Below are 57,671 nucleotides of genomic sequence, written 5' to 3' on the forward strand. Positions count from 1 at the left end.
AACTTAAAGCTAATATCGACGCGCGCTTTTGCCATCAGCAGGGAACCAATCGGATTCCCCACGGAGCGCAGGAGCCCCACCACGCACAGCAGCTGCAGGATCGGGATGATGCCGTTCCACTTCTCGCCAAACACCAGCGGCACGAAGTTGCTGGAAACCACCATCAGCCCCAGCAGCACCGGGAAGTTAATGATCCCCACCACGGAAAGCAGCTTGTAGAAGTTAACGCGCAGCTTCTCGGTGTCGTCCTGGATCTTGGCGAAGGCCGGGAACAGCACGCGGGTGATGATCGGGTTCAGCTTCATCGGCGGCACCACCGCGACGTTGTAGGCCAGGTTGTAGCCCCCCGCCACGCTCGCGCCAAGAATACGCGCCAGCACCAGCGTCGACAGGTTGGTATTCACATAGTTGATGATGCTGTCCGCCGTCAGCCACGCGCCAAAGCGCAGGTTGGACGAGACGGATGCGAGAGAGAAATGCAGCCCGGGACGGTAGATCTTGCGGCCAAAGTAGCCGAACAGCAGCGTACGCACGGCAGAGTTAACCAGGTATCCGAGAATTGCGGTCATCGCCAGCGGCCAGAAATGGGCGCTCACCACGGTGAAGGTAAAGCCCGCCAGCACCGCGCTGGTCTCGATCATGCCGATCTTGTTGAACTCCAGCTCTTTCTGCATCAGCGCGCGGAACTGCTGCCCGTGCGGGATCACCACGAAAGCAAACGACAGCGTGCGCATCAGCGGAGCCAGATCCGGGTTGTGCAGCACGCTGGCGATGGTGTCGCTCAGCAGGAACACCAGCACGAACACGAAAATCCCCAGCCCCACGTTCAGCCAGTAGAGCGTGGTTAGCTCCAGATGGCTGATCTCTTTGCGCTGGATAATCGAATTGGCGATACCAAAATCAGACAGCGTATCGGCCAGCGCGATAATCACCAGCGAGACGGTCAAAAGGCCGAACTGGTGATTATCAATAATGCGCGCCAGCACGGTCATCTGCACCAGACCGAGGCCAATGATGACGATGGTCGCCATCGCTGACCACTTCGCCCCGCTGATGGTTTTTTCACGTAAGCTCATCTTAGTACGCCGCTTTGTTCACGAAACCTTTGAAGATGGTCAGAAAAACAATCTTGATATCGAACCAGATACTCCATTCACGGATGTACTCCAGATCGAATTCGATACGTTTTTCCATTTTTTCCAGCGTGTCGGTTTCGCCGCGCCAGCCGTTAATCTGCGCCCAGCCGGTAATGCCCGGCTTCACCTTATGGCGCAGCATGTAGCCTTCAATCAGCGAGCGGTACTGCTCGTTGTGCGCCACCGCGTGCGGACGCGGGCCAACAATCGACATCCCGCCGGTGAAGACGTTGATAAACTGCGGCAGCTCGTCCAGAGAGGTGCGGCGCAGGAAGTTCCCCACGCGGGTGACGCGCGGATCGTTCTGCGTTGCCTGGGTCACCACCTTGTCGTTTTCCATCACCTTCATGGAGCGGAATTTCCACACCATAATCGGCTTACCGTCCATACCGTAGCGGGTCTGGCGGAAAATAACCGGGCCGGGAGAGCTCAGCTTCACCGCGAGGGCAATGCAGCACAGCACCGGGGAGATGAGCAGTAAAATCAGCGAAGAGAGCACTATATCTTCCGCGCGCTTCAGCACGCGGTTAATGCCCGACAGCGGGGTGTCGTACAGCGGTACCACCGGCACGCCGTTCACCTCTTCAATGCGTGAATGAAGGATGTTGAAGGTAAAGACGTCCGGGATCAGGATCACCGAACAGGTAGTGTCCGCCAGCTCGCGCATCAGTTGCTTAATGCGGGATTCGTCTCTCATCTGCATGGCGATGTAGACGTTGTGAATTTTACCGGCTTTCGCGTCTTCAATAAGCTGTTCGTAATTGCCCGCCCAGTCCGACGGCACGCCGCCCGGCTTCGCGTCGTGATAAATCCCCACCACTTCAAACCCTAACCACGGCTCTTTGCGGAAGCTGTCGAGCAGAACCTTACCAACCGGAAGATCGCCCGCTACCGCAACGAAGCGACGGTTATAGCCCCGGTTGCGCAGCCAGCCCGCCCCAAAGCGGATCAGGGAACGGCACACCACCATGCCGACGCTGGTTAACAGATACCAGCTCAGATAGGTCACGAGGCGATTATCAAAATCATGGCTGAAGGCCACCAGGCCTGCGCTGAAGATCAGGCTCAGGGTCCAGTTCTGCAGCAGCAGCATCAGTTCGGTGGTCATTTTCACGCCGCGCCACGAGCGGTAGAAATCGGTCATCCCGCCGATCATCTGAAACACGACCAGCGCAATGAGTGCCATCAGCAGATGCATATATAAGAACGGCAGCCCGCCGATCCGACACACCGCCCACAATCCACCGACCATGATGGTGATATCAGAAAAACGCTGCACCATAGAGATTAACGATGCATTCGTTCTCGCTCGTTCGCGTTTTTTTAGATTCGTCATCGTTGTTCCTGTATTCGGTTCCCCCTCCCGCCGGGAGGGGCAATTGTTACTGATTCAACAGCGCCAGAATGTCCTTCGTTCGGGCTTCCATCAGCGCCGTGTCAGCACGGGACTCCACGTTCAGGCGCACCACCGGCTCGGTGTTGGACGAGCGCAGGTTGAAGCGCCACTGTGGGAACGCCATGCTGATGCCGTCCGTACGGTCAATTTCCAGCGCGTGGATCGCAAAGTGCTGCTCCACGCGGGCAATGGCCTCGGCCGGCTGCGCCAGCTTGCTGTTGATCTCCCCGCTCGCCGGGAACGCCGCCATGCGGTCGCGCACCAGCTCGCCCAGCGTCTGCCCCTTCAGGCACAGCAGCTCGGTCACCAGCAGCCACGGGATCATCCCGCTGTCGCAGTAGGCAAAATCACGGAAGTAGTGGTGGGCGCTCATCTCGCCGCCGTAGATGGCGTCTTCTTCGCGCATGCGCTCTTTGATGAAGGCGTGGCCGGTTTTGGACATCACCGGCGTGCCGCCCGCCGCGGAGACCACGTCGACGGTGTTCCAGGAAAGGCGCGGGTCATGGATGATTTTCGCACCCGGGTTTTTCTCAAGGAACGCTTCTGCCAGCAGGCCGACAATGTAGTAGCCCTCGATGAACTGCCCTTTCTCGTCGAACAGGAAGCAGCGGTCGAAGTCACCGTCAAAGGCGATCCCCATGTCCGCGCCGTGCTCAATCACCGCGTTGCGGGTGTCGTCGCGGCACTCCGGCAGCAGCGGGTTAGGAATACCGTTCGGGAAGTTGCCGTCCGGGGTGTTGTGCACCTTGACGAAGGTGACCGGCACGTTCAGCGCCTTAAAGCGGGCTTCCAGCGCGTCCACCACCGGGCCGGCCGCGCCGTTACCGGAGTTGATGACCAGCTTCAGCGGCTTGAGGTTCGCCACGTTGATGTAGCCCAGCAGGTGGTCGATGTACTCTTTCTGCAGGTTGATTTTTTTGTAGCTGCCGCGCTTCGCCTCGTTCACCGGCGGGAAGTCGTTGGCTTCCGCCAGACGCTGCACGTCGCGCAGGCCGGTGTCGCCGCTGATAGGGCGCGCGCCCTTGCGCACCAGCTTCATCCCGTTGTAGTCCATCGGGTTGTGGCTGGCGGTCACTTCGATACCGCCGTCCACGCCCAGGTGGAAGGTGGCAAAGTAAATCTCTTCGGTCCCGGAAAGGCCGATATCCAGCACGTCCACGCCCGCGTCCTGCAGCCCTTTCGCCAGGGCCAGCTTGAGGGATTCACTGGTCAGACGCACGTCGCCGCCCAGCACGATGGTCTGCGGCTTTAAATATTCGCCGTACGCGCGGCCAATGCGCCACGCGATGTCTTCATTCAGCTCTTCGCCCAGCTTGCCGCGAATATCGTAGGCTTTAAAACAGGTTAATTTTTCCATGATGACCCCTTTTTCAGGCAACAGTCGGCCCTGACCACGTAATGGCCAAATTGATTTTTTTGTCATTCGCAGGCCCGGTAAGCGCAGCGCCACCGGGCATAATGCAGAGTGCTACACCCGCCCGTAGCGGTCCTGGAAGCGCACGATATCGTCCTCTTCCAGATACGAGCCGGAGCGCACCTCAATTAAGTCGAGAGGAATTTTCCCTGGGTTCTCCAGACAGTGCGTCGCCCCCAGCGGAATATAAATGGACTCGTTTTCACCCAGCAGTTTGACTTCACCGTCGATAGTGACTTTAGCGGTACCCGCAACCACCACCCAGTGCTCGGCGCGGTGATGGTGCATCTGCACCGACAGCCCCTCGCCCGGCTTCACGGTGATGCGTTTCACCTGGTAGCGGTCACCGGAGTCAATGGAGTCATATTTCCCCCACGGACGGTAGACTTCGCGGTGAATATGGTGCTCGTGACGGCCATCGGCCTTAATTTGTTCAACCACTTTTTTAACGTCCTGCACGGCGTTACGGTCGGCAATCAGCACGGCGTCCTTTGTCTGGACAACCACCAGATCCTTCACCCCGACCGTGGTCACCAGGCCGGATTCGGCGTAGACGTAGCTGTTTTCCGTTTTGTGGCTAATAACATCGCCGTGGTGGACGTTACCCTCCGGGGTATGGGCGCTGATCTCCCACAGGGAGGACCAGGAGCCGACATCGCTCCAGCCCGCATCCATCGGTACCACGACGGCGTCCGCCGTACGTTCCATCACCGCATAGTCAATGGACTCTTCCGGGCAGGCGAGGAACGCCTCTTCATCCACGCGGATGAAGTCGAGATCCGGGTCCACCACCGCCATCGCCTTCTCGCAGGCGTTCAGAATATCCGGGCGGTATTTGCGCAGCTCTTCCAGGTAGCGTCCGGCGCGGAACAGGAACATCCCGCTGTTCCAGTAATATTCACCGCTGGCGACATACGCCTGCGCGGTTTCCAGATTCGGTTTTTCAACAAACTGCGCCACGTCAAACGCCACGCTGTCGCCTTCACCCGGCGTCACGCTGCCGCGACGAATATAGCCATATCCGGTTTCCGGCAGATCCGGCACGATGCCGAAGGTCACCAGCTTGCCGCTCTCGGCGTAAGGGATCGCCGCACGCACCGCGTCGCGGAAGGCGTCTTCCTGCTGGATAACGTGGTCTGCCGCCAGGACCAGCATCAGCGGGTCACAGTCCGGGCTGCTGCGTTTTGCCGCCAGCGCCGCCAGGGCGATCGCAGGCGCGGTATTGCGTCCGGCAGGCTCCAGGATGATGTTTTCGGTGAGCTTATTCAGCTGGCGCAGCTGCTCGGCAACAATAAAGCGGTGCTGTTCGTTACAAATCACCACCGGGCTTTCACACTCCACGCCGTGCAGACGGTTTACCGTCGTCTGCAGCATGGTGAGATCCCCTTTCAGGCAGAGGAACTGTTTTGGATAGAGCACGCGGGACAGCGGCCACAACCGGCTACCAGAGCCACCAGCCATCACAACCGGATACAAAGTGGTTTGACTCATGATTTATCCCCGTATATCTGCAATAAATTGGCTCAGCACGTTCTCTTTTTCGAGCGTGCGTTCGGCATATTCACGTGCCACCGTGTTCACTTTTGGCATGGCAAGCGCTTGCTCAATTCCGGTTACCAGCGCCGGGACCGATTCCGGCTCCACGCACACGGCAATCCCCGGATAGCTATCACACAGCTGGCCTAATTCTGTTTCGGCTTCTGCCGTGATCACCGCGTTACCGCCCACTGCCAGAATGTTGGTCAGCTTGGACGGCAGCACCGCGTCGGCCGCGCCGCGTTTTTGCACCACCAGATGGCAGTCGCCCATCTTCAGCAGCGCAGGCAGTGCCTCGTAAGACTGAAGCGGGAAAAATTTCACGTTGGTCAGGCCGCGTTCCCCGGCCATTTTTTCCAGCCGCGCCTTTCCACCGCCCTGCCCGACAATCACAAACGTCCATGGATGTTCACTCAGCAGCTGGGCCGCTTCAATCACGCTTTCCAGCCCCTGCTTTTCGCCGATGTTGCCTGAGTAAAGAATGATTTTTTGATCTTCAGGCAAACCGAGCTGCGCGCGCAGGGCATGAGCATCCTGCTCAGTTACATCGCGAAAACGCGCCACTTCTGACCAGTTCGGGAAGAAAATGACTTTCTCCGCCGGGACGCCCTTCTCCTGCGCCTTGTTCATCATCGAGCGCGAGATAGTCGAGACGTAATCAACGTTGTGCAGGCCGCTGCGCTCAAACGCGCTGGCGAGCTTCGCGACCTTGCCGCCTTTACTTTTGCCTGCCATCCCCAGGCCCAGCATGGCGTCAACTTCGTAATCCTGTATGTGCAGCAGAGTGCGCGCGCCGGAGAGTTTGCCCAGCAGGCGCATGCCCGGCGTGCAAAACAGCGTTGGCACCACGCCGATGATGCGATCCGGCTTCCAGCGACGCTGCGCCATCAGCGGGAAGAAGCTGCTCAGGGCAAAGCTGCCCAGATGAAGTAACCGTTTCAGCGTTGAGGGCTGCTTAGGCACATACAGCGGGCAGCGCCAGACGGTCGCTGCGCCCTCTTCGCGACGGTAGCGCCAGCTTGAGTAGCGCTCCCCGACTTTCCACTCCGGGTAGTACGGCGGCGCGGTAATGACCCGCACGTCATGTCCCTGGCTCGACATCCACTCAACCATCTCGCCGGTGTATTTCCCGATGCCGGTTAATTCCGGCGAGTAGTTGATTCCGTATACGAGGATCTTCATATGCCCGGCACCTCGGCCTGACGTTCAGCCAGGAAATAGGCACGACTGTTGTCATGCACATTATCGCTGGCAAGCAGCGCCTCTGGCGTCTGCCAGCGGTAGTCGTCATGCTGAGAATCAGGCAGACGCAGGTCTGCCTCACTCACCTTCAGGCGGAACCCCAGCACGATGTAGTGCGTGGTGAACCCGGTGCCTGAAAAGTTATCGTCATAGAAGTGCTGCCAGACCCCGTAAAACTGGCCCGCTGCCATCGGCAGCTGCAGGCCCAGTTCCGCCAGAGTGAGACGCTCAAACGCATCGCTGAGCCGCTCATCCTTCTGCACGCGCCCGCCGGGCACGAACCAGAAGCCCTGTGCAGGACGGTTGGTTCGTTTCCCCAGCAAGAACTCGCCGCGTTCGTTCTCCACGATCAAATCAATTGAGATGAGCGGAGTGGAACGCACTACCGTGGCAAAATCTTCCTGACTTAAAAACATCGTTACCCCCGGAAGCGGTGCTGGTTTTCCAGGAACCACTGGTAGGTACTGGCCAGACCCTGCTCCAGTGACACCTCGTGATACCAGCCCAGCTGATGCAGACGGGTCACGTCCAGCAGTTTGCGCGGCGTGCCGTCCGGTTTCGTCGCGTCAAACACCACGCGGCCTTTGTAGCCCACTACCTGCGCGATGGTTTGCGCCAGCTCGCGAATGGTGCAGTCCACGCCGGTACCCACGTTGATGTGCGACAGCATCGGCTCGGTGTTTTCCTGCCACACCTCGCGATCCAGCTCCATCACGTGAATGCTGGCGGCAGCCATGTCGTCCACGTGCAGGAACTCGCGCATCGGCGTACCGCTGCCCCACACCACCACGTCCGGCGCGTTCTCGGCGGTCGCCTCGTGGAAGCGGCGCAGCAGCGCTGGGATCACGTGCGAGTTGCTCGGGTGGAAGTTGTCGTGCGGTCCATACAGGTTGGTCGGCATCACCGAACGATAGTCGCGGTTGTACTGACGGTTGTAGGACTCGCACAGCTTGATCCCGGCAATCTTGGCAATCGCGTACGGCTCGTTGGTCGCCTCCAGCGTGCCCTGCAGCAGCTCGCTTTCGGCGATCGGCTGCTTCGCCATTTTCGGGTAAATACAGGACGACCCGAGGAACAGCAGCTTATTCACGTTGTGCAGATGCGCCGCGTGAATGATGTTGCTCTCGATCATCATGTTTTCGTAGATGAAATCCGCCGGGTAGGTGTTGTTAGCGACAATGCCGCCCACCTTCGCCGCCGCCAGATACACCTGATCAATGCGTTCGTTAGCAAAGAAGTCCTGAACCGCACGGCTGTCGAGCAGGTTCAGCTCGTCGCGCGAACGGACGACCACTTCGACGTCACCGCGCTGTTCCAGCTGGCGAACAATCGCGGAACCCACCATTCCGCGATGACCGGCGACAAAAATACGTTGTTTTGTCATTCTCAGGACTCCAGCGCGATGGCAACCTCGTAGCCATGAGATTTGAGCAGAGAGTGTTTTTTCGCTGCTTCAAGATCTTTGGCTACCATCTCGGAAACCATCTCTTGCAGAGTGATTTCTGGTTTCCAGCCCAGCTTCTCGTGCGCTTTGGTTGGGTCGCCCAGCAGGGTTTCCACTTCCGCAGGACGGAAGTAGCGCGGGTCAACCTGCACAATGACATCGCCTGGCTTCACGCCCGGCGCGTCGTGGCCGGTCACAGAAACAACGATACCTTTCTCTTCCACGCCGGTACCTTCGAAGCGCAGTTTGATGCCCAGCTGTGCCGCCGCCATTTCAACGAACTGACGCACGGAGTACTGCACGCCGGTCGCAATCACGAAGTCTTCTGGCTGTTCCTGCTGCAGCATCATCCACTGCATTTTCACGTAGTCTTTGGCATGGCCCCAGTCACGCAGGGAATCCATGTTGCCGAGGTGCAGGCAAGACTCCAGACCCTGCGCGATGTTGGCGATAGCGCGAGTGATTTTGCGGGTTACGAAGGTTTCGCCGCGACGCGGAGATTCGTGGTTGAACAGAATGCCGTTACAGGCGTACATGCCGTAGGATTCACGGTAGTTCACGGTGATCCAGTAGGCGTACAGTTTTGCTACCGCATACGGAGAGCGCGGGTAGAACGGCGTGGTCTCTTTCTGCGGGATTTCCTGTACCAGACCGTACAGCTCGGAGGTGGATGCCTGGTAGAAGCGGGTTTTCTTCTCAAGGCCGAGGAAGCGGATGGCTTCCAGCAGACGCAGGGTACCCATGGCATCAACGTCAGCGGTGTATTCCGGAGACTCGAAGGAAACCGCTACGTGGCTCATCGCGCCCAGGTTGTAGACTTCATCCGGCTGTACTTCCTGCAGGATACGGGTCAGGTTGGAGGTATCGGTCAGGTCGCCGTAGTGCAGATGGAATTTCGGGTTCGCCGCGTGAGGATCCTGATAAATATGATCCACACGTTCGGTGTTGAAAGAAGACGCACGACGTTTAATACCGTGTACTTCATACCCTTTTTCCAGCAGGAACTCTGCCAGGTAAGAACCATCCTGCCCGGTAACGCCGGTGATGAGAGCGACTTTAGACATGTTTATATTCCTCTACTTATGAATTTAATCAGTTTCAACGCGTTCGCGTATCACCACTGCGGGGTTGCCACGGCAAATTTTATTTGCCGGTAGCGATTTAAAAACGCTGCTGCGGGCACCGACTACCGTGCCATCGCCAACAGAAACACCCGGTGCAACAAAAACATCCGTTGCCAGCCAACATTTTTCCCCTATCGCAACAGGCGAAGCGGTAATATCAAAATGCTGACTCATAAAATCGTGGCTGCCGGTGCACAAATAACACTTCTGTGAAACCACCGAATTTGCGCCAATCGTAATTTCGCCAAGGGTATATAACACCGCGTCATCCCCAACCCATGCGTAATCCCCCAGCGTTAATTTCCACGGATAGGTAATTTTCACAGAAGGTCGGATGACTACGTTTTTTCCGATTTTTGCGCCAAACAGGCGCAATAAAAAAGCTCGCCAGCGGTACATTATTTGCGGCGACCAGGCAAATAAGGTTGCCTGAACGGCCCACCACAGCTGTACCTTAATACCGTTCCCGCCCCGAAAACCTTTCGGCACGGAAAAACCTTTTAAATCCTGCATTGCGTTTCCTTATATTCAGGCTTTGTTATATAAGGTTTTCGTTTTGCCTGTGGTGCGCAGGCGTAATAAATAAGACAATTCCGCCCAGAACCCCGGCACGCGTAATATTTTACGCTGCACGTTTTTGGCATCCTGGCACAATTCCAGATTATTAGACGTTGACACACCGCCCATTGAGAATTCAGACACCAGCCCTTTAATTCGACGGAACGGGTAACCTGATTTATACAGGCTGGCTGCCAGCGCATAATCGGAAGACACTTTATACTGCAAATCGTAAGGCTGTTTTTTCAGACCCTTTACCGGGAAGAAAATGGCCTGATGGCTGGCGGGCAAGCTGTGATAGATATACCAGCCTGGCTTCGCGCTGCGGCACACTTTATGTCCGTCGCCAAAATCGAGCAGCGCATCGCCAATATACATGGCGTCCTCTTTCTGGCGAGCCAGCTGACGGGCAAACAGCGCCACGTCTTCATGGAAAATATCTCCCGAGTTCAGGAAGATGGCATAACGGCCTTGCGCCATGTTGATGCCTTTATTCATCGCATCATAGATGCCTTTATCTTTCTCGCTGATGTAGCGTAAGTTGAACTCACCGTTGAGTTTTTCCAGAAACTCCGCAGTGCCATCGTTCGAGCCGCCGTCGACCACAATCCACTCAAAGGTGAGGCTTGGATCGCGCGCCAGGTTGCGCAGCGAGCGCCAGGTTTTTACCACCCCTTCGTAATTACGAAAAGCGACAGTAACGACGCTAAGAAACATAAATCACCTCATTTCGTCATACGTTCGTAATATTAAGCGCCTTGCGCAGAATAAACGGACAGACAATCAAGAAAGCATATTCCGGGCTAAATATTGACCCGGTAAAAAACAGCGACACCGGAGTAAACAGATAAAGCTGAACGCGAAAGTTCTGGTTATCACCAAACGCGTTAATCATCATTTTGAAAACTTTAAACAGATACCACAGGGTCAACAGTACGGCGAACCACGAAAAATAAATAATTAACAGATACAGACCATTGTCTATGGTTTTACCGACATCCGCACCGTTAAAGATTCCGAATGATGCAACATATTCGTAAAGTGAGCCGAATCTTACTACCCCATCAATATGGGTTAAGGAATAACCCACCATCACCAGTGGCCCAATGATGCGATAATAGGACGAAGACCCTTCCGTTCCCAAATCACCAAGACGTTCTGAGATGTACGGGAAGGCAAATATCACGCCTACCATAAATACCGTCAGGGAGATAATCGCCAGCGGCAGTTTTTTCTTAATCGCATCTTTGTTCAGGTACTGGAACGCCCACTCCAGCAGGTAAAACAGGATAAATGTCATTACCCCTGAGAACGATCCAGACAGAACAATTCCTGCAAGAATCATAGCATCGGTCTTAGGCGTTTTGATACCAAACTGTTTGATGCTGAGCCAAATTGAGATTAACGCCAGAGCGAAAAACGCCGGTTCAAAATAGAGGGCTGTAGTACGCTTCCCGCCAAACTTGATGAAGTTCAATACATAGCTGTTACTGTAAATGAGATATTTCGAAATTATCTCCATCAGGCTGCTGCCGCCGGTGAGAATAATTTGCGCCATCTCCAGTGCGGCAAGCATAACAATTAACGCAACGGCAATATAAAAGAACCTAAGGATTTTCCGATAATTGTGCGGAGAAATAGTTTTAAACCGAATACTCCAGACCATTCCGATAATAATAACAATATAAACAAACAGCATGGTCGACGTGACGTATTTACTCGCATCCAGCGACTGGCCAAAGATGTAGTTAAACAGCGTCAGGCCCGTGCCCAGACCTAAGGCAATCATCAGCTTCTTGAGGTTGATTTTATCGACATACAGCAGAAGCAGAACGGGCAGGAAGGTTACGATGGTTATCGGGAAGCTTTCGCCGAGCTGGGCAATTTTGACGTTGACCAGCAGGTAGATCAGCGGCAGCAGCAGATAACTACAGATTCTGATAGAACGAGACATATTCCTCCAGCATCTGTTGTCCACTGTAGGCCTTGCGGCTGCGGTTGCGGAACGATTCCAGGTCTGTGCCAAAAACGATCTCAGCAATCTGCGCCTTCGGCAGCTGTACCAGCGGCAGGACCTCCTGCTCCGTGAAGGTTTTCCCGCCGGACTTTTCCAGCACTTCGCGCGCCGCATCGCTGTGGGTGGCGATCACCGGCACGCCGATAGAGAGCGCTTCGCAGAGGATCAGCGGGTAGTTATCCACGCGGGAGCTGAACACCAGCGCGTCCATTTCATTCAGCGCGCTCATCAGCTTGCGCTTGTCGGTCTCAAACCCGTGGTTCACCACGTTGGCCCCTTCGAACGGTGAAAACTTGCCGAAGGTGTGAAGCTCTATCTTGTCACCCAGCGCCATCATGTCACGCACCAGCTGCTGGTTGGTTTTACCGTCGTAACGCAGGTCATGCGCAACGATAGCGATTTTCGGTTTGCCCGCGGTTTCGGCCACCGGGGTCAGCTCGGCAAGAATGGCTTCCGTCGCTACGTCGATGCCGTTGTTGATAATCTGACAGCGCCCTGCCCCGTACAGGCTGTTGAAGGCATCGGCCACGTGCTGGCTCGGGGAGATAAACGTACAGCCGAGCGAGAGCATGTCGCGGAACAGCTGACGCTTTCTGGCCACCAGCTGATGCGCGCGATCCACCTTCACCGGCGGGTAGTTGCTTAACGTCGGGCACTTCTGGCAGTTATCTTTCCAGCCTTCGCAGCCGTCGGTAAACGCGCAGCGTCCGGTCACGCTCCAGTGATCGTGCAGCGTCCAGACAAAGCGGGTATCGGGCTTGTGGGCCTGCACCTTCTGGCAAAACGCCACCACCTCTTCCAGATTCAGCCAGTAGCTGTGCAGCACGTGAAAATGCAGCACAACCGGGCCGGTCGTGCGCGTCACGGTGCGGTAAAGATTGTTCAGGTTGCCAAACAGGTCGCGGTTAAACAGACGGAACAGCGCAATGTTGGCAATCGAGGTCAGACGCGGCGTGTGCTTGTGCACCTGCGGGAAGTTATCGTGGCTGACGCTTTTCTTGCCGCCTTTGCCGTAGCCGTAAATAAACCGAGACTGAAGTCCTTTTTGCAGCGCGCGCTGGTGCAGATCCAGCGCCACGCCTGCCGCTCCGCCTTCTGCGAGGCGTACGTTAAATTGCAGAATGTTCATTTAATCACCTTCACGCGGGCCTTTTCTCCCACCACCAGCGCGTTATCCGGAATGCTGTCCAGCACTACGCTGCCAGCACCAATCGTGACGTTATTACCAATCGTAATGTCACCGATGATTACCACGTTCGCGCCCAGCTCGACGTTATTGCCGATGACCGGGCAGGCCAGGCTGTCAGGCCCGCGGTTGCCAATGGTGACCGCATGACGAATGGTGAAATCATCCCCGGCGACCACAAACTTGTTGATCACCACCGCATAGCCGTGATGGATGGTAAAGCGGCGGCCAATAGTGGCAGCAGCCTGAATTTCATAGCCAAAAAAGCATTCGGTAATGATGCGGTACAGCACCAGCACGGGCGCCGCCCAGATATTGTTCAGCACGTTTTTCTTACGCCACACCGAGCAAAAGTGCGCGATGCGGTACGCCAGAACCATGCAGCACGGACGCAGGCTCCAGCTGTTAGCGCGGCAATCTTCCAGAAACATTATTTCCCCCGAAGTCCATCAGCCAGGCGTTTGCCGTTACGCACGGACAGCAGCGTCAGCAGCGTGCGCCAGTTCATGCGCTTATTGCGGATCTGATAGAGGGTAAAGAGCTGATATTTACGGCTGGCACGGTCAAACTTGTCCTTGTGCTTGCGGTAAAAATGGAAGTAGCCGGAGAACTTCTTCGGCGAGGAGGTGATTTGCATCTCCCCGTGGTTGATATGCAGGATCTGCGTGGCCTCTTCCACCTTCCACGGCTCGCCGTACTCCACCACCATGCGCAGGAAGATATCGTAATCCTGCGCGGCCTTGAGTTCGGTATCGAACAGGCACTCTTTGAAACGCCACGCCCAGGTGAAGACCTGGTTACCAATAATGTTGCGCTTGTAGAACAGGCGGCGAGAATACGGCGATTTCGGGTACAGCGGCAGACTCGCGGGCTGCGAGTAAACCTCGCCCTGGCAAACATAGTCGTTGGCATACAGGAAAGCGTGCGTGACCAGCTGTTCTTTATGCGACAGGAAGATAGACAGGCGGTTCGGCGTCCATTCGTCATCGTCGTCGATCCCGGTCAGATACTGCCCTTTGGCCTGCATAATCGCCTGATTACGCACCGCGCATGCGCCGGAGTTAATGGCGTTATGCGTATAGACCACCCGCGGGTCGTTGAGGTCAGTCACAAACTTTTGCAGCTGTTCATACGAGGAAGAGCAGTCATCAACGATGATCAGCTCCCAGTTATCGTAATCCTGTCGCAGGACGGATTTGATTGCGCGGATCGCCAGCTGCTGACGATTCCATGTCGGCATATAGATTGAAACTAAAGGGCGTTGTGTGGTCATGGTCTTCCCCTTATCCCTCACCCGGCCCCTCTCCCGGTGGGAGAAGGAGAAAGCTGCTCTCCCCTCTGGGGAGAGGGTTAGGGTGAGGGGGATTTTTATTTGCTGTCAGATTTATATTCGTACTCGTAATAGCCATAATCCTGGTACCCGGTCGCGCGGCGGAAGATGGAGTTCAGGATCACCCCTTTCACCTCAATCCCGTTCTGCTCGAAGCGGCTCAGGCTGGTTTCCACCTCTTTCAGGGTGTTGACCGCATAACGCGCCACCATCAGCGTGGTTCCCGCGTGGCGGCCAACAACGGCTGCGTCGGTCACGGCCAGAATTGGCGGCGTATCGATCAGCACCAGGTCGTAATTTTTGCTCGCCCACTCCACCAGCTCGGTGAAGCGTTCGCTCATCAGCAGCTCGGACGGGTTAGGCGGTACCTGACCGCGAGGGATCAGGTCAAATTTCGGCACCGTTGTAGGTTTCGCGCTCTGGCTGATTTCACCTTTACCGAGCAGAATTTCCGACAGACCGTTAACGTTGTTGGTGCCCAGCAGCTCGTGGGTGTAGCCCTTACGCATATCGCAGTCGATCAGCAGCACGCGCTTGTTGGTCTGGCTGACCACCGCCGCCAGGTTGGCGCAGACGAAGGTTTTACCAATCGACGGGCTGACGCCGGTTAACATCAGGACGTTGTTTTTGGCCTGCATCATGGCGAAGTGCAGGCTGGTACGCAGGCTACGGATCGCTTCGATGGCGAGGTCGGTTGGGTTACCCACCGCCAGCAGCTGGCTCTGTTTGTAACGCTTGACGCCCTTGATTGTTTTGACGCTGTCGCGGGATTTTTGCCACTCGGACAGCGGAATGCTGGCATAGACGTTGATACCGCTCTCTTCCAGCACCTGCGGGCTTTCGATACCGCGGTTGAACAGCGAACGCAGCAGCACGCCCACGATGGAGAGCATCAGGCCGAGAATAATGCTGCCGAGAATTATCAGCGCTTTCTTCGGCTTCAGCACGCCAGGCTGGGTAATGGCCGGGTCGACGATGCGCACGTCACCGACGGTACTGGCTTCGGTGATCTTCAGCTCCTGCTGCTTGTTCAGCAGCTGCATGTAAACCTGCTGTCCGGACTCCACGTCGCGGGTCAGACGCACGATCTCCTGCTGCGTTTTCGGCATCGCGGTCACGCGGTCATTGAGCTTCGCCTTCTCCTCTTCCAGCGTGCGGCGTTTCTCCAGCAGCGTGCGGTAGGCCGGGTGACGTTTGGTATAAAGCTTGGAAATCTCCGCCTCTTTGAAGGTCAGCTCGTTGAGCTGCGCATCAATGTTGACCATCGAATCGAGGACCGATTTCGCCTCCAGCGGCAGGTCAACGGAGTCTTTATCCTGACGATAGGCGTTCAGCTTGTTCTCGGCATCATCCAGATGGGCGCGCAATTCCGGGAGCTGTTTCGCGAGGAAGGCCAGGCTTTTCGCTGCTTCCGCCGACTTACGCTCAACGTTCTGCTCAAGATAGTTGCGGGTAATGCTGTTCAGGATGTCGCGGATTTGATCCTTATCTTCACCGGTAAAGGTCATGCTCAGCACGCCGGTGTCCTTACCGTTTTCGGTGACGGTCAGGTTGTTTTGCAGATTGTTGATCATCCCCAGGGTGGAGAATTTAGTGACGGTGAATTCGCCGCCCTCCTGGGCGTTGATGGCGCTAACCATCATGCTGACACCGTCTTTGGTCAGCATCTGCCCCACTTCGCCGCGCGCGCTAAAACCTGCGTCGCTGGTTAGCTGGTACTGTTTCGGGCCAAGCACCTTCAGGGTAAACGTCTGATCGCCTGCCCCTTTCGGCAGCACGAAGTCAGTGACTTTCACCGTGTCGTTGTTTCGCCCCATCAGACGATCCCAGCCGGCACCAAAGATTGGGAAGGTATTTTTGGTGACGGAGATATCGAGCCCGAGGTCGTGAACCGTTTTACCCAGCACCAGGCGTGACTGGATGAGCTGAATTTCGGCGTCGGATGCCGGCGGCTTGTTCGCCAGCGCGGAACCGATGTCCTGCACCAGCGAGTTGCCGGTATTCTGCTCGATCTGTACCAGCGCGTCGGCGCTGTAGATAGGGGTGGCAAACAGCGTATAGACGACGGCCGCCGCAGCGAACACGGCGGTAATGCCCAGCACCCACCACTTTGCCTCTACAACAGTGCCGACCAGGCGCCCAATATCAATTTCATCACTGCCCGAAGTCGGGGCGGCAGAAGGTCTTGTTTTTTCTGTCATTGTTATCCCTGCTGAACTTTCAGTGCCTGCGCCCAATGTTGGGCAGACTGGTCAAGTAAGGTGTAAACCGCCTCAAAGGCCTCATGGCTTTTGCGATACGGATCGGGGATTTCACGTTCATTGTCCCAGTGACCAAACAGCATCACCTTGCCGCGCATCTCCGGAGCGATATCGCACAGCGCATGAATATGGCGTTTTTCCATCGTCAGGATCAGGTCATACTCCCGGCACATGCGGCCAGTGACCTGGCGGGCCACGTGGCCGTCGAGGGAGAGGTGATGATCCCGCGCCACGCTCGTTGCGCGCTCATCGGCACCTTTACCGACCAGTGCACCCAGCCCTGCCGAATCAACGGTCAGTTCGGGCTGGTAGTGTTTCAACAACCGTTCAGCCGTAGGGGAACGGCAAATGTTCCCCACGCATACCACCAGAATTTTGTTAAACATCGCGGATTACCAGGTATGAATGTCGCGCGCCGTATCCGTCATGTAGCGAACGCCACTGATGGTTGGCAGCAACTGGTTGATCAGACGGTTCCAGCGGGCAACCGGCGCGGTGGTGACATACACCACATCGTATGGCTGGAGACGGAACTCCGTTGCCATCACCAGAGAGGTCGCATCGGACATATCCAGCTGGTAGATGTTGGCAATCTTGCCTTTCGCACTGCCCTCACCTTTCAGCGGACGGATAACGAAGATACCGGTCGCGTTAGAGGTCGTCAGATCGATACCCTCAGCATTGCCCAGCGCTTCGGTCAGCGTCATACCGCTGAAGTCCATTTTGAGGGTGCTCTGTTTCTTCACTTCACCCATCACGAAGACTTTCAGATCGTCATTGCGCGGCACGTAGAGAATGTCGCCCGGATAGAGCAGGCGGTTCTGGGTCAGATCGCCGTTTTGCATCAGCGCCTGCAGCGAAATACGCTGCTCCTTCCCGTTGTGGGTGAGCACGACGTTGCGCCAGTCGGCACCGTCGGTTAACCCGCCCGCGGCGTTGATGGCATCCAGTACGGTCAGAGGAACGTTGGTGATGGCCTGCTGGCCGGATTTGTTCACCTGGCCGGAGATATAGGCTTTTTGCGAGCGGAATGCGGCGATATTAACGTCCACCTGCGGATCGGCGATGTACTGCGCTAAGCGGCCGGTAATATCACTACGTATCTCGGCAAGCGTTTTCCCTGCAACATGGACTTTACCAATGTAGGGATAGAACATGGTGCCATCTGACTGCACCCAGTTACCGGTGTCGCTTGAGCTACGGTACTGGCCCGCTGGCGTGGTCAGTTCAGGGTGGTCCCAGACGGTCACGTTGATCACGTCACCCGGCCCCACTCGGTACTGGTAGGACGCAATTTCCTGGTCCAGCGACATATTCGGCTGGGCAACATTCGGACGTGGACGTAATTGTTCGACCAGACGAGGCGTAAGTGGATAAACATTCACCATTTTGTCGAGATCAAAATCGGCATCCTGTTGCTTAATCACATCCTTACCCATTGTTGACATATTGCTGCCGGGAAAGACCGTGCAACCACTCATCAAGGTCACAGACACCAATAATGGCATCAATTTCATTTTGGATTTCATCATTGATTATTTATCACTTTGGCAGAGTAATTATCCTGTGCAATTTAAATAAGCTCGAGTCGTATTGGGTTTCAGCATGCAGTTAATCAAATAGAAATATAACTGGCATCAGTCCTAAAAAAAGCTTATTCATCCATTGGCTATTGACAGAATAATCGAGGCTGATTCACACGCTTTCAGGCACGCTACCGCCCTTGGCTTTCAGTTACCAATCCACTGACTAAACAATGTGTTATGGATAGACACCCTCTTGAGCAAGGTCTTCTGGAAATATATCAGTCGCTTGAGAAACCCGACGGATAATGAATAACCATCCCTGAAGACCGAACATAAATAGCAACACCGAGATTTAACATTTGATGCTGGGAGAATTGTTGCAGCTAACCTAATAGCAGGCAAGGAGACAACTGTCCTAATATTGGTTTTTAAGATTAATATTAAGAGCAAATTTTTGAACTTTTAGGATTTTCTTTATATTGACAAAATAAGAGTAAAAATCATTCCCTGCGATATATCCTAAAATGCATTCCTTGTAATTAAATATACGTATTTCGCTTATTTACACCCTATTGAGAATGCTCTCTTTTTCACCCATCGTATTAAGAGAAATCTCAGCCCGGCATTGCAATTTCCCCCAGCTTTATCCATGATCGAAGTGTGACATTCGTCATATAACAGAAGGTATTGCTATTACTATGGAATGGATTGCCGATCCCTCAATCTGGGCCGGGCTGGTTACGCTGGTCGTCATCGAGCTCGTGCTCGGGATTGATAATCTGGTCTTTATCGCCATCCTCGCTGAAAAACTGCCCCCTTCCCAGCGCGACCGCGCGCGCGTGACGGGCCTGCTGCTGGCGATGGTGATGCGGTTACTGCTGCTGGCCTCTATCTCCTGGCTGGTGACGCTCACACAGCCTCTGTTCTCCATCCACGGTCTGAGTTTTAGCGCCCGCGATCTGATCATGCTTTTCGGCGGGTTGTTCCTGCTGTTCAAAGCCACGGTGGAGCTCAACGAGCGGCTGGAAGGCAAAGACAGCGAGAACCCAACCCAGCGCCGCGGGGCGAAATTCTGGCCGGTAGTGGCGCAAATCGTGGTGCTGGATGCGGTCTTCTCCCTCGACTCGGTGATCACCGCCGTCGGGATGGTGGACCACCTTGCGGTGATGATGGCTGCGGTGATTATTGCCATCACGCTGATGATCATGGCCAGCAAGTCGCTGACCCGCTTTGTGAACAGTCACCCGACCATCGTGATCCTCTGCCTGAGCTTCCTGCTGATGATTGGCTTTAGCCTGGTGGCCGACGGTTTTGGCTTCCATATTCCGAAAGGCTACCTGTACGCCGCCATCGGCTTCTCCGTCATGATTGAAGCGCTCAACCAGCTGGCGATATTTAACCGCCGCCGCTTCCTGTCCGCGAATCAGACCCTGCGTCAGCGCACGGCCGACACGGTTATGCGCCTGCTAAGCGGTAAGAAAGAGGATGCGGAGCTGGATGCCGAATCCTCCGCCATGCTGGCCGATCACAGCGACGGGCTGATCTTCGACCCGCAGGAACGACGGATGATCGAGCGGGTGCTTAATCTGAATCAGCGGACGGTCAGCAGCATCATGACCTCGCGGCATGACATTGAGCATATTGACCTGACGGCACCGGAAGAGCACATTCGCGCCCTGCTGGATAAAAACCAACACACCCGCGTGGTGGTAACCGGCGGTGAAGAGGAAGAGGAGCTGCTGGGCGTGGTGCACGTGATTGACCTGCTCCAGCAGCAGCTTCACGGCGAGGCGCTCAACCTGCGCGTACTGGTACGCCAGCCGCTGGTCTTCCCTGAGGGGCTACCGCTGCTTTCCGCCCTTGAGCAATTCCGTAACGCGCGCACGCACTTTGCCTTTGTGGTGGATGAGTTTGGTTCGGTGGAAGGGCTGGTCACGCTCAGCGACGTCATGGAAACCATCGCCGGTAATCTGCCTAACGAGGTGGATGAGATTGACGCCCGCCATGATATTCAGAAAAACGCAGACGGTTCGTGGACCGCTAACGGCCATATGCCGCTGGAAGACCTGGTGCAATACGTGCCGCTGCCGCTGGATGAAAAACGGGAGTATCACACTATTGCCGGCCTGCTGATGGAGTATTTGCAGCGTATTCCGCAGCCGGGGGAAGAAGTTCAGGTGGGCGACTATCTGCTCAAAACGCTGCAGATTGAAAACCATCGCGTGCAGAAGGTTCAGCTCATTCCGCTGCGGGATGAGGAAGAACTGGATTTTGAGGTTTAGGTAAAACAAAACGGCAACCCGGTTGCCGTTTTTAGTGTTTGCTCCCTCTCCCGTGGGAGAGGGCCGGGGTGAGGGCATCAGGCCGCAACGCCACCCGGCGCAACGGACATCAAAGCTTATCCAGCAGCTTCTTAACGTCCTTACCGTCCTGTGAATCTTTATTGCGTTCCGCCCAGCCGCTAAGCCGACGTTTCGCTTCATCCTGCAGATGCTTACGCAGGAGCTGATCCACCTCCAGACGGTAATTCAGGGCCTGCCATTTGCCGTATACGGTCAGCGGGACCGGCGTCTCTTTCAGGAAGTCGATGAGCTTGCTTTCACCCTGCCAGCCGGAAAGTACGCGCACGTTAAAGCGCGTGTCCGCGGTTTCTTTCACCAGATCCAGCTTACCTTCACCGGTCATTGATAAGAGTGAAGAAGTACCCTGCATTCCGTCGAGAGTAAGTTGTCCGTTGTCCAGCGTCAGGTCCGTGGTGAAGCTGTCGAGGCGCGTGGCGCTGTCGTAGTTATCCTGGGCCTTCACATCGCTGCTGCGCTCGACCGCCTGCTGCACCAGCTGCTGGAAGTTAAGCCCTTCCATACGGGAATTTTTCAGATCAAGATGCGCCTGCCCCTGCCACTCGCGGCGGAAAGCATCGGCATCAATTTTCGTGCCTGAGAAGTCACCCGCGAGCGTCAACTGCCCCGTCAGGGATATCGGATAGTTAAACGCGTTCAGGATGGTGCCTATCTCAACGTTGTCGAGACGCGGCTGGAATTCGGCGCTGGCTTCGTCTTTACGGACGTCCAGCGTGCCGGGCAGCGAGAGGCTCCCTGCGCCCATCTTTCCGCTAAGCTCGGAGATCACCAGCAAACCGTTATGGTTAAACATCTGGCTGCTCACGTCGGTAAAATCAATGCCGCGCCAGCGCAGGCTATTGGCTTTCAGCAGAATATCCGCCGTGAACCCGCGCAGGGCGTTATAGTCAGGCTGATCGAGATTAGACGAGATTACCGGACGTGATACCGGTGCCTGGCTTTGCCCCGTCTGCGTGGCATCGCTGTCCGTGGCGCTGGCGGGCAGAGGCGGCAGCAGATTTTCCAGGTTGAGCTTGTCAAACTGCAGATTCAGCACCCACTTCGGCTTCTCTTCGAGCGTGACGCTCGCTTGCCCCTTCAGGCTACTGTCATTTGCCTGCAGGTTGAGATTATCCAGCTCCAGCTGCTTTTGCTCTTCGCGCCACACGGCCTGCAGCGTTCCCTGCCCGGTGACCCCCTGGGTGGGAAGATCGGCACCCGTCAGCTGCCAGTTCAGCTGCTGGATGTCGGCCGTAAGCTGGTGCGGATAGTCTGAGGCGTTCACATTAGCATTCAGCGACAGGGTCAAATCACGCTGATCGCGGTTCACGCGCCCGCTAAATTCCAGCGACGCAAGATGATGAGCATCCTGTTCCATCTGCAGGTTAATGTTGCGAATGGTCACCTGCTCCTGGTGCTCATGCTGGAAAACCAACACGCTATCGGCAACTTTCAGCTTGCCGATATCAAAGGACCAGCCGGTATCGGACGGGTCATCAGGCAGAGTATTTTCGCGCGGCGCAACAGGCGCACCGGCATCACGCACGGCTTCGGTTTGCGGGGTGAGCTGGATCACCGCGCCTTTCAGCATCACCTGCTTAACCTGCAGCTGATGGGAAATGAGCGGGAACAGCGCCACATCAAGGCGCATGTTGTCTGCGGACACCAGCGGCTGGGCCGCCCCCGGCGCCGTGAGCGACATGCGGCCAGAGAGAATGCTGAGCTGCGGCCAGACGTGCCAGCGCAGCGGCCCGTCAAGCTTCAGTTGATAACCACTGCGTGCCTCGACCTGCCGCACCATGTAAGCGCGGAAATCGTTGGGGTTAACCAGCAGAACCAACGCCGAAAGGCCAGCCACCAGCACCACCAGCAAAATCATCAGCGTTGTCAGAACTCTTCTCATGGCATCCTCAATGGGCTAACGCTCAGTCTTTATCAATACGGCTGGCAACCGCGCCCTGCTGGTCGCGATATTTTGCGTCCTGCCGACGGTTGTAAGGACGATCTGCCGGGCCCGACAGCGGTTCAAAACTCAACGCGCCGATCATCATGCCCGGGCGCAGCGCCAGCGGCAATTTACCGGCATTGAAAAATTCCAGCACGATACGCCCCGACCAGCCAGGATCGATACGGTGCGCGGTCACGTGAACCATCAGCCCCAGTCGCGCCAGCGAAGAACGGCCATCAAGCCAGCCGACCAGGTCCGGAGGCAGGGTGACGGATTCAAACGTCACCGCCAGGGCCAGTTCACCTGGATGCAGATAAAAAGCTTCGCCTTCATCGATTACGATTTCGTCACTCATCACGCGATCGAGCGCGGCGCTGACTTCGTCCTTCGGCCCGCTAAGGTCAATGAACGGTGCGGTATGGCCGCTAAAGGTGCGGAATTTATTACCTAACCGGACATCAACGGTCACGCCATTGATACGCTCAACGGGTGGACGTGGGGTAATAGACAAACGGCCTTCATCCAGCCAGGCTTCTATATCGCGATCACAAAGACGCATGGCACTTTCTCCTTTCATGCATCGTACCCTGAGGCGTTAAGCGCTCAGGGTAAAACCAGGTTATCTCTGAACGGTACACAATTCGCGCGGCTTATTCAAAAAACTGGCTGATTTTCGCTTTTAAGATATCAATAGCAATGCGGTTTTTACCCCCGCGCGGCACGATGATATCGGCGTATTGTTTGGAGGGCTCAATAAACTGCAGGAACATCGGGCGGACCGTTTTCTGGTATTGCGCCATCACGGAGTCCATTGAGCGGCCGCGTTCATTCACGTCACGCTTGATGCGGCGCATCAGGCAAATATCCAGCGGGGTATCGACGAAAATCGAGAAGTTCATGGATTCACGCAGGCGAGCGTCGGTCAGCAACAGGATGCCTTCAAGGATAATGACCTTTTTCGGCTCGATGCGGATCGTTTCCTGGGTGCGGGTATGTTCTACGTAACTGTAAACGGGCAGCTCGATCGCCTGGCCGCTCTTAAGCGCTTCTAAATGCTGGAACAGCAGGCTGTGATCCATCGCATTTGGGTGGTCATAGTTCGTTTTAACGCGCTCTTCCATCGACAGATGGGATTGATCTTTGTAATAGCTGTCTTCGGGAATGACGCCGATATGCTCATCACCTACTTGTTCACGCAGTTCGCGATAAAGCGTACTGGCAATTAGACTTTTACCTGAAGCCGATGCGCCGGCGATGCCTATAATGACGCACTGATGAGACTTATCAGTCATAAATTTAGCGACCTGATTAACCTGGATGTAAAGGAAGGACGACGCCGGAGCGTCAAACGCGGCAATTATAGGGATTTCGCGGGCGTGATACCAGTCGAAAGCACAGGTTCTGCGAGACTGGCCGAAAAGTGACATCTTATTCCCTGAGTGAAATTTAAATGAACGTTTTTTCAGCGTTTAACCGTTTTTTTTCACGGAGCCTCTATTTAATAAGTCTGTGGTGTCAAATTCTGAGCGGTCACCATATGAATTGTAAATTGTTTGTACTAGCATAAACCAAATTATCTAATTCACGCGTTCGGACATCTTCCCTGACGGCATGGCGTCTCTGGATAAAGCGGTAATGAATAAACAATACCAGCGGGTTTTGGTTACCACCCCACATCCTTTAATACGACTTGTCTGTCTGGGCCTGGTCACCTTTATCTTTACCTTATTTTCCCTGGAGCTCACCCGGTTCGGCACCCTGCTGGCCCCGCTCTGGTTCCCCACCGCCATTATGATGGTGGCGTTTTACCGCCATGCAGGAAAAATGTGGCCGGGAATCGCCCTGGCCTGTTCGTTCGGCAATATTCTGGCCACCTGGATGCTATTTTCGTGGGGATCGATAAGCCTCACCTACACCTCAATTAACGTGGTTGAAGCTTTTACCGGTGCGCTATTACTTCGCAAATTGCTCCCATGGTACAACCCGCTGCAGAATCTGAATGACTGGATCCGCGTGGCCATCGGCAGCGCCGTGATACCGCCGCTGGTTGGCGGCGTCCTGGTGTCTCTGCTGGCTCCCGGCCCTGAACCCCTGCGTAATTTCTTCGTCTGGGTGTTGTCCGAAGCCATTGGCGCACTGGCGGTGGTACCGTTGGGGCTGTTATTTAAACCGCATTATCTGCTGCGCCACCGTGACCCGAGACTGCTCCTGGAAACCCTGACCACGCTGGCCGTAACGCTGGCACTCAGCTGGGCAGCCATCACCTGGCTGCCGTGGCCTTTCACCTGCGTTATCGTTTTGCTTATGTGGAGCGCCGTGCGCCTGCCGCGAATGGAAGCGTTCCTGGTGTTTCTGGTCACGGTGATGGTTGTGTCGCTGATGATTGCCCAAAACCCGGTGGCGCTGACAACCCAGCACGTCGGGGCGATGCTGAACGCCCCCTGGCTGCCGTTCCTGATGCTGCTCCTGCCTGCCAACGTCATGACCATGGTGATGTACGCCTTCCGCGCAGAGCGCAAGCACATCACCGAAAGCGAGGAGCGTTTCCGCAATGCGATGGAGTATTCCGCCATCGGTATGGCGCTGGTCAGCATTGAGGGCAAATGGCTGCAGGCTAATAAGGCGCTGTGCAATTTCCTCGGTTACAGCCAGACGGAGCTTCAGTCGCTGACCTTCCAGCAGCTCACCTGGCCGGAAGATCTGCACACCGACCTGGAACAGCTCGAACAGCTGGTCAACGGCGACATCAATACCTATACCCTCGAGAAGCGCTATTACACCCGCAACGGGGAAGTAGTCTGGGCGCTTCTTGCCGTCTCCGTCGTGCGCCATGCCGACGGCTCGCCGCTCTATTTTATCGCCCAGATTGAAGACATTAACGACCTGAAGCAGACCGAGTGGGTCAACAAACGCCTGATGGAGCGCATTACGCTGGCTAACGAAGCGGGCGGCATCGGCATCTGGGAGTGGGATCTGGAGCCAGACATTATCAGCTGGGACAAGCGGATGTTTGAGCTATATGAAATCCCGCCGCACATCAAGCCTACCTGGCAGCTCTGGCACGACACGATGCTGCCGGAAGATCGTGCCCACGCCGAGCAGGTGCTGCGGGACTCGCTGATTTCCCGCCTGCCGTTTAAGCTGGAATTCCGCATCCGCGTGAAGGAAGGCGTGCGCCATATTCGCTCCCTGGCGAACCGGGTGCTCAATAAGCAGGGTGAAGTCGAACGGCTGCTCGGGATCAACATGGATATGACCGAGGTTAAGCAGCTCAACGAGGCCCTCTTCCAGGAAAAAGAGCGTCTGCACATCACCCTCGACTCCATCGGTGAAGCGGTACTGTGTACCGATATCAACATGAACGTCACCTTTATGAACCCGGTGGCCGAGAAAATGAGCGGCTGGCTGCAGACCGAGGCTATCGGCCAGCCGATCCTGAAGGTGTTGCACATCACCTTTGGTGAAAAAGGGCCGCTGATGGAAAATATTCACAGCGGCGATATGTCCCGCTCCGATATCGATCAGGACGTGGTGCTGAACTGCCGTACCGGCGGTAATTTTGATATTCACTACAGTATTACGCCGCTCAGCACGCTGGACGGGCAGAATATAGGCTCGGTTATCGTGATTCAGGACGTGACCGAGTCGCGCAAAATGCTGCGACAGCTGAGCTACAGCGCCTCCCACGATGCCCTGACCCACCTGGCAAACCGGGTCAGCTTCGAAAATCATCTTAAACGGCTCCTGCAGACCGTTCGCGAAACGCGCCAGCGTCACGCCCTGGTCTTTATCGATCTCGATCGCTTCAAAGCCGTCAACGATACGGCAGGCCATGCGGCGGGCGATGCCCTGCTGCGGGAACTCTCTTCCCTGATGTTGACCATGCTCCGCTCCAGCGACGTGCTGGCGCGTCTGGGTGGGGATGAGTTCGGATTACTGCTGCCGGACTGCAATATTGAAAGCGCGCGCTATATCGCCGGGCGCCTGATCCACACGGTCAATGACTATCACTTTATGTGGGAAGGCCGCCTGCATCGGATCGGTGCCAGCGCAGGCATCACTCTGATTGATGAAAATAACCATCAGGCGTCGGAGGTGATGTCGCAGGCGGATATAGCCTGTTATGCCTCGAAAAACAGCGGGCGCGGCATGGTGACGGTTTACGAACCCCAGCAGGAGCGGGATCACAACACGCGCAGCATGATGTCGCTTGATGAACAGTGGCACATGATTAAGGACAATCACCTGATGATGATTGCCCGCAGCGTCGCCTCCCCGCGCATCCCGGAAAGCAGTAATTTCTGGCTGCTCTCGTTACGCCTGTGGACCAGCCAGGGCGAGGTCCAGGAGGAGCATGCCTTCCGCTCGGGCCTGGCCGAGCCTGAGCTTTTGCACGCCCTCGACAGACGGATCTTTAGCGAGTTTTTCCGCACCTCAGCCGCACAGGTCGCCAGTAAAGGCATGGGGGTAGCGCTGCCGCTCTCTGAGGCCGGTTTAGCCAGCGTAACGCTGGTCGATGAGCTTCTCGACCTGCTGGATAAAAGCCCGATGCCGGGCCGTCTCCTGCATCTGGTTATCTCTGCCGACGTGGTGTGCAGCCCGGATAAAAACCTGCAGCGGAGTCTGCAAAAGCTTCGCCAGGCGGGCTGCCGCGTGATCTTCAGCCAGGTGGGTCGCGACATGAACGTCTTCACCCACCTGACCGCCAATATGGCCGACTATCTGATGCTGGACGCGGAGGTGGTAAGCAACGTGTATGGCAACCTGATGGACGAGATGATGGTGACCATTGTGCAGGGCCACGCCCAGCGTCTGGGGATGAAAACCATCGCGGGCCCCTGCAACCAGCCCATCATGATGGATACGCTCTCCGGCATCGGTATTGATTTTATCTATGGCGACACCATCGCCGAGCCGCAGCCGCTGGATCTACTGCTCAACACCAGCTATTTCGCCATCAACTGACGGCGTCCAGCCGTCGGTATACCAGATGTGCAGCAGCGCGTAAGATCGCCACGGCTGCCAGCGCTCGGCATAATGCCGAATTTGCGCGGGCGTCATCCCGGCAAAGCGTTGCTTAATCAGATAATCATCCGGCAGAAAGACATCTTTCGCCTGCCAGCCGCGCAGGGCCAGGTAGTTTGCCGTCCAGCGCCCTATCCCCGGCCGCTGCTGTAGCGCCTTCATCCCGGCCTCAATATTCTCGGGCGGGAAAAGCGGAAACGTCCCGTCGATGACCGACTGCGCCAGATGAATTAACGACTCCGCGCGTTTTACCGGCATGCCCAACGCTTTCAGCGCCAGCGGGTCCGCTGCCGCCAGCGCGTCCGGCGTGGGGAAACAGAGATACCCCGGACAATCCGCGATCGGCTCACCGCACAGCGCCACCACGCGCGACGTCAGTTTCGCCGCCATTGCCACACTCACCAGCTGCCCGAGGATCGCCCGTACGCCCTGCTCGTACGCGTCCATCGCCCCCGGCAAACGCAAGCCCGGCCGGGCAGCACCGAGATCGCCCAGCGCATCCGCGATGTGCTGCGGGTTGCAGGCGAGATCGAACAAGCGCTCGATGCGTTCAAGGCACGTCTGCGCAACCGGAACTAACCCCGGACTGAGCGTCACGGTCAGCGTATGGGTGGCGATATCCGGCGTTACGCGAAATATCCCCTGATGCCCTTCACAGGCAAAACTGCGCTCGTAGTAGTCGCGTGTGACGGTTTCAATGCCCGTCACAGCACGCGCGCCGAGAAAGCCAAACATCCACTGCCAGTCGTAAGGGGGTTGCCAGTTCAGGGTGTACATCGTCTCTCCTTTTGGGTTCTCCACAGCATAAACGGAAAGGTCCTGTTTCGCCTTGCTTTCATATTCCTGTTGTCGCCATGAAGACATTTCGTTAAAGTCTCGCCCCTTCTCACTGGCATGGGGATTTATCGTGTTTATTGGATTCGACTACGGTACGGCAAACTGCTCGGTTGCGATTATGCAAAACGGACAGCCACAGCTTCTGAAAATGGAAAAAGAGAGCACGCTGCTGCCGTCAATGCTCTGCGCGCCGACGCGTGAAGCGGTGAGCGAATGGCTGTTCCGCCACCACCAGGTTCCGGCCACGGCGGCGGAGACCCAGGCGCTGCTGCGCCGGGCGGTCAGCTTTAACCGTGAGGAAGATATTGACGTTACGCCGTCCAGCGTGCAGTTCGGCCTCTCTTCGCTCGGGCACTACATTGAAGATCCTGAAGAGGTTTACTTCGTTAAGTCGCCAAAATCCTTCCTCGGCGCCAGCGGACTGAAGCCGCAGCAGGTGGCGATGTTCGAAGACCTGGTGTGCGCGATGATGCTGCATATTCGCAATCAGGCGCAGACGCAGGTCTCCGATGCGATTACCCAGGCGGTCATTGGCCGCCCGATCAACTTCCAGGGGCTGGGCGGCGACGAGGCCAACCAGCAGGCGCAGGGGATCCTTGAACGCGCGGCGCACCGCGCAGGCTTCCGAGATGTGGTATTCCAGTACGAGCCGGTTGCCGCGGGGCTGGATTTTGAAGCCACGCTGACGGAAGAGAAGCGCGTATTAGTCGTGGATATCGGCGGGGGCACAACGGACTGCTCGCTGCTGCTGATGGGGCCGCAGTGGCATAACCGACGCGATCGTGAAAATAGCCTGCTCGGGCACAGCGGCTGTCGCGTAGGCGGTAACGATCTCGATATCGCGCTGGCATTCAAGAGCCTGATGCCGCTGCTCGGCATGGGCGGTCAGACGGAAAAAGGTATCGCCCTGCCGATCCTGCCGTGGTGGAACGCGATTGCCATTAACGACGTGCCTGCGCAGAGTGATTTTTACAGCACCGCGAACGGCCGCTTCCTTAACGATCTGGTGCGCGACGCGCAGGACGCCGAAAAAGTCGCCCTGCTGTATAAAGTGTGGCGTCAGCGCCTGAGCTACCGCGTGGTGCGCACTGCCGAAGAGAGCAAAATAGCCCTTTCCGACCGTGCTGAGCATGCGGTCTCCTTGCCGTTTATCAGCGACGATCTGGCCACCGCGATTTCGCAGGACGGGCTGGAGACGGCGCTCGCGCAGCCGCTACAGCGTATTCTTGAGCAGGTGCAGCTGGCGCTGGAGAACGGCAAAGATAAGCCGGACGTGATTTACCTGACCGGGGGAAGCGCCCGCTCGCCCCTGATCAAGAAAGCGCTGGCGGAACAGCTGCCGGGCATTCCCATTGCCGGTGGGGATGACTTTGGCTCCGTCACCGCAGGCCTGGCACGCTGGGCGCAGGTGATGTTTAGCTAGCATTGTTGCGGTGCGGTCCGGTGCCCTCACCCCGGCCCTCTCCCACAGGCAGAGGGCGAAAACACCAAAAACGGCAACGGATGTTGCCGTTTTGCGTTTACCTCCATTCAGACCATTCCTGACAGTCTTCCATATTTCCTCCATTTTTCCGCTGTGTTAGCTGACTAAACTAGTATCATTCCCCGAAGTCTTCAGGATGAGAACGTATAACGATGAAAGGCAGTAACAAATCCCGCTGGGCAATCGCCGCTGGCATCATTGTGGTGGTCCTTGCCGCCGCCTGGTACTGGCACAGTCAATCCGCGAACTCCGCAGCCCCCGCGGGTGCAAATAGTCAGGCACAGCGCCCGGCAGGCGGAGGGCGTCACGGCATGCGCGGCGGCGCGCTGGCGCCGGTCCAGGCGGCGACGGCAGTGAATAAAGCCGTTCCTCGCTATCTTACTGGCCTTGGGACCATTACCGCCGCCAACACCGTGACGGTGCGCAGCCGCGTCGACGGCCAGCTGATGGCCATTCACTTCCAGGAAGGTCAGCAGGTTAAAGCGGACGATCTGCTGGCCGAAATAGACCCGAGCCAGTTTAAGGTCGCCCTCGCCCAGGCGCAGGGGCAGCTCGCGAAAGACAAAGCCACGCTCGCCAACGCCCGCCGCGATCTGGCCCGCTACCAGCAGCTTGTGAAAACCAACCTCGTATCTCGTCAGGAGCTGGACACCCAGCAGTCGCTGGTCAGCGAAACGCAGGGCACCATCAAAGCCGACGAGGCCGCCGTGGCCAGCGCCCAGCTGCAGCTGGACTGGAGCCGCATCATCGCGCCGATTGACGGACGCGTGGGCCTGAAGCAGGTCGATATCGGCAACCAGATCTCCAGCGGCGACACCACGGGCATCGTGGTCATCACCCAGACCCACCCGATTGATTTAGTCTTTACCCTACCGGAAAGCGACATTGCGACCGTGGTGCAGGCGCAAAAATCCGGGAAGGGGCTGGTGGTGGAAGCCTGGGACCGCAGCAACAAGCAGAAGCTGAGCGAAGGTTCTCTGCTCAGTCTGGATAACCAGATCGACACCACCACCGGCACCATCAAGCTGAAGGCGCGCTTTAACAATCAGGACGATGCCCTCTTCCCGAACCAGTTCGTCAACGCGCGTATGCTGGTCGCGACCGAAGAGAACGCGGTAGTGATCCCCACCGCTGCGCTGCAGATGGGTAACGAAGGTAATTTCGTCTGGGTACTTAACGGCGACAATAAGGTCAGCAAGCACCTGGTGAAAACCGGTATCCAGGACAGCCAGACGGTGGTCATCGCCGCCGGCCTTTCCGCAGGCGACCGCGTGGTCACCGACGGCATTGACCGTCTGACCGAAGGGGCCAAAGTGGAAGTAGTTGAACCTGCGAAACAGGGAGAGAAATCCTGATGCAGGTGATGCCCCCAGGCTCTACAGGCGGGCCGTCACGCCTGTTTATCCTCCGTCCTGTCGCTACCACGCTGCTGATGGTCGCGATCCTGCTCGCCGGGATTATCGGCTATCGCTTCCTGCCCGTGTCGGCGCTGCCGGAGGTGGATTACCCAACGATTCAGGTTGTCACTCTCTATCCAGGCGCCAGCCCGGACGTGGTGACATCCGCCATCACCGCCCCGCTGGAGCGCCAGTTCGGCCAGATGTCGGGGCTAAAACAGATGTCCTCCCAGAGTTCCGGCGGGGCATCCGTCGTGACGCTGCAGTTCCAGCTAACGCTGTCTCTGGACGTCGCCGAGCAGGAGGTGCAGGCCGCCATCAACGCCGCCACCAATCTGCTGCCGTCCGACCTGCCTAACCCGCCGGTCTACAGCAAGGTGAACCCGGCGGATCCGCCGATCATGACGCTTGCCGTCACCTCCTCCGCCATGCCGATGACCCAGGTCGAAGACATGGTCGAAACGCGCGTGGCGCAGAAAATTTCACAGGTCTCCGGCGTCGGCCTCGTCACGCTGGCGGGCGGCCAGCGCCCCGCCGTGCGCGTGAAGCTTAATGCGCAGGCGATTGCCGCGCTGGGCCTGACCAGCGAAACCATCCGCACCGCCATCAGCAGCGCCAACGTTAACTCGGCAAAAGGCTCGCTGGACGGCCCTACCCGCGCCGTGACGCTCTCTGCCAACGATCAGATGCAGTCCGCCGATGAATACCGTCAGCTGATTATTGCTTACCAGAACGGCGCGCCGGTTCGTCTGGGCGACGTGGCGACCGTCGAACAAGGGGCGGAAAACAGCTGGCTCGGTGCCTGGGCGAACAAACAGCAGGCGATCGTGATGAACGTCCAGCGCCAGCCGGGCGCAAACATCATTGAAACAGCCGACAGTATTCGCACCATGCTGCCGCAGCTGATCGAAAGCCTGCCGAAATCGGTCAACGTTAAAGTGCTTTCCGACCGTACCACGAATATTCGCGCGTCGGTCACCGACACCCAGTTCGAGCTGATGCTGGCAATTGCGCTGGTGGTCATGATCATCTATCTGTTCCTGCGTAACGTTCCGGCGACCATTATTCCCGCCGTCGCCGTACCGCTCTCGCTGGTCGGCACCTTTGCGGTGATGGTGTTCCTCGATTTTTCGATTAACAACCTGACGCTGATGGCGCTCACCATCGCCACCGGGTTCGTGGTGGATGATGCCATCGTGGTCATCGAGAACATCTCGCGCTATATCGAGAAAGGCGAAAAACCGCTGGCCGCCGCGCTAAAAGGTGCGGGTGAGATCGGCTTTACCATTATCTCGCTGACCTTCTCGCTGATTGCGGTGCTGATCCCGCTGCTGTTTATGGGCGATATCGTCGGACGTCTGTTCCGCGAGTTTGCCGTGACGCTGGCGGTCGCCATTTTGATCTCCGCCGTGGTGTCGCTGACCCTGACGCCAATGATGTGCGCCCGCATGCTGAGCCACGAGTCGCTGCGCAAGCAAAACCGCTTCTCGCGCGCCTCCGAGCGCATGTTCGAGCGGATTATTGCCGCCTACGGCCGCGTGCTGGCGAAAGTTCTGAACCATCCGTGGGCCACGCTCGGCGTGGCGCTGGGAACCCTGGCGCTCAGCGTGATGCTGTGGATTTTCATTCCGAAAGGTTTCTTCCCGATCCAGGACAACGGCATTATTCAGGGCACGCTTCAGGCCCCGCAGTCGGTCTCCTTCGCCAGTATGGCCCAGCGCCAGCAGCAGGTGTCTGAGATCGTTATGAAAGATCCGGCGGTCGAGAGCCTGACCTCCTACGTGGGCGTCGACGGCACCAACCCGTCGCTCAACAGCGCGCGTCTGCAGATCAACCTTAAGCCGCTGGATGAACGCGACGATCGCGTCAACGCCGTCATTGAGCGTCTGCAAAACGCCGTCGCGCGGGTGCCGGGCGTTGAACTTTACCTGCAGCCGATTCAGGATTTGACCATTGATACTCAGGTCAGCCGCACGCAGTACCAGTTCACGCTGCAGGCCACCTCGCTGGACGCGCTCAGCACCTGGGTGCCGCAGCTGGTGAACAAGCTTAACACCCTGCCGCAGCTCGCCGACGTCAGCAGCGACTGGCAGGACAAAGGGCTGGCGGCGTACGTGAACGTCAACCGCGATACCGCCAGCCGTCTGGGCATTACCATGTCGGACGTGGACAACGCCCTGTACAACGCCTTCGGTCAGCGCCTGATCTCCACCATCTACACTCAGGCCAACCAGTATCGCGTGGTACTGGAGCACAACACGGACAACACGCCTGGCCTGGCGGGGCTGGACTCGGTGCGCCTGACCAGCAAAGACGGCGGCATTGTGCCGCTGAGCGCTATCGCCACGGTGGAAGAACGCTATACCCCGCTGTCGATCAACCATCTGGATCAGTTCCCGTCCACCACCATTTCCTTCAACGTGCCGGACAATTATTCTCTCGGCGAAGCGGTGGAGGCCATTCAGGCGGCTGAAAAAGAGCTCAGCTTCCCGTCCGATATTCAGACCCAGTTCCAGGGCAGCACGCTGGCGTTTCAGGCCGCGCTGGGTAACACCATCTGGCTTATCGTCGCGGCGGTCGTGGCGATGTACATCGTGCTTGGCGTGCTGTACGAAAGCTTTATCCACCCAATCACCATCCTCTCTACCCTGCCGACAGCGGGCGTGGGGGCGCTGCTGGCACTGATGCTGGCGGGCAGCGAGCTGGACGTCATTGCCATCATCGGCATTATCCTGCTTATCGGGATCGTGAAGAAAAACGCCATCATGATGATCGACTTCGCCCTGGCCGCCGAGCGCGAGCAGGGCATGTCGCCGCGCGACGCCATCTTCCAGGCCTGTCTGCTGCGCTTCCGTCCGATCCTGATGACCACGCTGGCCGCCCTGCTGGGCGCGCTGCCGCTGATGCTCAGCACCGGCGTCGGCGCGGAGCTGCGCCGTCCGCTGGGTATCGGCATGGTCGGCGGTCTGCTGGTGAGCCAGGTGCTGACCCTCTTCACTACGCCGGTGATCTACCTGCTGTTTGACCGTCTGGCGCTGTGGACCAAAAGCCGTTTCCCGAAACGTGAAGAGGAGGCATAAGTGAAGTTTTTCGCCCTCTTCATTTATCGCCCGGTGGCGACGATATTAATCTCGCTCGCCATTACCCTCTGCGGCGTGCTGGGCTTCCGGCTGCTGCCGGTAGCGCCGCTGCCGCAGGTGGATTTCCCGGTGATCATGGTCAGCGCCTCGCTGCCAGGTGCATCTCCGGAGACCATGGCCTCGTCGGTTGCCACGCCGCTGGAGCGTTCCCTTGGGCGGATTGCGGGGGTTAACGAGATGACCTCCAGCAGCTCGCTGGGCAGCACGCGCATCATTCTGGAGTTCAGCTTCGACCGGGATATTAACGGTGCGGCGCGCGACGTGCAGGCGGCCATCAACGCCGCGCAAAGCCTGCTGCCGAGCGGGATGCCGAGCCGCCCAACCTACCGCAAGGCCAACCCGTCCGATGCGCCGATCATGATCCTGACGCTGACCTCGGATACGTACTCGCAGGGGCAGCTTTACGACTTTGCGTCTACCCAGCTGGCGCAGACAATCTCACAAATTAACGGCGTCGGTGACGTGAGCGTCGGCGGGAGCTCCCTGCCCGCCGTGCGCGTCGGCCTAAACCCGCAGGCGCTGTTCAACCAGGGCGTGTCGCTGGATGACGTGCGCTCCGCCATCAGCACGGCCAACGTCCGCAAACCGCAGGGGGCGATTGAGGACGGCAGCCACCGCTGGCAGATCCACACTAACGACGAGCTGAAAACCGCCGCGGAATATCAGCCGCTCATTATTCACTACAACAACGGCGCCGCGGTGCGCTTGAGCGACGTTGCCAGCGTCACCGACTCGGTGCAGGACGTGCGCAACGCCGGGATGACCAACGCGAAACCGGCCATTCTGCTGATGATCCGCAAGCTGCCGGAAGCGAATATTATTGAGACGGTGAACAGCATTCGCGCCCGTCTTCCGGACCTGCAGGAGACCATCCCGGCAGCAATCGATCTGCAAATTGCCCAGGATCGCTCCCCGACCATTCGCGCCTCGCTTGAAGAGGTGGAGCAAACGCTGATTATCTCCGTCGCGCTGGTGATCCTGGTGGTCTTCCTGTTCCTGCGATCCGGACGCGCGACGCTTATTCCGGCGGTGGCCGTGCCGGTCTCGCTGATCGGTACCTTTGCCGCCATGTACCTGTGCGGATTTAGCCTCAACAACCTGTCGCTGATGGCCCTGACGATAGCGACGGGCTTCGTGGTGGATGACGCCATCGTGGTGCTGGAAAACATTTCCCGCCACCTGGAAGCGGGCGTGAAGCCGCTGCAGGCCGCCCTGCAGGGCACGCGCGAGGTGGGCTTTACGGTGCTCTCCATGAGCCTGTCACTGGTGGCGGTATTCCTGCCGCTGCTGCTGATGGGCGGGCTGCCGGGCCGGCTGCTGCGCGAGTTTGCCGTCACCCTCTCCGTCGCCATCGGGATTTCGCTGGTTATCTCCCTAACGCTGACGCCGATGATGTGCGGCTGGATGCTCAAGCGCAGCAAGCCCCATTCGCAGCCGCGCCGCAAAGGCTTTGGTCGCTTCCTGATGGCGATGCAGGAAGGCTACGGCAAATCGCTGAAGTGGGTGCTGAACCATACGCGGCTGGTTGGCCTGGTGCTGATCGCCACCATTGGGCTCAACGTCTGGATGTACATCACCATCCCGAAAACTTTTTTCCCGGAGCAGGACACCGGCGTGCTGATGGGGGGAATTCAGGCGGACCAGAGCATTTCGTTCCAGGCGATGCGCGGCAAGCTGCAGGACTTCATGAAGATCATTCGTGAAGACAAAGCCGTGGATAACGTCACCGGCTTTACCGGCGGGTCACGCGTCAACAGCGGGATGATGTTTATTACCCTGAAACCGCGCGGCGAGCGCAACGAAACCGCCCAGCAGGTGATTGACCGCCTGCGGGTGAAGCTCGCCAAAGAGCCGGGGGCAAACCTGTTTTTGATGGCCGTTCAGGATATCCGCGTCGGCGGCCGTCAGGCGAACGCCAGCTATCAGTACACGTTGCTCTCGGACGATTTAGCCGCCCTGCGCGAGTGGGAGCCGAAGATCCGCAAGGCGCTGGCCGCCCTGCCGCAGCTGGCGGACGTCAACTCCGATCAGCAGGATAACGGCGCCGAGATGGCCCTGACCTACGACCGCGAAACCATGTCGCGGCTGGGCATTAACGTTGAAGCCGCCAACAGCCTGCTGAACAACGCCTTCGGCCAGCGCGAGATCTCCACCATCTACCAGCCGATGAACCAGTATAAGGTGGTGATGGAGGTCGATCCGCGCTACACCCAGGACATCAGCGCCCTGGACAAAATGTTTGTGATTAACAACGACGGCAAGGCGATTCCGCTCTCCTACTTTGCCAGCTGGCAGCCGGCCAACGCGCCGCTGTCGGTGAACCACCAGGGGCTATCGGCGGCGTCGACTATCTCCTTTAACCTGCCCGCCGGTTCGTCGCTTTCTGAAGCCAGCGACGCGATTAACCGCGCGATGACGCAGCTTGGCGTGCCGTCCACCGTACGCGGCAGCTTTGCCGGCACCGCGCAGGTGTTCCAGGAGACGATGAATTCGCAGGTGATTTTGATTCTGGCCGCCATCGCCACGGTTTATATTGTGCTGGGCGTGCTGTACGAGAGCTACGTTCACCCGCTGACCATTCTCTCGACGCTGCCGTCGGCGGGCGTTGGGGCGCTGCTGGCGCTGGAGCTGTTCGGCGCGCCGTTCAGCCTGATCGCGCTCATCGGAATCATGCTGTTGATCGGCATTGTGAAGAAAAACGCGATCATGATGGTCGACTTCGCGCTGGACGCCCAGCGCAACGGCAATCTATCGCCGGAAGAGGCCATCTTCCAGGCCTGCCTGCTGCGTTTTCGTCCGATCATGATGACCACCCTTGCGGCGCTGTTTGGCGCGCTGCCGCTGGTTATCTCGGGCGGCGACGGCTCAGAGCTGCGCCAGCCGCTTGGGATCACCATTGTCGGCGGCCTGGTCATGAGCCAGCTGCTGACGCTGTACACCACGCCGGTGGTCTATCTGTTCTTCGACCGCCTGCGGCTGCGCATCTCGCGTAAAAACAGAACCACGGTGACCGAGTAAATGACCGATCTCCCCGCTAACGTTCGCTGGCAGCTATGGATAGTCGCTTTCGGCTTCTTTATGCAGTCGCTGGATACGACCATCGTCAACACCGCCCTCCCCTCCATGGCAAAAAGCCTGGGGGAGAGCCCGCTGCATATGCATATGGTGATTGTCTCCTACGTGCTGACGGTAGCCGTCATGCTGCCCGCCAGCGGCTGGCTGGCGGACAAAGTGGGCGTGCGGAACATCTTCTTTACCGCCATCGTGCTGTTTACCACCGGATCGCTGTTTTGCACCCAGGCCAACACGCTCGACCAGCTGGTGATGGCGCGCGTGCTGCAGGGCGTCGGCGGGGCGATGATGGTCCCTGTCGGGCGGCTAACGGTGATGAAGATCGTGCCGCGCGAGCAGTACATGGCGGCGATGACCTTTGTGACCCTGCCCGGTCAGGTGGGGCCGCTCCTGGGCCCGGCGCTCGGCGGCATTCTGGTGGAGTACGCCTCCTGGCACTGGATCTTCTTAATCAATCTTCCTGTTGGCATCATCGGCGCCATCGCCACCCTGACGCTGATGCCGAACTACAAAATGCAGACCCGGCGCTTTGATTTCTTCGGCTTTATCCTGCTGGCGGCGGGCATGGCCACGCTTACCCTGGCGCTCGACGGGCAAAAAGGGCTGGGGATTTCGCCCCTGACGCTGGGGATGCTGGTCGTTATCGGCATCACCGCCATACTGTGGTATCTGCGGCATGCCAGAGGTAACGATAAGGCGCTGTTCAGCCTGAGCTTGTTTAAAAACCCTACCTATCGCCTTGGCCTGTTCGGCAGCTTCGCCGGGCGCGTCGGCAGCGGCATGCTGCCGTTTATGACGCCCGTTTTCCTGCAAATCGGAATGGGATTTTCGCCGTTCCACGCGGGCCTGATGATGATCCCGATGGTGCTCGGCAGCATGGGAATGAAGCGCATCGTGGTACAGGTGGTGAACCGCTTTGGCTACCGTCACGTGCTGGTGACCGCCACGCTGGGGCTGGCGCTGGTGAGTCTTCTGTTTATGGCCGTGGCGCTGATGGGCTGGTACTACGTTCTGCCGCTGGTGCTGTTCTGCCAGGGGATCGTCAACTCCATGCGCTTCTCGTCGATGAATACCCTGACGCTGAAGGACCTGCCGGACGATCTGGCGAGCAGCGGCAACAGCCTGCTGTCGATGATCATGCAGCTCTCGATGAGCGTCGGGGTGACCATCGCGGGCTTACTGCTCGGCATGTACGGCCAGCACCACCTCAGCGTCGACACGCCGGTGGCGCATCAGGTCTTTTTGTATACCTATCTCAGCATGGCGGTCATCATCGCCCTGCCCGCTTTCATCTTCGCCAGAGTGCCGGATGATACCAGCAAGAACGTCGTGATTAGGCGCGGCAAAAGGAGTGGTTCATGAAATTCTGGCGTCCGGGCATTACCGGCAAGCTCTTCGTGGCGATATTTGCCACCTGTATCGTCCTGCTGATCACCATGCACTGGGCGGTGCGGATCAGCTTTGAGCGCGGTTTTATTGATTACATCAAGCATGGCAATGAACAGCGTTTACAGGGCTTAAGCGATGCGCTGAGTGAACAGTACGCCCAGCACGGCAACTGGCGTTTTCTGCGCAATAACGACCGCTTTATTTTCCAGATCCTGCGCTCGCTGGAGCACGATACCGGTGACGATCGCCCGGGGCCGGGCATGCCGCCGCACGGCTGGCGTACTCAGTTCTGGGTGATTGATCAGGACATGCGCACGCTGGTGGGTCCGCGTGCGCCGATACCGCCGGACGGCACCCGTCGGGCGATCAAAGTCAACAATGCGACAGTCGGCTGGGTTATCGCCTCTCCTGTGGAGCGCCTGACGCGCAACACCGACATCAACTTTGACCGCCAGCAGCGCCGGACAAGCTGGCTGATTGTCGCCCTCTCCACCCTGCTCGCCGCGCTCGCCACCTTCCCGCTGGCGCGCGGTCTGCTCGCTCCGGTGAAACGGCTGGTTGAAGGGACGCACAAGCTGGCCGCCGGGGATTTCACCACCCGCGTCGATACCCGCAGCCAGGACGAACTGGGCAAGCTGGCGCAGGATTTTAACCAGCTCGCCAGCACGCTGGAGAAGAACCAGCAGATGCGCCGCGACTTTATGGCCGATATTTCCCACGAGCTGCGCACGCCGCTGGCGGTGCTGCGCGGCGAGCTGGAGGCCATTCAGGACGGCGTGCGCCAGTTTACGCCAGAATCGGTGGCCTCTCTGCAGGCGGAGGTGGGTACGCTCACCAAGCTGGTGGATGACCTCCACCAGCTCTCCATGTCCGACGAAGGCGCGCTGGCCTACCAGAAGGCGCCGGTAGACGTGATTAACATTCTGGAAGTGATCAGCGGCGCGTTCCGCGAGCGGTTTGCCAGCCGCAACCTGAAAATCGACCTCTCCCTGCCGGACAGCGCGGTGGTGTTTGGCGACAAAGACCGGCTGATGCAGCTGTTCAATAACCTGCTGGAAAACAGCCTGCGCTACACCGACAGCGGCGGCGGGCTGCATATCTCCGGCAGGCAGGAAAACGGACGCTTTGCCCTCACCTTCGCGGATTCCGCCCCCGGCGTGCAGGACGCGCAGCTGGAAAAACTGTTTGAACGTTTCTACCGTACCGAAGGCTCCCGCAACCGCGCCAGCGGCGGTTCCGGCCTGGGGCTGGCGATTTGCGTTAACATCGTTGAGGCGCATAATGGCACGATCCGCGCCGCCCATTCGCCTTTTGGCGGGGTTAGCATTACAGTAGAGTTACCTCTGGAACGGGATTTATCGAGAGAAGTATGACCGAGTTACCGATTGACGAAAACACACCGCGCATTTTGATCGTGGAAGACGAGCCGAAGCTTGGGCAGCTGCTGATCGACTATTTACGTGCGGCCAGCTACGCTCCATCGCTAATCAGCCACGGCGACCAGGTGCTGCCATACGTGCGCCAGACCCCGCCGGATCTGATCCTGCTTGATTTAATGCTGCCGGGCGTTGACGGGCTGACCCTGTGCCGGGAAATTCGTCGCTTCTCCGACGTGCCGATCGTCATGGTCACCGCCAAAATTGAAGAGATTGACCGCCTGCTGGGGCTCGAAATTGGCGCGGACGATTACATCTGCAAACCCTACAGCCCGCGTGAAGTGGTCGCCCGCGTGAAAACCATTCTCCGCCGCTGCAGGCCGCAGCGCGAGCTTCAGGTGCTGGATGCCGAAAGCCCGCTGATTGTCGACGAAAGCCGCTTCCAGGCGAGCTGGCGCAGCAAGCTGCTGGACCTGACGCCTGCGGAGTTCCGCCTGCTGAAAACCCTCTCCCACGAGCCGGGAAAAGTGTTCTCCCGCGAACAGCTGCTGAACCACCTGTATGACGATTACCGCGTCGTGACTGACCGCACCATCGACAGCCACATCAAAAACCTGCGCCGCAAGCTGGAGGCGCTGGACGCCGAACAGTCGTTTATTCGCGCGGTGTATGGCGTAGGGTATCGCTGGGAAGCGGATGCGTGCAGGATTGCCTAGACAGCCACTGGTCAATGCAGGCCGGGTGAGGCGAAGCCGCCACCCGGCACAATAACTTTACCTCCCTGCCCCGCAGCGCTACAATGCCCGCCCTTAAAGTGGGGGATCTCCCCTTACCGCTGCACCTGGTGCACGCGGATCTGACCTGTCATCAGAACGAGAACAAACATGTTTAAACCGGAACTCCTTTCCCCGGCGGGTACGCTGCAAAATATGCGTTACGCTTTCGCCTATGGTGCCGACGCCGTTTATGCGGGCCAGCCGCGCTACTCGCTGCGCGTGCGTAACAACGAATTCAACCACGAGAACCTGCAGCTCGGCATCAACGAAGCGCATGCCCTGGGCAAGAAATTCTACGTGGTCGTGAACATCGCGCCGCACAACGCTAAGCTGAAAACGTTCATCCGCGACCTGAAGCCGGTGGTGGATATGGGGCCGGACGCGCTGATCATGTCGGACCCGGGTTTAATCATGCTGGTTCGGGAGAACTTCCCGGAGATGGATATTCACCTCTCCGTCCAGGCTAACGCCGTCAACTGGGCGACGGTGAAGTTCTGGAAGCAGATGGGGCTGACTCGCGTCATCCTGTCCCGCGAACTGTCTCTGGAAGAGATCGAAGAGATCCGCACCCAGGTGCCGGATATGGAAATCGAAATCTTCGTTCACGGCGCGCTGTGCATGGCCTACTCCGGCCGCTGCCTGCTCTCAGGCTATATCAACAAGCGCGACCCGAACCAGGGCACCTGCACCAACGCCTGCCGCTGGGAATACAACGTCCAGGAAGGCAAAGAGGATGACGTAGGTAATATTGTGCACAAGCACGAGCCTATCCCGGTGACCAACGTCGAGCCGACGCTGGGCATCGGCGCGCCAACCGACAGCGTGTTTATGATTGAAGAAGCCAAACGCCCAGGCGAGTACATGACCGCCTTTGAAGACGAGCACGGCACCTACATCATGAACTCGAAAGATCTGCGCGCCATCGCCCACGTTGAGCGTCTTACCCAGATGGGCGTGCACTCCCTGAAGATTGAAGGCCGCACCAAATCCTATTACTACTGCGCGCGCACCGCGCAGGTGTACCGCAAAGCCATCGACGATGCGGCGGCCGGTAAACCGTTCGATACCAGCCTGCTGGAAACTCTGGAAGGCCTGGCGCACCGCGGCTATACCGAAGGCTTCCTGCGTCGTCATACCCACGATGACTACCAGAACTACGAGCACGGCTACTCCGTTTCCGAGCGCCAGCAGTTTGTTGGCGACTTCACCGGCGAGCGCAAAGGCGCGCTGGCGGCCGTGGCGGTGAAAAACAAATTCACCAAAGGCGACAGCCTGGAGCTGATGACCCCGCAGGGCAACATGAACTTCACGCTGGAGCATCTGGAAAACGGCAAAGGCGAGGCGATTGACGTGGCGCCGGGTGATGGTCATACCGTCTGGCTGCCGGTTCCGGAAGAGGTGGAGCTGAAGTTTGCGCTGCTGATGCGTAACTTCAACGGTGAAAGCACCCGAAACCCACACGGCAAATAGTTAATCAGGGAAATTTTTTCGCGCTGGGATAATTCTTAGAATCGGATCACATACCGCTTCGTTCAATACGGGTATTATCCCCCCGCTGAAAAACATAACCCATAAATGCTAGCTGTACCAGGAACCACCTCCTTAGCCTGCGTAATCTCCCTTACGCGGGCTTATTTTTTGCCCCATTCAGTCCACTTATTAAAAATCAAATTGCGTAGCCCCACCAAATGAAGGGTGTTGATTCGCGACAGCGTCTGCTGGAATATCTTTTACGAAAATCGGGCGGGTATATGATATCCATCACAATTTTCATTGGATCTGGCAGGATGGAGCGTTATTAGGATCATTCCTAATTCCCGTCCACAACATGCCCTTTACTCTTGATTTCTTAGCGATATACGATTTCACACGGACGGAGAGACGACATGACATTTCCTGGTCAGATTTCAAAGGATATTCCGGATTACGAACTTGCACGCAGTCTGGGTCTTGCCTCCGGCAGGGATATAAATTTCACCGCTCTTGCCAATCAGTTGGACTGTAGCCGTAACTTTAGCCAGGTTGGGATCATCTACTCAGACGGTGCGCGTCAGTGGTTAGTAAGGCCCTCAAGGCGGATTGCGACGCCAAACGAAAGCTCGGTAAGTCATGTCGTCATTACGAAAGTAAATGCCTCATCAAATAATCCCATCCAGGCAACGACGGCTACGATTCAGTCACCATCATTAGCGACTGAAATAGGTTCTACGGCGATTTCTTGCGGAGCTGCCATTCTTACTGTCGTACTTGCTGCAGGTGCAGGTATGGCCATTCCTCTCACCGCAGGTTCTTCCGGTGCTGTTGCCGCTGTGATTGTCGCTGGTGGTGTAGCAACAGGAATTCAGTGTGCAAACGGGCTTGGCCGCTTGTCACTTATTGCCATGAATCATAATGACTATGTTGCGTGGATGGATTCCAAGGAGTGGTATACCGCAACCAATACTGCTCTTGATGCGATTTCACTTGCCGGGGCTGCTGCGGGTCTAAAAAGCGCAGTATTAACCTACCGCCTACTTAATCGCTCGACGTCCGAAAGTTTACTCTCGTTATTACAAAAAATGAGCCGAGCGGACCGCACGCGGTTAACTGAGGAAATCATTCGTATCCGAAATCCCGGGATCTCTAATTCAGGGGTTAAAGCAGCGATGAAAGCTGGCGTTTACCCTAAACGTTACCCCTCGGAAGCGCTGCAGCTGCTCTTACAGCGAGAGCTGTTGAATGCTATTTCAAACTCCTCAGCATTTGTTGGCAGTGCTATCTCGGGTACAATCCGGAATCCTCAGAATATTACACAATCTGGTAAATACGTTTTTGGTTTGATTCAGTCATTTTCATTTACAGGAAGTTATTGACCCGGACATGATAAATTACATCAAAAAGAGCCTTGCATTAAGTGCTGTGATAACAGGTGAAATGGCGACTGACGATTGCCAACGGCTTGAATCATTGAAAGATCGCTTAAAAGGTCAGTTCGGTGTTCCTGTGGGTGTACATATGACAGGTATTCCCTTAGCAATAAGTACCTTACTCACTATTTTTTGCTACGCTATGCTACAAGTGTCTGTCTGGATGTTGCTATTTCGCCTGCTCGGCTTACCTGAATTTAAGGTAATGATGGGAGTATTTCTTGCAGCAGTGGTGTATTGCATGATTGTAATGAGCACGATGTTTTTAACTGCCAGAGGGTCCTTAACGGGATATAAACTGCATATTTCTTTCATTACACTGACTGGCTTGATGAGCATTGTTTATTTTATCTGGACTTGGATTTCGCTTTTATTCGGCTCTGTAGAGAATTACACACCGCAAATAACCTCACTATTAGGATTGGGATTTTTCGGCCTGAATATCGTGTGGATGAATACGTCAGTCTTTTACCGTTCAATTGCGCTAACGCTACATAATCGGGTGTGGCGTAAACAGTTGAAAATTGAGAACAGTAAAATGGCAGGGCTCAAACGCTGACGGTAAGAATCTTTTGAGCGAAAGCCGTTTAAAGAGTTAACAACACGGGGCACATCTTTCGTTGTAAAGGAGCCCCCTTTTTACGCGGGATTATTTCTCCCTTTCATCCTGTTCTTACCCGCTTTTTTCCTCTCTGCTATACACTCTTACTAACGCTAAAAAAGGGAGCAGCGCGGATGGCAACCTATCCAGACAGTTTATTGATTCTCAATGGCAAAAGCGCGGGCAACGATCCGTTGCGTCAGGCAATTCAGGGTTTGCGTGACGACGGCGCGCGCATTCACGTCAGGGTGACGTGGGAAAAAGGCGACGCGGCACGCTATATTAATGAAGCCCTCGGGCTTGGCGTCAGCACCATCATTTCCGGCGGCGGCGATGGCACCATCAATGAGATTGCGTCAGCGCTTATCGACCTGCCCCCGGCAAACCGGCCGGTGATGGGTATTTTACCGCTCGGCACCGCCAATGATTTTGCCACTAGCGCAGGGATCCCGGAAGAGCTGGAGAAAGCGCTCCAGCTGGCGATCCTCGGCAAGGCCACCGCTGTGGATATTGCGCAGGTGAATGATAAAACCTGCTTTATCAATATGGCGACGGGCGGGTTTGGCACGCGCATCACCAGCGAAACGCCGGAAAAGCTGAAGGCGGCGCTGGGCGGCGTGTCGTACCTGATCCACGGCCTGATGCGCATGGACACCCTCAAGCCTGACCGCTGCGAAATTCGCGGCGAGGATTTTCAGTGGCAGGGTGACGCGCTGGTAATTGGGATTGGCAACGGACGTCAGGCGGGCGGCGGACAGCAGCTGTGCCCGGAGGCGCTGATTAATGACGGTCAGCTCCAGCTGCGTATTTTCACTGGCGACGGCCTGCTGCCCGCGCTGTTTACCACGCTGACGCAGCCGGAAGAGAGTCCAAATATCATCGCCGGGAAATCAGCGTGGTTTGAAGTGAATGCTCCCCACGGGATGACCTTTAACCTCGACGGAGAGCCGCTGAGCGGGACGCAGTTCCGCATTGAGGTGTTGCCCGGCGCGCTACAGTGTCGGCTGCCGCCGGACTGCGTGCTTTTGCGCTGATGTTTCGCACGGTGCGCGATGATGCCCTCTCCCACCGGGAGAGGGAGATGGAGCCGTCAGGCAATCGTTACTTTGCTGTCCAGATAGACGTCCTGAACCGCATTGATCAGCTTCACGCCGTCGGCCATCGATTTCTTAAACGCCTTGCGGCCAAGGATCAGCCCCATGCCGCCCGCGCGTTTGTTAATAACCGCCGTACGCACCGCGTCTGACAGGTCGGTATCACCCCCCGCCGCGCCGCCTGAGTTAATCAGCCCCGCGCGGCCCATGTAGCAGTTCGCCAGCTGGTAGCGCACCAGGTCGATCGGGTTATCGCTGGTCAGCTTGCTGTAAACGCGATCGTCGGTGTAGCCAAAGTTCACCGCTTTGTAGCCGCCGTTATTCTCGGCCATTTTCTGCTTCACGATATCCGCTCCGATGGTCGCCGCCAGGTGGTTCGCCTGCCCGGTCAGGTCGGCGGATACATGGTAATCCACGCCGTCTTTCTTGAACGCGTTGTTGCGCAGATATGCCCACAGTACGGTGACCATGCCCAGCTCGTGCGCACGCTCAAACGCCGCGGAGATCTCTTCAATCTGACGACGGGACTGTTCGGAGCCGAAGTAAATCGTCGCCCCTACCGCCACCGCGCCCATGTTGAACGCCTGCTCGACGCTGGCGTAAAGGGTCTGGTCATACTCGGTTGGGTAGCTAAGGGTTTCGTTGTGGTTCAGCTTCACGAGGAATGGAATGCGGTGGGCATAGCGACGCGAAACCGAGGCCAGCACGCCGTAGGTCGACGCCACGCAGTTACAGCCCGCCTCAATCGCCAGCTCAACAATGTTCTTCGGATCGAAGTAGAGAGGATTCGCCGCAAAAGAGGCGCCCGCAGAGTGCTCAACGCCCTGGTCCACCGGCAGGATTGAGAGATACCCGGTGCCGCCGAGCCGCCCGGTGTTGTAGAGCGTCTGCATATTTCGCAGGACCGCAGGCGGACGGTTGTTATCGATCATCACGCGGTCAACGTAGTCGTGACCAGGCAGATACAGCTGGTCGGCTGGAATGGTCATACAACGATGCTGTAAAAGGCTGTCGGCGTCTTTGCCAAGCAACTGCGCAATATCAGTCATGTGATACTCCCGTAAGTCCGACGTCGTGTCGGTGTGTGTTTATCCAGTCCCATCTTTTATGGGCAGACTAAGCCTGGTACCGACTTAACAGATTTTCCACCTTTTGCATTTTTTTTCAGCACAATCTGCTGGCTCGATTCGTGTACAACAAAACTGTTACATTGATCAAACAATCACCACAAAGGTATTTAAAAGGTATTATTGAGTGGTATGTTAAAGGCGTACCCTCTCTGACATGCAGGATTAAAAAATGAAAACGAAAGTCCAACTGTCATTCATGATGTTTGTTGAATGGTTTATCTGGGGCGCGTGGTTTGTGCCGCTGTGGCTGTGGCTGAGCAAAAGCGGTTTTACCGCCGGGGAAATCGGCTGGTCTTACGCCTGTACCGCCATTGCCGCAATCCTCTCGCCGATTCTGGTCGGCTCGCTGACGGACCGCTTCTTCGCCGCGCAGAAAGTGCTGTCAGCGCTGATGTTCGCCGGAGCCATTCTGATGTACTTCGCCGCGCAGCAAACCCAGTTCAGCACCTTCTTCCCGCTGCTGCTGGTTTACTCCCTGACCTATATGCCAACCATCGCGCTGACCAACAGTATCGCCTTTGCCAACGTGGACGACGTCGAGGCCGATTTCCCGCGCATCCGCGTGATGGGCACCATCGGCTGGATCGCCTCCGGTCTTGCGTGCGGGTTCCTGCCGCAGATGCTCGGCTACAGCGATATTTCCGATACCAATATTCCTCTGCTGATGACGGCAGCCAGCTCCGCCCTGCTCGGCGTCTTTGCCCTGTTCCTGCCGAATACGCCGCCGAAAAGTACCGGCAAGCTGGATTTCAAAGTGATGCTCGGGCTGGACGCGCTGATCCTGCTGCGCGACAGAAACTTCCTGGTGTTCTTCTTCTGCTCGTTCCTGTTCGCCATGCCGCTGGCCTTCTATTACATCTTCGCCAACGGCTATCTCACCGAAGTGGGGATGAAAAACGCCACCGGCTGGATGACGCTCGGCCAGTTCTCCGAAATCTTCTTTATGCTCGCCCTGCCGTTCTTTACCAAACGCTTTGGTATTAAGAAGGTCTTACTGCTGGGCCTGATTACCGCCGCCATCCGCTACGGGTTCTTCGTTTACGGCGGAGCGGAACAGTACTTTACCTACGCCCTGCTGTTCCTCGGCATTCTGCTGCACGGCGTAAGCTACGACTTCTATTACGTCACCGCGTACATCTACGTGGACAAAAAAGCGCCGGTGCATATGCGCACCGCCGCGCAGGGCCTGATTACGCTGTGCTGTCAGGGCTTTGGTAGCCTGCTGGGTTACCGCCTGGGCGGCGTGATGATGGAAAAAATGTTCGCATACAAAGAGCCGGTGGATGGGCTGACCTTCAACTGGGCCGGAATGTGGACGTTTGGTGCAATCATGATTGCCGTGATTGCCGTGCTGTTTATGCTGTTTTTCCGCGAATCGGATAAAGAGATCGCCGCAATTGAGGTGGTTGATAGCGATGCCGCGCTGACACAAGGGGAAGTTAAATGAAACAAGAACGTGTTCTCGGTGCTCTTTACGGGCAGGCGTTAGGGGATGCGATGGGCATGCCGTCGGAGCTGTGGCCGAGAAAGCGCGTCAAGGCGCACTTCGGCTGGATCGACCGCTTTTTACCCGGCCCGGCAGAGAATAATGCGGCCTGCTATTTCAAACAGGCAGAGTTCACCGACGATACCTCAATGGCGCTGTGCCTGGCGGACGCGCTCATCGAGTGCGACGGGGAGATTAACGCGGACGTTATCGGCAAGCATATTCTGCGCTGGGCGCTCGATTTTGACGCGTTTAATAAGAACGTGCTCGGCCCAACCTCCAAAATCGCGCTTAACGCGATTCGCGACGGCAAGCCGGTTAACGAACTGGACAACAACGGCGTAACCAACGGGGCGGCTATGCGCGCCTCCCCGCTGGGCTGCCTGCTCCCGGCCACGCGTCTGGAACACTTTGTTGAGCAGGTGGCGCTGGCTTCCAGCCCGACCCATAAATCCGACCTCGCCATTGCCGGCGCGGTGGTGATTGCCTGGGCGATTTCCCGCGCCGTCGACGGCGAAAGCTGGCAGAACATCGTCGATGCGCTGCCGGGTATCGCCCGCTACGCGCAGGAGGCGAAAACCACCACCTTCAGCGCATCGCTAGCGGCACGTATTGAGCTGGCGCTTAAGACCGTACGGGAAGCTAACGGGGTTGAGTCCGCCAGCGAGCAGGTGTACCAGCTCGTGGGGGCCGGAACCAGCACCATTGAGTCCGTTCCGGCGGCCATTGCGATGGTCGAACTGGCGGGAACCGACCCGAACCGCTGCGCCATTTTATGCGCCAACCTGGGCGGCGATACCGACACTATTGGCGCGATGGCGACGGCCATCTGCGGCGCGCTCCATGGCGTGCAGGCGATTGACCCGGCGCTCAAAGCCGAACTCGACGCCGTCAACCGGCTCGATTTCGGCCACTATAGCGAGAAACTGCTGCACTACCGGGAGCAAAGGGAGGGCGTATGAGTTCATTTGCCCAACGTCTCGACACCCTGCACGCCACGCGCCCGCTGACGGTGCTGGGCGCGGCGGTGATAGACGTCATCGCCGACGCCTACGCCCTGCCCTGGCGCGGGTGCGATATCGAGCTCAAACAGCAGGGCGTGAATATTGGCGGCTGCGCGCTGAACATTGCCATCGCCCTGAAGCGGCTCGGCATTACAGCGCAAAACGCCCTGCCTGTTGGTCACGGGGTATGGGCGGACATCATCCGCAACGCCATGGCGAAGCAGGATCTGCACAGCGCCATCCAGGCCGAAACCGGCGATAACGGCTGGTGCCTGGCGCTGGTGGAGCCAGACGGCGAGCGCACCTTTATGTCCTTTAGCGGCGTGGAGAACCAGTGGCAGCAGCGCTGGCTTGATGTGCTTAACATCCCGTCGAACAGCCTGGTCTACTTATCCGGCTACCAGCTGGCCTCGCCGTGCGGCGAGCTGCTGACATGCTGGCTGGAGGGGTTGCGGGACGTGACGGCGTTTATCGATTTCGGCCCCCGCATCGCGGATATCCCCGACGCGCTGATGGCGCGGATTATGGCCTGCAGGCCGATCGTGTCGCTCAATCGTCAGGAAGCGGAGATCGCAGCCGAACGGCTGGGCGTAGCGGCTGAAAACCTGGGTGCGGATTGGCAGCAGCGCTTCGGCGCCGCGCTGATTGTGCGGCATGATAAAGACGGCGCCACGTGGTATGACGGCGACGATGCGGGCGTTGTTCCGGCGTTTCCGGCGACGGTTGTGGATACAATTGGCGCTGGCGACAGCCACGCGGGCGGCACGCTTGCCGGGCTGGCGGCGGGATGGTCACTGGCAGACGCCGTTCTGCTGGGGAATGCCGTGGCGTCCTGGGTGGTCAGCCACCGCGGCGGTGACTGCGCCCCGACTCGCGAGGCGCTACTCCTCGCACACAAAGACGTATAGATCGCTGCGACAGTAGCTGATGCTGTACTCAATCGGCCGGTGCTGTTGGTCAAGCGCGACCTGCTTGATCACCAGCACCGGTATTTTTTCGTCCATCTTAATGTGCGCCTGAAACTCGCTGTCCGGCATGCGGGCGCTAACCCGTGAACGGGTGCGCTGCGGGAAGATATTCTGGCTGCGGAAGTAGTCGTACAGCGAAATGCCAATCGCATCCGCATCGGGAATGAGGCCAACCGGCACCCATGACTCTTCAATCGACACCGCATCGTCATCCACATAGCGAATGCGCTTGAGCAAAAAGACCTCGCTGTCCGGAGGGATCGACAGGTGGTTTGCGACCTCTTCCGGGCACTTCACCACCCGCTTGTTGACCCACAGCGTATTAGGCTTTTGGCCGCGCAGCACCACCTGCTGGGAAAAGCCGCGCGCTTCTTTCAGCGAATATTCAAAGATATTGTTGATTTGCGTGCCATAGCCACGAGAGCGCGTAACCACGCCCTCTTCCTCCAGCGCCTGCATCGCCTTTCGCACGGTGATGCGCGACACCCCGGTTAACTGGCTCAGATCGCGCTCGCCGGGCAAAATATTCCCGTGCTCTAACATGCCGCTTCGCACCGCATTTTTTACCGTTTCGGCAAATTTCAGGTACAGCGGCGTGTTGTCAGGCGCGGCGATCCGTTCATTCAGTTGAGCGATTAACCGGGTATGCGCTTGTTCCATCTCTGTTTTCTCAGGCGTGGTGTTTCCTGCCAGTATACTGGGTTACCACCATGCATGAAAATGATGAACCGGTCCAATACCGTGACCCACTTCCAGAGTATCGGCTTTTGCCAGCGCCGCCGAGAGCCAGGTTTTCGCTTCGCGCACCGTATCAGCCCAGCAGTCATGCCGCGGGCGCAGCGCCGCCAGCGCGGCGGAGAGCGTGCAGCCCGTGCCGTGGGTGTTTTTGGTCTGCACGCGCGGCGCGGTAAAACGTACTTCGCCGTCGCGGGTAAAGAGCCAGTCCGGGCTTTCAGCGTCGTCAAGATGACCGCCCTTCATCAGAACCGCCCCGCAGCCCATCGCCAGCAGCGCGTTTCCCTGCGCTTTCATCTCGCGTTCAGTTTGCGCATGCGATGTGCCTAACAGCGCGGCGGCTTCCGGCAGATTGGGCGTGATAAGCGCCACCTGCGGCAGTAGCTTTGTACGCAGCGTCTCCACGGCGGAGACGGAAAGCAGCGGGTCGCCGCTTTTAGCCAGCATGACGGTATCAAGCACCACGTTTTGCACCTGATAGCGTTTAAGCCGCTCGGCCACCGCTTCCACAATATCCGTCTCAGCCAGCATGCCGATTTTGGTGGTATCGATGCGCACATCGCTGAACACTGAATCCAGCTGCGCGGCAACAAAATCCGGCTCGATACGGTAGACCGACTGCACGCCGCGCGTGTTTTGCGCCACCAGCGCGGTAATGACCGAGCAGCCGTACGCGCCAAGGGCCGAGAAGGTTTTGAGATCGGCCTGGATACCCGCGCCGCCGCTGGGATCGGTGCCGGCAATGGTCAGGGCGTTAATCCGCTTCATGCCTGCTCCTCCAGCGTATAGAGCGCATCCAGAAACGCGCTGGCAAAACTGCCCGGGCCACGCGACTGCGCAACGGCCACCGTTCCGGCTCGCTTCATCCATCCGCAGGCGGCAGCGACGTTATCCATCCGGTCGCCCGGCAGCGAGCAGCTCGCCGCCACAACGGCAGAAAGCGCGCATCCGGTACCCACTACGCGCGTCATTAACGGATCGCCGCCCGTTACCGTGCGGGTGCGTTGCCCATCAGTGATGTAATCCACCTCACCGGTGACGACCACAACGGTATTGGTCTGGCGAGCCAGCGCCTGTGCAGCGGGCACCGCGCTGGCTGCGGTATCGGTTGTATCGACGCCGCGTCCGCCCGCGCTCATCCCGGCAAGGGCCAGAATCTCGGAGGCATTGCCGCGAATGGCAGCCGGTTTCAGGGCAAGGATTTGATGGCAAAAACGGGTGCGGAACGTCAGGGCGCCCGCGGCAACCGGGTCCAGCGTCCAGGGCTTGCCTGCCGCCACCGCGCTTTCTATTGCCCGACGCATCGACTGGGCGCGCGGCGAGGTCAGCGTACCAACGTTAACCAGCAGCGCATCGGCAATCGCGGCAAACTGTTCAGCCTCTTCGGCCTCAATCACCATCGCGGGTGATGCGCCAAGCGCCAGCAAAACGTTGGCCGTGAAGGTCTGTACGACATCGTTGGTCATACAGTGGGTCAGCGGAGAACGGGTTCGGAAGTGGTGTAAAACGTGTAAATCGAGCAGGTCAGGCTGCATGGGTTCGCTCCTGCCTTGCGTGAAGAAGCGATGACCGGGAAGGCATCTGACTTCCCTACGCTGGCATTATCCAGATCAGGTAATACGGGTATTTCTCAGCCTTCACAAAGAAGGGCACCCCGAGTCAAAATACTTTTAAAACAGTGAGTTATAAAACTCATTAACGTTATGTAGTGTAACCGCGGCCCCAGGCCAGGCGCAAGGAGTTTCGATTTATCACGCCGTTTGTCACAGCGGAAATCTCCAGACGCTCTTTCCCGTCATTTGCCAACATTTATTACGCTTTAGTTAATTCTGGTTCAGTAATTGTTAACGTGTTATTGACAATCTTTATTGTGCACTTTTACTAGGGCTATTATTTTTTCAGCCCTGTTACGCGTGATTTATTCTTTTATAAGACATATAAACTCCTTTCATACGAAATAAAAAGAATTCACTCATCTGTTTAACAACGTTAAATATTCATTTTTCAATCAATTACTTAAAGCGAGTTATAAAATTATCGTGCAACTCACAAATAAATGTATACATTAAATAAATCATAGAGTTACCACACCCCTTCGCTGTACTTATTCATATTATTTATGATTTAGATCAAAATAATTAGTTTGGGTTTAATTGATAGTTAATTCACGTTATTAAAAAAGATTAAGGCAGAGTTCAACCGTCATTGATGGTTAATCTCTGTCTCATGAAAACCGTTCAGCTAAATATTATTTTTTCAATACATTAATGATGTGGTCATTTAAAATGAAACCTTTGAATAAATCTATTATTTCTGTTTTTGCACTGTATGTGGTTGCTGGTGGTTCATTCCATGTTGCTACAGCTGCTGAAGCGATGATTCAGACAACTGATGGTAGCAACGTTTTTCTTTCCATCCATGGTCAAGATGAATCAATCAAATCTTATGATTTAGATGATATTGATAAGCTTAAAAGTGGGGTAAGTTCTAACACCACGTCAATATCCCTTTTACGCGGCGATTTAGATGCTGAATCACGTAATCGGGTAGATGAAATTAATCGTGTTGATGGTGAGGCTAAACGTGCCGGTGCTCTTGCTGATACCGCTAGTCAAAAAGCAGACACTGCTTTATTAGACGTTGTTAAAAATGGCTCTGATATCATTCAGCTTCAAAACCAAACCCAATTACAAGGCAACGTATTGACGGATCATGAGCAACGCATCACCTCTTTAGAGAATATGCCAAAACCAGTCAACGGAGTAGATGGAAAAGATGGCGCGAAAGGTGATAAGGGAGATACGGGCGCACAGGGGGCAGCAGGAATTAACGGACGTGACGGCGCAGATGGTCATAATGGGAAAGATGGTGTGGCAACTACCGTAACGCGCTTGCAGGTAGACGCAGCGACGCAAACGAAAGTAGCCAACAACAGCCAGGCTGTTACCGCCACCGCTCAGGAACTTCAGGCAACAAAGCAGACGTTACAGGCAATGAATAACAACACCAATCAGCAATTCAAATCATTGCATGACGAAGTGGATAATAATAAGAAGCAGGCTAACGCTGGTATCTCGGGCGCCATGGCGATGGCAGGTTTACCGCAGGTACAAACGAATCAGCATGTTATGTTCTCTGCTGGCGGTGCAACGTACAATAATGAAAGCGCCCTTGCCGTCGGGGCATCCGTTAACTTCAATTCACATGTCATCGCGAAAGTGAGCTTCTCTGATGATACCGCCAATAATATGGGAGCGTCAGTTGGCGTCGGAATGGGATTTTAACTAAATACAACTTAAGCATTATTAACTGACGCCGTTAAGTTAATAACCCGCTTGCCTCCGGCAAGAATAGCGATGACAGAAAAAACATGCTCAGACATATCATTATTTCAGCGACCCTGTATCTGATGCTCATTGGTGTCGGTATTTGGATCGGCATGATGTACGTCTCTTATTATCTGTGTGTTTTATAAGGTGGACAAAAGTTTAGCCATGAAAACTCAATTAATATGGATTGCACTGATATTGACGGTAGCGATAACACCGGCTCATGCGATTAACGCGCACTATCGTGCTCAATTAGAACGTTCAGGATGTACTGAGATGAACGCGAATGACGGCTCTTGTGATATTCACAAAACAAAAGCCCAAAATGCGGCACAGCACACAACAGCTGCGGTCCACGACCCTTTGCGTGAAGCCACTTTCACATCGGATGCGGTTAACGCCACGATTTTAAACGGCTTTCTTGACGCCACCATTAACGGCAAAAAGGCCATCGTGAAACGTCTGAATACTCATTTCTATGAGATTCACGGTAATGGTTTTGTTATATCGCTAAGCCTTGATGAGAACGGCATTACGGCGGCGTCCTGGAATAAGACGACGGGGCGTAACCACGGCATTTTGCAGGTATCGCAGAAATAAAGCTAACAAGGAGGCTGTCTGCCTCCTTTTTGGTCAGCGAATGGCACGATTTGTCACACTCTTTTTTATGAATTTACAGTCGGGGCAGAACACACGTAACAGTCTGTTTTTCTTTATCATAAAGCGCAATTTTCTTTCTTAAAAAGGGGATATCCCTTCCCCTGAGCGCCATGTCACAAAACAGTAAACAAATTAACCATTGAGCCCCGTGGCAAAAGGCTCTATATTGGCGGCGTTTTTTTCAGGCCCCCATCTGTTTTTTAACTTTTTATTCAATCGTGGCTCATAACGAAGCGGCGGTTGTAGGAGTGATATGATGACGGATAAAGTCCGTATTGACACCGTAGATGCCCACAAAAGCAACGAAACCTATCTGGCCCGTCAGGCCGAGTTTGAATCTAACGTCAGGAGTTATCCGCGCAAACTGCCTTTAGCCATCACTAAAGCAGAAGGCGTGTGGATCACCGATGCAGATAATAAAGAATACCTTGACTGTTTAGCAGGCGCGGGGACCCTTGCGCTTGGCCATAACCATCCTGATGTGCTGAAAAGCATCCAAAATGTCATTACCAGCGGCTTGCCGTTACATACCCTGGATCTGACTACGCCTCTGAAAGACGCGTTTTCTGAATACCTGCTCTCTCTGCTGCCTGGTCAGGGCAAAGAGTACTGCCTGCAGTTCACCGGTCCATCCGGTGCTGACGCCGTTGAAGCGGCGCTGAAGCTGGCGAAAAAAGTGACTGGTCGTAGCGGTATCATCAGCTTCTCTGGTGGTTACCACGGTATGACCCACGGCGCGCTGTCCGTGACCGGCAACCTGTCTCCGAAAGAAGCGGTTGACGGTATGATGCCCGAAGTGCAGTTCATGCCTTACCCGCATGAGTACCGTTGCCCGCTGGGTATCGGTGGTGAAGCGGGCGTGAAAGCGCTGACGTACTACTTCGATAACCTGATCAACGACGTTGAAAGCGGCGTGCGTAAACCTGCTGCGGTGATTCTGGAAGCCGTTCAGGGCGAAGGCGGCGTGAACCCGGCTCCGGCTGAGTGGCTGCAGCGCATCCGTAAAGTGACTCAGGAACACGGCATTCTGCTGATCCTCGACGAAGTGCAGGCTGGCTTTGCCCGTACCGGCAAATTCTTCGCCTTCGAACACGCGGGCATTGAGCCAGACATCATCGTGATGTCTAAAGCCGTAGGTGGCGGTCTGCCGCTGGCCGTGCTCGGTATCAAAAAGCAGTTTGACGCATGGGCGCCAGGCCACCACACCGGTACCTTCCGCGGCAACCAGCTGGCGATGGCGACCGGCCTGACCACGCTGAAAATCCTGAAAGACCAGAACATCGCGGGCAAAGTGGCCGCTCAGGGCGAATGGCTGAAAGGCCAGCTGAAAGAGATGGCGAAACGCTATCCTGTTATCGGCCACGTGCGCGGTCTGGGCATGATGATCGGTATTGAGATCGTTAAGCCACACGAAGCCGCTGACCACATGGGCTGCTTCCCGGGCGACGGCGAGCTGTCTGCACTGATTCAGAAGAAGTGCTTCGAAGCCGGTCTGATTCTTGAGCGCGGCGGCCGTAACGGTATCGTTCTGCGTCTGCTGCCGTCTCTGCTGATCAGCGACGAAGAGCTGAAAATCTTCCTGGATAAATTTGAGCAGGCACTGCTTGCTGCGGGCGTTCGCCCGGCGTAACCGGAGTTATTGATTACGATGTCTGATTCAAACCCAATTTTGTTCTCCTCTGCGCAGAGCATTGAAGCTTACCAGCAGGCGATCGAACAAAGCACTCAGGCTGTGATGCAGTGGCTGAAACAGCCTGAGATGTACCAGGGCAAAACGGTCGCGGAACTGCGCGACCGTATTAAGCTGGATTTCAACCCGAAAGGGCTGGGCAACGAAGCGGCGATTGAACGCGCCGTGGAGTTCTTCCTGAAAGACAGCCTGTCCGTTCATCACCCGCAGTGCGTGGCGCACCTGCACTGCCCAAGCCTGGTCGTAAGCCAGGCGGCGGAAGTGCTGATTAACGCCACTAACCAGAGCATGGACTCCTGGGATCAAAGCCCGTCCGCAACCATTATCGAGATCAAACTGATCGAGTGGCTGCGTACTCGCGTGGGTTATCAGGCCGGCGACGCCGGTGTCTTCACCAGCGGCGGTACCCAGAGCAACCTGATGGGCCTGATGCTGGCGCGCGATGCGTTCTTTGCGCGTCAGGGTCACTCCGTTCAGCAGGACGGTCTGGTGGGAGATCTGCGCAAAATTCGCGTGCTGTGCTCCGAAAACGCACACTTCTCCGTGCAGAAAAACATGGCGCTGATGGGTCTGGGCTACCAGTCCGTAGTGCAGGTGAAAACGGACGAATTCTCCCGCATGGATCTGACCGATCTGGCTGCGAAAATTGAGCAGTGCAATGCGAACGGCGAGCAGATTCTGGCGATCGTCGCGACGGCAGGTACCACCGATGCCGGTGCTATCGACCCGCTGCGTGCAATTGCAGCGCTGGCCGCTAAGCAGAACATCTGGGTACACGTCGATGCGGCCTGGGGCGGCGCGCTGCTGATGTCTGAGCAGTATCGTCACTACCTGGACGGCATCGAGCTGGTGGATTCCGTCACCCTGGACTTCCACAAGCAGTTCTTCCAGACCATCAGCTGCGGCGCGTTCCTGCTGAAAGAAGCGCGCCACTATGAGCTGATGCGCTATCAGGCGGCCTATCTGAACTCGGAGTTCGATGAAGAAGCGGGCGTACCTAACCTGGTGTCCAAATCTCTGCAGACCACCCGTCGTTTTGACGCGCTGAAGCTGTGGATGAGCCTGGAAGCGCTGGGTCAGGAGCAATACGCGGCGATCATCGATCACGGCGTGACC

At 56.8% G+C, this 57,671-nt stretch carries 45 protein-coding genes and 1 riboswitch (1 of these 46 running past the window's edge); of the genes, 20 read left to right on the top strand and 25 right to left on the bottom strand.

What is annotated here, in order from left to right:
• The 17 genes from DEO48_RS11935 to DEO48_RS12015 form a co-directional block, all read right to left on the bottom strand.
• A partial coding sequence (locus tag DEO48_RS11935; protein ID WP_109845280.1) for an MOP flippase family protein occupies positions 1-1,076 on the bottom strand: 1,076 nt, incomplete at its 3' end.
• Position 1,077: 1 nt separating this feature from the next.
• On the bottom strand, positions 1,078-2,472 hold the full coding sequence (gene wcaJ / locus DEO48_RS11940) for an undecaprenyl-phosphate glucose phosphotransferase (RefSeq protein ID WP_047652466.1): 1,395 nt from the start codon (positions 2,470-2,472) through the stop codon (positions 1,078-1,080).
• Between the two features lie 46 nt (positions 2,473-2,518).
• Entirely contained in the window at positions 2,519-3,889 is a 1,371-nt protein-coding gene (gene cpsG, locus DEO48_RS11945; RefSeq protein WP_029742028.1) for a colanic acid biosynthesis phosphomannomutase CpsG, read from the bottom strand.
• A 111-nt stretch (positions 3,890-4,000) separates the two neighbouring features.
• Positions 4,001-5,437, bottom strand: a complete 1,437-nt coding sequence (gene cpsB, locus DEO48_RS11950; RefSeq protein ID WP_023336268.1) for a mannose-1-phosphate guanyltransferase — start codon at positions 5,435-5,437, stop codon at positions 4,001-4,003.
• Positions 5,438-5,440: 3 nt separating this feature from the next.
• Positions 5,441-6,664: a colanic acid biosynthesis fucosyltransferase WcaI gene (gene wcaI / locus DEO48_RS11955; protein WP_109845281.1), complete on the bottom strand. Its 1,224-nt coding sequence runs from the start codon at positions 6,662-6,664 to the stop codon at positions 5,441-5,443.
• A complete protein-coding gene (locus DEO48_RS11960; protein WP_039263102.1) occupies positions 6,661-7,140 on the bottom strand; it encodes a GDP-mannose mannosyl hydrolase in 480 nt (159 codons plus the stop codon). The genes wcaI and DEO48_RS11960 overlap by 4 nt, the downstream gene beginning before the upstream one ends.
• A gap of 2 nt (positions 7,141-7,142) precedes the next feature.
• Positions 7,143-8,108: a GDP-L-fucose synthase gene (locus tag DEO48_RS11965; protein WP_032642824.1), complete on the bottom strand. Its 966-nt coding sequence runs from the start codon at positions 8,106-8,108 to the stop codon at positions 7,143-7,145.
• Positions 8,109-8,110: 2 nt separating this feature from the next.
• Positions 8,111-9,232, bottom strand: a complete 1,122-nt coding sequence (gene gmd, locus DEO48_RS11970) for a GDP-mannose 4,6-dehydratase (RefSeq protein WP_014884502.1) — start codon at positions 9,230-9,232, stop codon at positions 8,111-8,113.
• Between the two features lie 24 nt (positions 9,233-9,256).
• The gene (gene wcaF / locus DEO48_RS11975) at positions 9,257-9,805 is read right to left on the bottom strand and encodes a colanic acid biosynthesis acetyltransferase WcaF (RefSeq protein WP_023312399.1); all 549 of its coding nucleotides are present in this window, start codon (positions 9,803-9,805) and stop codon (positions 9,257-9,259) included.
• 15 nt (positions 9,806-9,820) lie between these two features.
• Positions 9,821-10,567, bottom strand: a complete 747-nt coding sequence (gene wcaE, locus DEO48_RS11980) for a colanic acid biosynthesis glycosyltransferase WcaE (RefSeq protein WP_109845282.1) — start codon at positions 10,565-10,567, stop codon at positions 9,821-9,823.
• A gap of 16 nt (positions 10,568-10,583) precedes the next feature.
• Positions 10,584-11,804 carry a colanic acid polymerase WcaD gene (wcaD, locus tag DEO48_RS11985; RefSeq protein WP_029742034.1) on the bottom strand — a complete coding sequence of 407 codons (1,221 nt, stop codon included), beginning with the start codon at positions 11,802-11,804 and terminating at the stop codon, positions 10,584-10,586.
• On the bottom strand, positions 11,779-12,996 hold the full coding sequence (gene wcaC / locus DEO48_RS11990) for a colanic acid biosynthesis glycosyltransferase WcaC (RefSeq protein WP_109845283.1): 1,218 nt from the start codon (positions 12,994-12,996) through the stop codon (positions 11,779-11,781). The genes wcaD and wcaC overlap by 26 nt, the downstream gene beginning before the upstream one ends.
• Positions 12,993-13,484: a colanic acid biosynthesis acetyltransferase WcaB gene (gene wcaB, locus DEO48_RS11995; RefSeq protein WP_023312402.1), complete on the bottom strand. Its 492-nt coding sequence runs from the start codon at positions 13,482-13,484 to the stop codon at positions 12,993-12,995. The genes wcaC and wcaB overlap by 4 nt, the downstream gene beginning before the upstream one ends.
• Complete coding sequence (wcaA, locus tag DEO48_RS12000) at positions 13,484-14,326, bottom strand: colanic acid biosynthesis glycosyltransferase WcaA (protein WP_023312403.1); 843 nt, start codon at positions 14,324-14,326, stop codon at positions 13,484-13,486. The genes wcaB and wcaA overlap by 1 nt, the downstream gene beginning before the upstream one ends.
• A gap of 95 nt (positions 14,327-14,421) precedes the next feature.
• On the bottom strand, positions 14,422-16,584 hold the full coding sequence (gene wzc, locus DEO48_RS12005; protein WP_109845284.1) for a tyrosine-protein kinase Wzc: 2,163 nt from the start codon (positions 16,582-16,584) through the stop codon (positions 14,422-14,424).
• Positions 16,585-16,586: 2 nt separating this feature from the next.
• Positions 16,587-17,030 carry a low molecular weight protein-tyrosine-phosphatase Wzb gene (wzb, locus tag DEO48_RS12010; RefSeq protein WP_109845285.1) on the bottom strand — a complete coding sequence of 148 codons (444 nt, stop codon included), beginning with the start codon at positions 17,028-17,030 and terminating at the stop codon, positions 16,587-16,589.
• 6 nt (positions 17,031-17,036) lie between these two features.
• On the bottom strand, positions 17,037-18,176 hold the full coding sequence (locus DEO48_RS12015) for a polysaccharide export protein (protein WP_014170829.1): 1,140 nt from the start codon (positions 18,174-18,176) through the stop codon (positions 17,037-17,039).
• 692 nt (positions 18,177-18,868) lie between these two features.
• Here DEO48_RS12015 and DEO48_RS12020 point away from each other — a divergent pair.
• The gene (locus DEO48_RS12020) at positions 18,869-20,452 is read left to right on the top strand and encodes a TerC family protein (protein WP_109845286.1); all 1,584 of its coding nucleotides are present in this window, start codon (positions 18,869-18,871) and stop codon (positions 20,450-20,452) included.
• A gap of 109 nt (positions 20,453-20,561) precedes the next feature.
• On the opposite strand, the gene asmA is transcribed toward DEO48_RS12020, so the two are convergent.
• The 3 genes from asmA to udk all read right to left on the bottom strand — a co-directional run bounded on the left by asmA (position 20,562) and on the right by udk (position 23,749).
• Positions 20,562-22,412, bottom strand: a complete 1,851-nt coding sequence (gene asmA, locus DEO48_RS12025; RefSeq protein WP_109845287.1) for an outer membrane assembly protein AsmA — start codon at positions 22,410-22,412, stop codon at positions 20,562-20,564.
• 22 nt (positions 22,413-22,434) lie between these two features.
• Entirely contained in the window at positions 22,435-23,016 is a 582-nt protein-coding gene (dcd, locus tag DEO48_RS12030) for a dCTP deaminase (RefSeq protein WP_023312408.1), read from the bottom strand.
• Positions 23,017-23,107: 91 nt separating this feature from the next.
• Entirely contained in the window at positions 23,108-23,749 is a 642-nt protein-coding gene (udk, locus tag DEO48_RS12035) for a uridine kinase (RefSeq protein WP_008500855.1), read from the bottom strand.
• Positions 23,750-24,092: 343 nt separating this feature from the next.
• Between udk and DEO48_RS12040 the strand changes: the two genes are divergently transcribed.
• Positions 24,093-27,422 (top strand): diguanylate cyclase, encoded by a 3,330-nt coding sequence (locus tag DEO48_RS12040; RefSeq protein WP_109845308.1) that lies wholly within the window; start codon positions 24,093-24,095, stop codon positions 27,420-27,422.
• Here the strand turns inward: DEO48_RS12040 and alkA are convergent.
• Positions 27,387-28,259 carry a DNA-3-methyladenine glycosylase 2 gene (alkA, locus tag DEO48_RS12045; RefSeq protein WP_109845288.1) on the bottom strand — a complete coding sequence of 291 codons (873 nt, stop codon included), beginning with the start codon at positions 28,257-28,259 and terminating at the stop codon, positions 27,387-27,389. The genes DEO48_RS12040 and alkA overlap by 36 nt on opposite strands.
• 130 nt (positions 28,260-28,389) lie before the next feature.
• On the opposite strand from alkA, the gene yegD reads away from it, so the two are divergent.
• The 11 genes from yegD to yegS all read left to right on the top strand — a co-directional run bounded on the left by yegD (position 28,390) and on the right by yegS (position 45,493).
• Positions 28,390-29,742: a molecular chaperone gene (gene yegD, locus DEO48_RS12050; protein ID WP_109845289.1), complete on the top strand. Its 1,353-nt coding sequence runs from the start codon at positions 28,390-28,392 to the stop codon at positions 29,740-29,742.
• Positions 29,743-29,954: 212 nt separating this feature from the next.
• Positions 29,955-31,157 carry an MdtA/MuxA family multidrug efflux RND transporter periplasmic adaptor subunit gene (locus tag DEO48_RS12055; RefSeq protein ID WP_109845290.1) on the top strand — a complete coding sequence of 401 codons (1,203 nt, stop codon included), beginning with the start codon at positions 29,955-29,957 and terminating at the stop codon, positions 31,155-31,157.
• Positions 31,157-34,279, top strand: coding sequence for an MdtB/MuxB family multidrug efflux RND transporter permease subunit (locus DEO48_RS12060; RefSeq protein ID WP_109845291.1), 3,123 nt, complete (start codon positions 31,157-31,159; stop codon positions 34,277-34,279). The genes DEO48_RS12055 and DEO48_RS12060 overlap by 1 nt, the downstream gene beginning before the upstream one ends.
• Positions 34,280-37,357: a multidrug efflux RND transporter permease subunit MdtC gene (gene mdtC, locus DEO48_RS12065; RefSeq protein ID WP_109845292.1), complete on the top strand. Its 3,078-nt coding sequence runs from the start codon at positions 34,280-34,282 to the stop codon at positions 37,355-37,357.
• Entirely contained in the window at positions 37,358-38,773 is a 1,416-nt protein-coding gene (locus DEO48_RS12070) for an MFS transporter (RefSeq protein ID WP_109845293.1), read from the top strand.
• Entirely contained in the window at positions 38,770-40,173 is a 1,404-nt protein-coding gene (gene baeS, locus DEO48_RS12075; RefSeq protein WP_023312417.1) for a two-component system sensor histidine kinase BaeS, read from the top strand. Before DEO48_RS12070 ends, baeS begins: the two co-directional genes overlap by 4 nt.
• Positions 40,170-40,892 carry a two-component system response regulator BaeR gene (gene baeR / locus DEO48_RS12080; RefSeq protein WP_032642850.1) on the top strand — a complete coding sequence of 241 codons (723 nt, stop codon included), beginning with the start codon at positions 40,170-40,172 and terminating at the stop codon, positions 40,890-40,892. Before baeS ends, baeR begins: the two co-directional genes overlap by 4 nt.
• A gap of 168 nt (positions 40,893-41,060) precedes the next feature.
• Entirely contained in the window at positions 41,061-42,422 is a 1,362-nt protein-coding gene (gene yegQ / locus DEO48_RS12085; RefSeq protein ID WP_023312421.1) for a tRNA 5-hydroxyuridine modification protein YegQ, read from the top strand.
• A 416-nt stretch (positions 42,423-42,838) separates the two neighbouring features.
• Complete coding sequence (locus DEO48_RS26780; RefSeq protein ID WP_181367002.1) at positions 42,839-43,804, top strand: hypothetical protein; 966 nt, start codon at positions 42,839-42,841, stop codon at positions 43,802-43,804.
• Between the two features lie 7 nt (positions 43,805-43,811).
• A complete protein-coding gene (locus tag DEO48_RS12100; protein WP_109845294.1) occupies positions 43,812-44,417 on the top strand; it encodes a hypothetical protein in 606 nt (201 codons plus the stop codon).
• A 176-nt stretch (positions 44,418-44,593) separates the two neighbouring features.
• Entirely contained in the window at positions 44,594-45,493 is a 900-nt protein-coding gene (yegS, locus tag DEO48_RS12105; RefSeq protein ID WP_109845295.1) for a lipid kinase YegS, read from the top strand.
• 56 nt (positions 45,494-45,549) lie between these two features.
• Here yegS and fbaB read toward each other — a convergent pair whose 3' ends face one another.
• Positions 45,550-46,602 carry a class I fructose-bisphosphate aldolase gene (fbaB, locus tag DEO48_RS12110; RefSeq protein WP_023312424.1) on the bottom strand — a complete coding sequence of 351 codons (1,053 nt, stop codon included), beginning with the start codon at positions 46,600-46,602 and terminating at the stop codon, positions 45,550-45,552.
• Positions 46,603-46,852: 250 nt separating this feature from the next.
• On the opposite strand from fbaB, the gene DEO48_RS12115 reads away from it, so the two are divergent.
• From DEO48_RS12115 to DEO48_RS12125, 3 genes are read left to right on the top strand one after another with little or no spacing between them, the layout of a single operon-like run.
• On the top strand, positions 46,853-48,130 hold the full coding sequence (locus DEO48_RS12115; protein ID WP_109845296.1) for a nucleoside permease: 1,278 nt from the start codon (positions 46,853-46,855) through the stop codon (positions 48,128-48,130).
• The gene (locus tag DEO48_RS12120; RefSeq protein WP_109845297.1) at positions 48,127-49,131 is read left to right on the top strand and encodes an ADP-ribosylglycohydrolase family protein; all 1,005 of its coding nucleotides are present in this window, start codon (positions 48,127-48,129) and stop codon (positions 49,129-49,131) included. The genes DEO48_RS12115 and DEO48_RS12120 overlap by 4 nt, the downstream gene beginning before the upstream one ends.
• A complete protein-coding gene (locus DEO48_RS12125; protein WP_109845298.1) occupies positions 49,128-50,081 on the top strand; it encodes a PfkB family carbohydrate kinase in 954 nt (317 codons plus the stop codon). Before DEO48_RS12120 ends, DEO48_RS12125 begins: the two co-directional genes overlap by 4 nt.
• On the opposite strand, the gene DEO48_RS12130 is transcribed toward DEO48_RS12125, so the two are convergent.
• Genes DEO48_RS12130 through thiM form a run of 3 tightly spaced genes read right to left on the bottom strand, consistent with a single transcriptional unit; the run spans position 50,055 to position 52,411 of the window.
• Positions 50,055-50,801: a GntR family transcriptional regulator gene (locus DEO48_RS12130; RefSeq protein ID WP_109845299.1), complete on the bottom strand. Its 747-nt coding sequence runs from the start codon at positions 50,799-50,801 to the stop codon at positions 50,055-50,057. The two genes, DEO48_RS12125 and DEO48_RS12130, sit on opposite strands and share 27 nt — an antisense overlap.
• A gap of 42 nt (positions 50,802-50,843) precedes the next feature.
• Positions 50,844-51,644, bottom strand: a complete 801-nt coding sequence (thiD, locus tag DEO48_RS12135) for a bifunctional hydroxymethylpyrimidine kinase/phosphomethylpyrimidine kinase (RefSeq protein ID WP_045402942.1) — start codon at positions 51,642-51,644, stop codon at positions 50,844-50,846.
• Positions 51,641-52,411: a hydroxyethylthiazole kinase gene (gene thiM, locus DEO48_RS12140; protein WP_109845300.1), complete on the bottom strand. Its 771-nt coding sequence runs from the start codon at positions 52,409-52,411 to the stop codon at positions 51,641-51,643. The genes thiD and thiM overlap by 4 nt, the downstream gene beginning before the upstream one ends.
• 35 nt (positions 52,412-52,446) lie before the next feature.
• Positions 52,447-52,543: riboswitch (TPP riboswitch) on the bottom strand.
• 618 nt (positions 52,544-53,161) lie between these two features.
• Between thiM and DEO48_RS27155 the strand changes: the two genes are divergently transcribed.
• From DEO48_RS27155 to DEO48_RS12160, 4 genes are all read left to right on the top strand, one after another.
• The gene (locus DEO48_RS27155) at positions 53,162-54,160 is read left to right on the top strand and encodes a YadA C-terminal domain-containing protein (protein ID WP_258306096.1); all 999 of its coding nucleotides are present in this window, start codon (positions 53,162-53,164) and stop codon (positions 54,158-54,160) included.
• Between the two features lie 210 nt (positions 54,161-54,370).
• Positions 54,371-54,805: a hypothetical protein gene (locus DEO48_RS12150; protein WP_109845301.1), complete on the top strand. Its 435-nt coding sequence runs from the start codon at positions 54,371-54,373 to the stop codon at positions 54,803-54,805.
• A gap of 313 nt (positions 54,806-55,118) precedes the next feature.
• Positions 55,119-56,495: a diaminobutyrate--2-oxoglutarate transaminase gene (locus tag DEO48_RS12155; protein ID WP_014884533.1), complete on the top strand. Its 1,377-nt coding sequence runs from the start codon at positions 55,119-55,121 to the stop codon at positions 56,493-56,495.
• Positions 56,496-56,513: 18 nt separating this feature from the next.
• On the top strand, positions 56,514-57,671 hold the 5' portion of the coding sequence (locus tag DEO48_RS12160; protein ID WP_109845302.1) for an aspartate aminotransferase family protein. The gene runs 309 nt beyond the window's last position; 1,158 of the gene's 1,467 nt are visible here — the first part of the coding sequence; it begins with the start codon at positions 56,514-56,516; its stop codon lies off the right edge, out of view.

The sequence above is a fragment of the Enterobacter sp. CGMCC 5087 genome (genome assembly GCF_003144775.1).
Taxonomy (GTDB): domain Bacteria; phylum Pseudomonadota; class Gammaproteobacteria; order Enterobacterales; family Enterobacteriaceae; genus Enterobacter; species Enterobacter cloacae_M.

What these genes read in the sequence shown, in the direction of transcription:
- wcaJ (WP_047652466.1), bottom strand. Translation starts at nt 2,472, where the DNA reads ATGACGAATCTAAAAAAACGCGAACGAGCGAGAACGAATGCATCGTTA.
- cpsG (WP_029742028.1), bottom strand. Translation starts at nt 3,889, where the DNA reads ATGGAAAAATTAACCTGTTTTAAAGCCTACGATATTCGCGGCAAGCTG.
- cpsB (WP_023336268.1), bottom strand. Translation starts at nt 5,437, where the DNA reads ATGAGTCAAACCACTTTGTATCCGGTTGTGATGGCTGGTGGCTCTGGT.
- wcaI (WP_109845281.1), bottom strand. Translation starts at nt 6,664, where the DNA reads ATGAAGATCCTCGTATACGGAATCAACTACTCGCCGGAATTAACCGGC.
- DEO48_RS11960 (WP_039263102.1), bottom strand. Translation starts at nt 7,140, where the DNA reads ATGTTTTTAAGTCAGGAAGATTTTGCCACGGTAGTGCGTTCCACTCCG.
- DEO48_RS11965 (WP_032642824.1), bottom strand. Translation starts at nt 8,108, where the DNA reads ATGACAAAACAACGTATTTTTGTCGCCGGTCATCGCGGAATGGTGGGT.
- gmd (WP_014884502.1), bottom strand. Translation starts at nt 9,232, where the DNA reads ATGTCTAAAGTCGCTCTCATCACCGGCGTTACCGGGCAGGATGGTTCT.
- wcaF (WP_023312399.1), bottom strand. Translation starts at nt 9,805, where the DNA reads ATGCAGGATTTAAAAGGTTTTTCCGTGCCGAAAGGTTTTCGGGGCGGG.
- wcaE (WP_109845282.1), bottom strand. Translation starts at nt 10,567, where the DNA reads ATGTTTCTTAGCGTCGTTACTGTCGCTTTTCGTAATTACGAAGGGGTG.
- wcaD (WP_029742034.1), bottom strand. Translation starts at nt 11,804, where the DNA reads ATGTCTCGTTCTATCAGAATCTGTAGTTATCTGCTGCTGCCGCTGATC.
- wcaC (WP_109845283.1), bottom strand. Translation starts at nt 12,996, where the DNA reads ATGAACATTCTGCAATTTAACGTACGCCTCGCAGAAGGCGGAGCGGCA.
- wcaB (WP_023312402.1), bottom strand. Translation starts at nt 13,484, where the DNA reads ATGTTTCTGGAAGATTGCCGCGCTAACAGCTGGAGCCTGCGTCCGTGC.
- wcaA (WP_023312403.1), bottom strand. Translation starts at nt 14,326, where the DNA reads ATGACCACACAACGCCCTTTAGTTTCAATCTATATGCCGACATGGAAT.
- wzc (WP_109845284.1), bottom strand. Translation starts at nt 16,584, where the DNA reads ATGACAGAAAAAACAAGACCTTCTGCCGCCCCGACTTCGGGCAGTGAT.
- wzb (WP_109845285.1), bottom strand. Translation starts at nt 17,030, where the DNA reads ATGTTTAACAAAATTCTGGTGGTATGCGTGGGGAACATTTGCCGTTCC.
- DEO48_RS12015 (WP_014170829.1), bottom strand. Translation starts at nt 18,176, where the DNA reads ATGATGAAATCCAAAATGAAATTGATGCCATTATTGGTGTCTGTGACC.
- DEO48_RS12020 (WP_109845286.1), top strand. Translation starts at nt 18,869, where the DNA reads ATGGAATGGATTGCCGATCCCTCAATCTGGGCCGGGCTGGTTACGCTG.
- asmA (WP_109845287.1), bottom strand. Translation starts at nt 22,412, where the DNA reads ATGAGAAGAGTTCTGACAACGCTGATGATTTTGCTGGTGGTGCTGGTG.
- dcd (WP_023312408.1), bottom strand. Translation starts at nt 23,016, where the DNA reads ATGCGTCTTTGTGATCGCGATATAGAAGCCTGGCTGGATGAAGGCCGT.
- udk (WP_008500855.1), bottom strand. Translation starts at nt 23,749, where the DNA reads ATGACTGATAAGTCTCATCAGTGCGTCATTATAGGCATCGCCGGCGCA.
- DEO48_RS12040 (WP_109845308.1), top strand. Translation starts at nt 24,093, where the DNA reads ATGAATAAACAATACCAGCGGGTTTTGGTTACCACCCCACATCCTTTA.
- alkA (WP_109845288.1), bottom strand. Translation starts at nt 28,259, where the DNA reads ATGTACACCCTGAACTGGCAACCCCCTTACGACTGGCAGTGGATGTTT.
- DEO48_RS12055 (WP_109845290.1), top strand. Translation starts at nt 29,955, where the DNA reads ATGAAAGGCAGTAACAAATCCCGCTGGGCAATCGCCGCTGGCATCATT.
- DEO48_RS12060 (WP_109845291.1), top strand. Translation starts at nt 31,157, where the DNA reads ATGCAGGTGATGCCCCCAGGCTCTACAGGCGGGCCGTCACGCCTGTTT.
- DEO48_RS12070 (WP_109845293.1), top strand. Translation starts at nt 37,358, where the DNA reads ATGACCGATCTCCCCGCTAACGTTCGCTGGCAGCTATGGATAGTCGCT.
- baeS (WP_023312417.1), top strand. Translation starts at nt 38,770, where the DNA reads ATGAAATTCTGGCGTCCGGGCATTACCGGCAAGCTCTTCGTGGCGATA.
- baeR (WP_032642850.1), top strand. Translation starts at nt 40,170, where the DNA reads ATGACCGAGTTACCGATTGACGAAAACACACCGCGCATTTTGATCGTG.
- yegQ (WP_023312421.1), top strand. Translation starts at nt 41,061, where the DNA reads ATGTTTAAACCGGAACTCCTTTCCCCGGCGGGTACGCTGCAAAATATG.
- DEO48_RS26780 (WP_181367002.1), top strand. Translation starts at nt 42,839, where the DNA reads ATGACATTTCCTGGTCAGATTTCAAAGGATATTCCGGATTACGAACTT.
- DEO48_RS12100 (WP_109845294.1), top strand. Translation starts at nt 43,812, where the DNA reads ATGATAAATTACATCAAAAAGAGCCTTGCATTAAGTGCTGTGATAACA.
- yegS (WP_109845295.1), top strand. Translation starts at nt 44,594, where the DNA reads ATGGCAACCTATCCAGACAGTTTATTGATTCTCAATGGCAAAAGCGCG.
- fbaB (WP_023312424.1), bottom strand. Translation starts at nt 46,602, where the DNA reads ATGACTGATATTGCGCAGTTGCTTGGCAAAGACGCCGACAGCCTTTTA.
- DEO48_RS12115 (WP_109845296.1), top strand. Translation starts at nt 46,853, where the DNA reads ATGAAAACGAAAGTCCAACTGTCATTCATGATGTTTGTTGAATGGTTT.
- DEO48_RS12120 (WP_109845297.1), top strand. Translation starts at nt 48,127, where the DNA reads ATGAAACAAGAACGTGTTCTCGGTGCTCTTTACGGGCAGGCGTTAGGG.
- DEO48_RS12125 (WP_109845298.1), top strand. Translation starts at nt 49,128, where the DNA reads ATGAGTTCATTTGCCCAACGTCTCGACACCCTGCACGCCACGCGCCCG.
- DEO48_RS12130 (WP_109845299.1), bottom strand. Translation starts at nt 50,801, where the DNA reads ATGGAACAAGCGCATACCCGGTTAATCGCTCAACTGAATGAACGGATC.
- thiD (WP_045402942.1), bottom strand. Translation starts at nt 51,644, where the DNA reads ATGAAGCGGATTAACGCCCTGACCATTGCCGGCACCGATCCCAGCGGC.
- thiM (WP_109845300.1), bottom strand. Translation starts at nt 52,411, where the DNA reads ATGCAGCCTGACCTGCTCGATTTACACGTTTTACACCACTTCCGAACC.
- DEO48_RS27155 (WP_258306096.1), top strand. Translation starts at nt 53,162, where the DNA reads ATGAAACCTTTGAATAAATCTATTATTTCTGTTTTTGCACTGTATGTG.
- DEO48_RS12150 (WP_109845301.1), top strand. Translation starts at nt 54,371, where the DNA reads ATGAAAACTCAATTAATATGGATTGCACTGATATTGACGGTAGCGATA.
- DEO48_RS12155 (WP_014884533.1), top strand. Translation starts at nt 55,119, where the DNA reads ATGATGACGGATAAAGTCCGTATTGACACCGTAGATGCCCACAAAAGC.